This window comes from Sphingobium lactosutens DS20 (assembly GCF_000445105.1).
Classification (GTDB): Bacteria; Pseudomonadota; Alphaproteobacteria; order Sphingomonadales; family Sphingomonadaceae; genus Sphingobium; species Sphingobium lactosutens.
In genome coordinates this window covers 112,485-155,655 of the sequence record NZ_ATDP01000098.1, presented here as the reverse complement: position 1 = coordinate 155,655, position 43,171 = coordinate 112,485, and the positions used below count along the sequence as shown (strand labels likewise).

Below are 43,171 nucleotides of genomic sequence, written 5' to 3'. Positions count from 1 at the left end.
TGATCTGCCCCCCGCTGAGTGGCCCAGAGACTATGATAGTCTGGACCGCGAAAGGGACATTGAATGCCGAGCAAGAAGCACAAGCCGGAAGAGATCATCGGCAAGCTGCGTGAAATTGAGATCGTGCTGGCGCAGGGGGCTTCGACCGCCGAAGCCTGCCGTCGGATCGGGGTCAGTGAGCAGACCTATTATCGCTGGCGCAAGGAATATGGCGGGCTGAAGACCGACCAGGCACGGCGGATGAAGGATCTGGAGAAGGAAAACCAACGGCTGCGCCGGGCGATCTCGGACCTGACGCTGGACAAGCTGATATTGCAGGAAGCTGCACGGGGAAACTTCTGAGCCCCGCGCGGCGACGGCGCTGCATCGATCATATACGACGGGATCTGCCAGTCCGGCTATCCGAGCGACGGATATGCCGGGTTCTAGGGCAGCATCGATCGACACAGCGTAAAGTGCCGCGTGGGGCGGATGACGAACAGGCGCTGACGGAGGACATCATCGCCTTGGCAAAGCAATATGGTCGTTACGGCTACCGCCGGGTCACGGCGTTGCTGTGCCATGCGGGGTGGACGGTGAACCATAAACGGGTCGAGCGGATATGGCGGCGCGAAGGGCTCAAGGTGCCGCAGCGCCAGCCCAAACGCGGGCGTCTATGGCTCAACGACGGATCATGCATCCGCCTGCGGCCTGAGTATCCTGGGCATGTGTGGGCCTATGACTTCGTCGAGGGGCGCACGCATGACGGCCGCAAGTTCCGCATCCTGACGATCATCGACGAGGCCAGCAGGGAATGTCTGGCGCTTATCGTTGCGCGACAGCTCAAACATGAGGATGTGCTGGCGGCCTTGGCGGACCTGTTCATCTCGCGCGGCCCGCCTGCACATATACGGTCAGATAATGGCGCCGAATTTATCGCCAATGCCGTCCAGCAATGGCTGCGGCAGATCGGCGTGAAGACGCTCTACATCGCGCCGGGATCGCCATGGGAGAATGGCTATAATGAAAGCTTCAATGGGTCGCTGCGCGACGAACTGCTCAATGGTGAAATCTTCTACAGCCTCGCCGAGGCCAGGGTGCTGATCGAAGCCTGGCGGCGGCATTACAACACCGTCCGCCCGCACAGCAGTCTTGGCTATCGGCCACCGGCACCAGAAACGGCGACACCGCCATATCGGCCTCCGGTTCCGCTTCGCTCCACCTCCGTCCGGATATGGCGGCGATGAGCTTAATGCACTAACAAACCAATCGGTCCACTCGGTGGGGGCAGATCAGTCACCGCTGCGGCAGTCAGTGACGATGCTCTCAATCTGCTGCATCGTGAGGTTGGTGTAGACCGTGCTGCACCAGCGAGCGGCGATAGCAACCTTAATGCCGTTGAGGCTGTTTGCTTCCTTGCCAAGGCGGGCGAGCAGGCGCTCAAGGTTACTCAGTTCAGACAGCTTGGGCTTGCTTGCCAGTTTAACGGTGCTGAACCCAATGCGGCGTTCCCCACGGCCCCAACGGGGTTTGTAGTTGGTCACTCCCTCAGTGGTTGCGGCCTGCTGGTTTTCGATAACTTCCATTTTCGTATCTCCTTTTTGACGCGGCACCGTGCGGCGTCGTGAGGCATTGATACGTCAGGGTTGGCCTGATATGGGAGTTGGCACGTATAATCTTGGATACCAAGCCAACCATGAAGTTTACCCGTAACAGCGTCATTGAACGCGGCGGCAGGAAACTGAAACTCGCTGGAATTGGGCGAGCAGCCTATTGGTATGGTGCGCTACAGGTCAGCCCCAGCTATGAACTGGCGAGGCTTGAACGGGCTGGCGAGTTGCCTGCTGACGCCATTCTGCCTGCTGACTTTGACGCTGTGCTGGCCGTTTATGACGACCTTGGCGACGTGAAGTTGGACATAGAGGAATGGACCAACGAATACGCCTTCAAGGCATTTGGACATGGCGGAGAGAAACCAAGCGTCACAAATCTAGGCGTCATACGTTATGGCGATCAGCAGGTGGCAAATCGCCTCGATGATTTCGCTTCATCGACATGGATTGCTCAGGGGGAACGAAGCAGTCTGATCGCTGCCATCCCCCTTGGAATGGCAAAGGCTCAAATTCTCAGTCAGATTGCGGAGTTGCTGGATACAATCCAACCAACGGATCGCGACACGTCGCCAGTTATCCCACGATACAAGGTGACAGCTTCGTCACGCCTCTTGGTGAGTGTCCGTAAATATCTTCGTTGCTTGGAACTGCGCAAAGCCAATCCAGCAATGCCCCTGTGGCAGATAGGGATAAAGGCAAGGCTGAGCCGCCAATATAGCAGCCTGTTGGCGAAGTCTGCTGACGGAAGGGGGACGCTCCTAGAGCGGCAGAACCTCAAAGAAATGACAAGCCGTGCTGTCAGCCGTGGACATATGATCGCAGAGAACGCCGCAAGAGGCGCCTTCCCTAGCTACGCCAAATGCGAACATGCATTGCCGATGGACTATGAGCGCCTCAAGCCTGAACGCGCTTGAACGCCTCGTCAATGACCGCTTCCCTATCGTCTGTCTGTAGGGCTTCGTTCATCTCATCAACGATCCTGTCACCGCTGAGCGTGAAGCCAATCGCTTCACCGTCCGCATCATAGGTCGCTGAGAAACCATCATCGACTTTGACCGTGAACGTCCTGTCATCGTTGATGTTGACCGTGTTGAGCAGGCGGTTGAGCAAGCTGTTGATCCGCGCCCGCGCCTCAAAGCGCTCATCTTCGTCCTCATGTTCGAGGTCTGCGCGCATTTCCTTGATCGTATCCACGTCCTGATTTTTGGCAGGCTTGGCGGCCTCAATGTCTTTTTCCAGCTTCGTGGCGGCAATCTGCTGGGTCAGCGCCTCTATCTCAGCTTCAATGACGTTGGCCTTTTGAGCGAGAGCCTTGGCCGCAATACCGTCGGCAATGGCTTCGATAATGTTATCTAGCTGCTTCTGCCTAACGTCGATTTCCCGTTGGCTCTCTGCGATCTTCGTATCGAAAACCTGAAGAACTTTGTCCTCATGCTTGTGGCTGGCGATCAACGGCAGAGCCTTGTCCAAAACCGTCTTCTCGATCACGTCATATTTGATGTGCGAGGAGTTGTTGCACTCGCTCTCTTTATATCTGGCGGCATTGCAGTGCAGGTAGGCCCGCGTGTTCTTATAGCGAACCACCGTGCCGTCCTGTTTGACGTATTTGTCGTTGAAGGTGCGCTTCATATATACGGCTGCCTTCCCGCAAACCCCGCATTTTGAGATACCGAGAAACAGGTTTGCGCTCCGTTTGCGCTCATCACCGCCGATGCTGGCGCGAGCCTTCCTTATGGCTTGAGCCTTGTAGAAGGTGTCAACATCTACGACCGCTGGGTAATAGTCCGTGGCCAGCGTCTCACCTTTCAGCGTGACATATTCGCCTATGGCAGCGCGTGATGTAAGCAGCTTGTGGATATAGCGGTTCGTCCACTCCTTCTTATCCTTATACCGCTTCTCAGATGACCAGCTTTTCTCACCCAACTTGTTCAGTTTGCGAACGATGGTGAGGCACCCAAGGCCGTCGCAATACCAAGCATACATTTGACGCAGCATGTTGGCGCGATGCTCATTGAGGACATATTCGCCGTCAGCGATATCCAGCCATGCGGGACACTGCTTGGAATATGCGCGCTTGTCACCCTTCGCGATTTCCTGATGCACCTTGGTCCAATTGGCTTTGGACCGCTCTGACTTTTTGAAACTCTCTTCCTTGCCCAGCGCACCTTTGATGATGATGGAAAGCAAGTCCATCAGGTCGCCATCGTCGCCAGCCTTATAGATATGGCCGTCATGGTAGGTGGCAACGTCAACGCCAGCTTCATTGAGGGACCAAATAAGCTGGGCAGCAGCTTTCGCACCTTGGCGCGATAAGCGGTCCACGTTCTCGCAAACCAGCACAGCGCCATCGCGGAACGCCCCATTGCGAGCTTTTAGCTCGAAGTCGTAGAGCGCCGCCCCCTCTGCGCGATTGGCCCCCTTAAACGCACTCTTGCCTTCGTCGCGCAGTTCCTCAACTAACGTCCAGCCGTGCTTGTCGATGAACGAGCGGCCATAGGTAAGCTGCCGCTCAATGCTGCTGCCTTCTTTTTGGTTGAGCGAGCTAAAGCGGGCGTAAAGGTATGCTGGCTTAGTCTCAGTTGCGGCTGAAAAATCGCGATTTTGTCGCACCATATGCGGCTCCTACGAAACGGGCGTTGCCATTTCGTTTACAACCGTCACGACATGGGAGGATGTCGTGCATGCCGATGAAATCCGCCTCTTCGACTTCATGATCGACCGGTTCGATCTGGTCCAGTTGCCGGTATTGCCACTGCGCGGGCGGGGTGGCTGGTGGCGGCGCGCGATCGCCGATCATTATGGCGACGAATTTGCCGAGAGCCACGGCAAATTGCTGAGCGTGCGCGAGGCCTTGGGCGCATCGGTGCCATCGGCCGGGGTCGCCTGCGCCTTTGAACGGGACATGCTGGCCGCGCTGGCGTTGGACGAAGCGGCCGGGCCATTTGATCCCGGTTCGCTGACGGAAGATTATGAGGCCGGGCTTCGCATTCGCGACATGGGCGGCCGCAGCGCCTTCGTGCGGATGCGCGACGCGCGGGGCGATGTGATCGCGACGCGGGAATTTTTCCCCGACAGCGTCGACGCGGCGGTCCGGCAAAAGGCGCGCTGGACGATAGGCATCGCGCTGGCCGGGTGGGACAGGCTGGGCTGGCGCGGCGGGCCGGCCGAATTCTGGATGCGCCTGCGCGATCGGCGCGCGGTGCTGGCGGCGCTGGTGCTGTTCGCCGCCTATCTGACGCTGCTCCTTTTGGCGGCCCTTGCGCTGCTGGCGCTGGTCATGCCCGTGCCCGGCCGGCCTTTGACGCCGCTAATGACCGCGCTACTCTGGTTCAACCTCTTCCTGATGCTCTGGCGCATGGCCATGCGCTTCCTGTTCGTCACCCGCGCCTATGGATTGCGGGCGGGGCTGGGCGCGGTGCCGCGCACGCTGATCGCCAATTATATCGGTATCCTGGCCGCGCGCCGCGCCATATTCCTGTATCTGCGATCGCTCGGGGGGCAGCCGCTGCGCTGGGACAAGACCCAGCATCGCTTCCCCGACCTCAAGACCGATCCATGATCCGCGCCCGCTCCGGCCGTCCGCTGCGTTTCCTCGCCGTCCTGATGCTGGGCTGGATCGGCCTGCGCGTCATGGCCCAGATGGATTTTGCGAAGGAGCCGACCGGACTGGTCGCCGTCACCGGCCAAAGCCCTCCCCGCCGCGCCGTGGCGACAGCATTGCCGCCATGGCCTGTCGATCGCTTGCCGTTACGCGTCTCATGGCCCGCCAATCTGTCGGACGGCAGTTCCGTTGCGATAGCGCGACCTGTGACCTTTGCGCCGATGCAGCAGGGAAATTTCGGCGCCCCTACCGACATGCTGGATTTCATTCGGCACATGGTGGCCTTTTCCAATCGGCATTATGCCAGCCAGGATATGGGCGCGCGCCCGTCGCCCATTCCCTTTGCGACCCCACTTGCCCCTCCGGCCAGAACAGCATCCGCGCCTGGTCGCTGGCAGGTGAGCGGCTGGCTGCTGGTGCGACCGGGCAGGGCGTCGGCGGTCCAGACCGCACCAGTCGGTCGCCTCGGTGGATCGCAGGCCGGTTTGCGCATCGATTATGCCCTCGCGCCGGCTTCGCCTCATCGCCCCGCACTCTACGCCAGGGCGACAGCTGCGCTGCAGGATCCCGCTGCGCCGGAAGCCGCGATCGGCCTCGCCATCCGCCCGCTGCCCGCCCTGCCGATGAGCATCGGCATCGAACGGCGGGTGGCGTTAGGATCGGGCGGGCGTAACGCCATGGCGATCGTGGGGGCGGGCGACTTTGGCCCCGTGGCTATCGCGCCGGGGCTTGAGGCTGAAGGCTATGGCCAGGCGGGCATCGTGGGCTTCCGCAAAAATTATGCTTTTGTCGACGGGCGCATCGCCCTGCTCGCGCCCGTGAAGGGCGGGGCGCTGCGGATCGGTGGCGCCGTGTCTGGCGGCGCGCAGCCGGGCGTCAGTCGGCTCGACATCGGTCCGGAAGTGCAACTGCGCCTGCCGCTGCCCCGCACGAATGCGCGCCTGTCGATCGAATGGCGCGAACGCATTGCCGGCGATGCGGCGCCGCCGTCGGGCCTTGCCATCACGCTGGCCACGGATTTTTGATCGGGGCGGCGCGACTCTCCTTTCTATCGGATGGCTTTGCGATTAGGCCCTGATCCGTCATGGATCTTTACCTGCCCATCGCCAATCTGTCCGTGAACGCGCTGGTCATCATCGGCCTTGGTGGGCTGGTCGGCCTGCTGTCCGGCATGTTCGGCGTGGGTGGCGGGTTCCTGACCACGCCTCTCCTGATTTTCTACGGCATTCCGCCCACGGTCGCGGCGGCGTCAGCGGCTTCGCAGGTCACGGGGGCCAGCGTTTCGGGCGTCGTTACCCATATGTCGCGCGGCACGGTCGACTTTCGCATGGGCGGGGTGCTGATCGCGGGCGGTATCGTCGGCGCGGGAATGGGCGTGTTCATCTTCCGCCTGCTCCAAAGCCTGGGCCAGATCGATACCGTCATCGGCATTCTCTATGTGCTGATGCTGGGCGGGATCGGCGGCCTGATGGCCAAGGAATCGATCCAGGCGTTGATAGCGCTCAAGACCGGCCGCAAGCCGCAGGCGAGCAAGCGGCGGCATCATCCGCTGGTCGCGGCCCTGCCCATGCGCTGGCGCTTCTATCGCTCGGGCCTCTATATCTCGCCGCTCGCGCCCTTCCTGCTGGGCATGGCAACTGGCATATTGACCATGCTGCTCGGGGTGGGCGGCGGCTTCATCCTGGTGCCCGCGATGCTCTATCTTCTGGGCATGACGACGCAGTCGGTCGTCGGCACATCGTTGTTCCAGATCCTGTTCGTCACCATGGCGACGACGATGATGCACGCCATGACCACCAAGGCGGTGGACCTGGTGCTGGCCATGCTGCTGCTGATCGGCAGCGTGACCGGCGCGCAGATCGGCACGCGCCTGTCGATGAAGCTGCGGCCCGAATATCTGCGCGTCCTTCTGGCCGCCATCGTGTTGCTGGTGGCCGCGCGCATGGCACTGGGGCTGGGCTGGCGGCCGGACGAAATCTTCACGATCGAGGTGCGCTGATGCTGCGTCGCGCCAGCGCCCTGATCGCGGCCCTGCTGCTGCTGACCGGCGCGGACGAACCGCAACTGGTGCCCGACGTGTCGCAGCGCGAAGTCAAGATTCTCTACAGCTTCACCGGCGCTGACCTGTTGTTGTTCGGCGCGATCGTCTATCCCGGCGGCGTGCGCCCCGACAAGCCGGCGGACATCGTCGTGGTGCTCAAAGGCCCCGAACAGTCGATCCAGATGCGCGAGAAGCAGAAGGTCGCGGGCATCTGGGTGAATGCCGACAGCGCGCGCTTTGAATCCGCGCCCAGCTTCTACGCCATGGCCTCCTCACGCCCGATCAGCCAAATCGTCGATGAACGCACCGCCGCCATTTACGAACTGGGCGTGGACAAGCTGCAATTGTCGCCGTCCTCGCTCAACGACAGCGCGGAACTGAACCGTTTTCAGGCCGGCCTGGTCGATCTGCGCGACCGGGCGGGGCTGTTCGTCGAGCGGCAGGGCACGGTGGAAATCACGGATGGCGTTCTCTATCGCGCGCGCCTGCCGCTCTCCGCCCGCGTCATCGTCGGCGACTATACGGCCGAGACATTTCTCGTGCAGGATGGCCGCGTCGTCGCCGCCGCGGTGCGCGACATCACCGTGCGCAAATCCGGGTTCGAACAGTTTATGGCGGTCGCCGCCGAAGACTGGCCGTTCCTCTATGGCCTGACCGCGATCGCGATCGCCGTGGCGATGGGCTGGGCGGCCGGCGCTATCGCCCGGCGCATCTGATTTCGCGGGATGAGGGACCCGTCCGGCCCGCATCCTGCGCGCGCCATCGGGTTTGGCGCGGGCGACTATGCCTTCAATCTCTTCTGGCAGACGATCACGCTCTATCTGCTGTTCTTCTACACAGATGCCCTTGGCCTGACGCCCGAAGCGGCGGGGTTGGTGATGATGGTCGGCGCCATTGCCGACGGATTGACGGACTTGGCCATCGGCATCACCGCGGATCGTTGGCGTCTGCGATATCGCCGGATCATTGCCTGGTGGGCCGCCCCACTTGCCTTGTCCTTCGCGCTGCTGTTCCAGCGACCGGCAGGTGGCGCGTTATGGCTGTTGCCGTCGGTGATGGCGACCCATGTCGCCTTCCGCATCCTCTATGCGCTGGTGAACCTGCCCTATGCGGCCTGGTCGACGCGCGTCAGCGTCCATGCGCGCGACCGCACCTTGATGTCGGGATCGCGTATGACCTTCGGCGCGCTGGGCGCGGTTACAATAGCCTGGGCGATGCCAGCTGGCGGGAGTGATTATACGGCTGTGGCGATGCTGCTTGCCGGTGTCGCTACCATGATCCTGTGGCTTGTCGTCTGGCGTATTCCCGAAACCATCCCGCCAACCCCCTCAATATCGGCAGGGCATTCGCTGCTGCGGGATCTGGCCGCCATCGCGCATAACCGTGCCTTCCTGATGCTGTGCGCTGCCACCTTCTGCGCCACGATGGCGGCCGCGATCATCGGTCATTCGGTGCTGTATTATTTTGCCCATGTCCTGCTCGACGCTGTCGCGGGCAAGCGGGCGCTGGCGGTGATGGCAGTCATTGGCACGCTCGCCGTGCCGCTCTGGACGCTGATCGCCCTGCGGTGGAGCGCGCAGGCCAGCTGGCTGGCCGCAGCCTGCCTCGCGCTGGTCGCGCTGGCTGCGCTGCCGCTCTGGCCGGGAGCGCCCGACGTGCCCGTCTCCATCACCATGCTGGCGCTGGTGCAGGTCGCGCTCAGCGGCTTTCACTTGGCGGCCTGGGCCATGCTGCCCATGGCGGTCGATCATGGCGTCGCGCACACGGGCGTCAGGGTGGAGGCGACCGCCTTCAGCCTGTTCATGCTGGTGCAGAAAATCGGCCTTGGCCTTGCCGCCCTGTTGCTGGGTCTGGCCTATGCGATGGGCGGCTATGCCGGCGGCGTGCCCGATGCGGCGGGCAGGGATGTCATCGCCTGGGTCATGATCGCGGGACCAGCGGTCATGATCGCGGCGGGGGGCGCGATCATGATGCTGGCGCCGCTGCGCGGCCCGGTCGATCAGGCGAGCGTGAATATGTCCGACACACCCTCTGCCTGAGCGGACGGCGCGATCCACAGGCGAAATTTGCCCGGCTCCACCGTCGGTTGCATGTCCTGCCCCAGGAACAGCAGCTCCTCGCGCCTGATCGTAAAACGCACCTCCCGCGATTCGCCGGGTTTGATCGTCACGCGCTGAAATGCCTTCAATTCGCGCACTGGCCGGGTGATGCTGGCAGTGATGTCCTGCACATAGAGCTGCGCCACCTCGGTCGCTTCACGCCGTCCGCTGTTGCGCAGCGTGGCGGTGACGGTCAATTCGCCGCCCGCGCTCAACCGGCCCGTCCCCATGTCGATCGCGCTGTAGACGATCTCGCCATAGGTCAGGCCGTGGCCGAAGGGATAGAGCGCGGCATTGGGCGCCTCGCGATAATGGGCCTTGTAGGCGACACGCGGGCCGGGCGGGTTGGGGCGGCCGGTATTCTTGTGCGCATAATAAAGCGGCTCCTGCCCGCTTTCATAGGGAAAGCTGCATGGCAGGCGTGCTGACGGACTAGCCAGACCGAACAGGATGTCGGCGGTCGCCATGCCCGACATGGACCCCAGAAACCAGGTCGCCAGGATCGCTTGCGCATCCTTGACCGCGCCGTGCAGCGCCAGCGCGCGGCCATGACGCAACAGCACGACCATCGGCTTGCCGGTGGCGGCGACGGCCTCCGCCAGGGCCATTTGCGGAGCGGGGATCACGATATCGGTGCGCGACTGCGCCTCCCCCGACATGGTCTGGCTTTCGCCTACCGCCAGCACGACGATGTCGGCGGCCTGCGCCGCGGCAACCGCCGCCTCGATGCCGCCCTTGATCGGCTTGTCCACGCCCGATCCGTCGACCGCGACGATTGCAGACGGGTCGGTGGCGACCGCGCGCATGCCGGTCAGCAGGTCGATTGCGTCCGCGTCGGTGCCATAGACATTCCACGGCCCGACCAGATCGCGCTGCCCCTGCACGAACGGCCCGATCAGCGCGATTGTCTTGCCCGCGCGGGGCAGGGGCAGCAGATCATCCTCATTCTTGAGCAGCACGATCGACCGGCGCGCGGCATCGCGCGCAACGTCCAGATGGGCGGGCGTGCGCACCAGCGTCTTTTCCCGGCTGGGGTCGATGCGCCGGAACGGATCGTCGAACAGGCCCAGCTTTGCCTTGAGCGCCAGCACGCGCCGCACAGCCTGGTCCAGCCGCGCCATCGGCACTTCGCCCGACTTGACCAGATCGGGCAGATGCTCCCTGTAGAAACCCGACTGCATCGACATGTCGACCCCGGCGAGGAACGCTAGCCTGGTCGCCTCCCGCGCATCGGCGGCAAAGCCATGGGCGATGAGTTCCATGTCGCCGGTATAATCGGACACGACCAGCCCGTCGAAATGCCATTCGTCGCGCAGCACGTCGCTTAGCAGCCAGTGATTGGCGGTGGCCGGCACGCCAGACAATTCGTTGAATGACGCCATGATCGTCGCTGCCTGCGCATCCAGCGCCGCCTGGAAAGGCGGGAAATAGACCTCGCGCAGCGTCCGTTCCGACACGTCGACGCTGTTATAGTCCAGGCCCCCCTCGGCTGCGCCATAGGCGGCGAAATGCTTGGCGCAGGCGGCCATGGCGTCGGGCGCGGCCAGGCCAGCGCGTCCTTGGAACCCGCGAACGCGCGCATCGGCCATGATGCGGCTCAGCAGCACATCCTCCCCCGCGCCCTCGATCCCGCGGCCCCAGCGCTGGTCGCGCGCGACATCGACCATCGGCGCGAAATTCCAATCGATGCCTGCCGCCGTCGCTTCGATGGCCGCGATCCGCGCGGTGCGCTCAGCCAGTTCGGGGTCAAAGCTGCCCGCTTCGGCGAGCGGCATGGGAAATACGGTGCGAAAGCCATGGATCACGTCGGCAGCGAAGATCAGCGGAATTTTAAGGCGGCTTTTTTCCACCGCCATCGCCTGCATCTGCCGCGCCATTTGCGCGCCATTGCCGTTGAACACGCCGCCGACATGGCCGCGCCGCACATCGTCCATCTGCTGGCGAAAGCTGGCGCGCGATGGCGATGTGGGATTGAGCGCGTTGGCCGCGCCGCCTGCCCAGGCGGCGGCCATCAGCGTGACCTGGCCGGCCTTTTCCTCCACCGTCATCCGCGCGATCAGCGCGTCAAGATCGGTCGATGGCGCCGCACCCTGATCCATCTGCGCCATCAGCGCGCGTGCGGGCGAGGCTGCCCATGCCGCCACCGCGCCGGCCCCCATCAGCCATGCGCGTCGGGATATGGAAGAGGGTGGCCGCATGTCATTCTCCTAAAGATCGGGCGCTCGTGCGATGCCTTTGTGCACCTTTCGCGCGCCCACTTGCAGTGGCTTATGGTTTCTTGTAACCGGTTACAAGACGGCCCGGCAAGTCATGGGGCCGATAAAATCTTCGTTGGGTGGATTGAGGATGACGGGAAAGGAGATCGGGCAGGCGACTATTCGCGACGTCGCGCGCGAAGCCGATGTGTCGGTTGCCTCCGTGTCGCGCGTGTTCAATCGTCTGCCCAACGTCCGTCCCGAACTCAAGGAACGGGTGGAGCAGGCCGCGCGCAAGCTCAACTATGTGCCTCATGCCGGCGCGCGCAATCTCAGCATGGCGCGTACCGGGGCAATCGGCATCGTCCTGCCGGACCTTCATGGCGAATATTTCTCCGAAATGCTGCGCGGCATGGAGCGGGAAGCCGCTTTGCACCAGCGCCATCTCCTATTGTCCAATATGCATCTCGATATCGGCCACGGGATAGATGCGCTGCGCAACATGCGCGGGCGGGTCGATGGCCTGATCGTCATGGCCCCGCACATGAACCTGGATGCTCTGTTCGCGCAGCTGCCGCCCAGCATCCCCGCCGTGCTGCTCAATTGTCAGGACAATGGCCAGGGACGACCCGAATTGCGGGTCGACAATGTGGCGGGCGCGGGCGCGATGGTGCGGCACCTCATTGATTGCGGCCGTCGCGCCATCGTCCATGTCGAAGGGCCGGCGGGCAATGTCGAAGCGGCCGATCGCGCGCGGGGCTATGCTCGGGCGATGGAAGCGGCGGGCCTGAAACCCGTCATCCTCCCCGGCAATTTCGACGAGGAATCAGGCCGCCGCGCCGTCGATCGCCTCCAGGCCGAGCAGATTGACGTCGACGCCATCTTTGCCGCCAACGACATGACGGCGATCGGCGTCATGGTCGCGCTGCGCGACATGGGGGTCGATGTTCCGACGCAGGTGGCGGTCGCGGGCTTCGACAATATCCCGCTCGCCCGGCTCGTCAGTCCGGGTCTTACCACCATGGCCGTCGATATCGCCGACATGGGAGCGCGCGGCATCAACCGCCTCGTCGCACTAATCGACGGTGAAGCCGTTCCGCAGATGGAACTAAGGCAACCCGGCCTCATTATCCGCAACAGTAGTCAGCTTTCAGCTGCGTAACAAAAATCCCGTCGAGGGAAACAGGGTTAAAACAAGGGGAAGATGCACATGAGCAAGTTGTCCGCAATCCGCCTGCTGCTTGTCGGCGCTACGTCGCTCAGCAGCCTGGCCGTCGCCATACCGGCCGTGGCGCAGACCACGGTCGCCTCGATCCGTGGCCGCGTGACCGACAGCGCTGGCGCGCCCGTTCCGGGTGCAACGGTCACGCTGACCAGTGCCGGCACCAGCCGCGCGCAGACCACCACCACCAATGAAGGCGGCACCTATATCCTGAACGGTGTGCGCGCGGGCACATACCGGATCTCAGTATCCGACCCCGCCAAGGGGTCGTTCCAGCGTGATATCGCCGTGGGCGTCGGCACAGCCGCCACGGTGGACGCGCAATTGTCCAGCGCGACCGACACGGCGCAAGGCACCTCCACGGCCTCGGTTGATGGCGACGGCGCGCAGATCGTCGTCACGGGCAGCCGCCTGCGAGAAGTGCAGACCAGCGAGATCGCGACCAATATCAGCCAGGAACAGCTGCGCGTCCTGCCGCAGACGGACCGCAATTTCCTGAGCTTCGCCGCGCTCGCGCCCGGCGTGCGCTATAATGACTCCGAAACCGACAAGAGCTTCTCGTCGGGCGCATCGCCCGCCAGCCAGGTCAATGTGTTCATCGACGGCGTCAGCCTCAAGAACAAGCTGCGCGAAGGCGGCGTAGCGGGCCAGCAGAACAGCCGCGGCAACCCCTTTGGCCAACTCGCCGTGCAGGAGTTCCGCGTCATCACGCAGAATTACAAGGCGGAATATGAACAGGCGGGCGCGGCCGTCATCACCGCCGTCACCAAGTCCGGCACCAATGATTTCCATGGCGAAATCTTTGGCCAATATACCGATAAGTCGCTGACCGAAAAAAGCTTCATCGACAAGCGCGACGGCAATCCCAAGCCCGCCTTTGAACGCAAGCAATATGGCGCGTCGCTCGGCGGCCCGATCATCAAGGACAAGCTGTTCTTCTTCGCCGCCTATGAAGGCAACGACCAGGATCGCGCTTTCAACGTCCGCTCCACTGGCGCGGCCGATGCGATCGCGGAATTTGAACGCTTTTCCGGCCGCGATATCACCGATTTCGAAGGCTCCTTCGTCAGCCCGTTCCGCAGCGATTTCTATTTCGGCAAGCTGACGCTGACCCCCGACGACTATCAGACGTTCGACGTGTCGTTCAGCCGGCGCGAGGAAACCGATATCCAGGGCTTTGGCGGCAACACCGCCTATTCCTATGCCGAAAACAAGATCAACGTCGTCGACACCTACCAGTTCAAATGGACCTATGACGACGACACGGTCCTCAACGAATTCAACGCCAGCTATCTGAACTACACATTCAATCCGACGGCGCTCAACCCTGACCTGCCGGCCTATGACTATCAGGGCGTGATCCTGTTCGGGGGCAAGGATTCGACCCGGCGCGAAGTGCAGCAAAGCTATAATTTCCGCAACGACATCACCTATACCGGCTTTACCGGTCACGCGATCAAGTTCGGCGCGCGTATCGAATTCACCGATATCAGCTTCGACAATCAGGCGTTCATCCAGCCGCGCTATTATTTCCGCCGCGAGCCCAACAACAATCTCAACTTCGCTTTCCCCGCCGAAGCGCGCCTGGGCCTTGGCTCGGGTCTCATCCAGTCGTCCAACACCCAGCTTGGCCTCTACATTCAGGACGACTGGGACATTACCGACCGGTTGCAGCTCAATCTTGGCCTTCGCTGGGATTATGAAAGCAACGGGTTCAACAACCGCTATACGACGCCAGCCGCCGCTGCGACAGCGCTGCGCGCATTGCCCACCACATCCTATTTCAACCCCGAAGACTATATCACCGACGGCAATGACCGCAGCCCGTTCAAGGGCGCCTTCGCGCCGCGCTTCGGCTTTTCCTGGGACGTGAAGGGCGATCGCAGCACCGTCATCTTCGGCGGTGCGGGCCGTTATTATGACCGCAATAATTTCAACAACACGGTCGATGAACTTTCGCGCACCATCAACCCCATCGGCCTGTTCCGCTTCTCCGCCGACGGCCTGCCGCGCGATGGCCAGCCGACGGTCGCCTGGGACCCGTCCTACCTGACCCGCGACGGGCTGCTGGCGCTGATCAACAGCAACCCCGAAGTCGGCCTGCCTGAACTCTTCGCGGTCAAGAATAATGCCAAGCCGCCGGTCAATGACCAGTTTTCGCTGGGCGTGCGGCAGAAGGTCGGCATTTTCGAAGCCTCGCTGACCGCCTCCTACCAGCGGGGTAAAAATGGCTATACCAACCTGTTTGCGACCCGCAATGACGGCGGCTTTGGCACCTGCTGCGACGGCGATCTGCTGGCGGCGGTGCGCGCGGCGGGCTATTCCAACGTGCTGATCGGCTATGACGGGCTCGATACCCGCTACAAGGCGCTCTATTTCACGCTCGACAAAAATTACACCAAGGCATCGGGCTGGGGCCTCAATATCGCCTATACGCTGGGCAAGGCGGAAAAGAATGGCGGCGATCTCTTCAGCCTGGATGCGCCGACGCCCGACGCCTATGGCTGGCGCAATTCGCCGGGTGATGAGCGCCATCGTATCGTCTTCTCCGGCATCGTCGATCTGCCGCTGGGCTTCCAGTTCTCGACGCTGACCACGCTGGGATCGGGCCAGGCCTATCAGGTGACGGACGGCACCAACGGCGCGTCGTCGGGCTTCAACGACTTCACCGCCCGCTATCCGGAAAAGAACTGCATCAAGGGCCTGTTCGCCTTCTGCGAAGTCAATGTGACTTTGGCCAAGAATTTCCCGCTGTTTGGCCGGGACGATCAGGTCAGCTTCGCCGTCGATGTCCTCAACCTTTTCAACAACAAGAATTTCCGCGATTTCGATGGCTTCTTCAACAACACGATCAATCCTGACACCGGCGAAGTGACCGATCCGCTGCTGCCCGCCAATGGCGCGAATGCGGCGAACCTGCTCACGCTGCCCCGGCGCATCCAGTTCCGGGTGGGTTATCGCTTCTGACGGCGTCACGTTTCGGGACGGCCGCTCGTCGCATGGCGCGGGCCGTCCCCCCTTTTACATTTCTGGAGGTGATGATTGCTGGATAGACGGACATTCATGGGCTCGGCCGGGGTAGGGCTGGCCGGGCTTGTGTCGGGATGCGCCACGCGCACGCCCCAGGCGCCCGTCTCGACCGCGCCGGTCGCGGTCGATGGCTGGACCCGGCTCGACCAGCGCCCGGCGCTGGACGTGGAAGTCAGTCCGTTGATCGACGACATCCAGAAACTCGCTTTCCGCTATTTCTGGGAAGTCACCGACGAAAAGACGGGCATGGCCCCCGACCGCTGGCCCACGCCCTCCTTCGTATCCATCGCCGCGATGGGTTTTGCGCTGACCGCCTATCCGATCGGCGTCACCCATGGCTGGATCAGCCGCGCCGAAGCGCGCGAGCGCACGCTCACCACGCTGCAATTCCTCGCCGCCGCGCCAATGGGGAACCAGCGATCGGGCGTCAGCGGCTATCGCGGCTTCTTCTATCATTTCCTGGGGTCGACCAAGGGCTATCGCTTCTCGCTGTCGGAACTCTCGACCATCGACACCGCCCTGTTGATGGCGGGCGTCCTGTTCGCGCAAAGCTGGTTCGATGACCCCGTCGATGCGGATGAAGCGCGCATCCGCGATCTTGCCGAACAACTCTATCGCGCCGTCGAGTGGAACTGGATCACCCCGCGCGCGCCCTTCGTGTCGATGGGCTGGCATCCCGAAAGCGGTTTCATTCGTTCCGACTGGGAAATCTATAATGAAGGGATGATCCTCTACATATTGGGCATGGGGTCGCCGACGCATCCGCTGCGTGATGACACATGGAATGTGTGGAGCACCCAGTTCGAAAGCAGTTGGTCGTCGCGCTGGGGCGAACCGCATCTGCATTTCGCGCCAATGTTCGGCCATCAATATAGCCATGTCTGGGTCGACTTCCGCGGCATCCAGGACCGGTTCATGACGCAGAAGGGCATCGACTATTTCGAAAACAGCCGCCGCGCCACTTACTGCCAGCGCAATTATGCGATCGAAAATCCGGGCAACTGGGCAGGATATGGACCGGACTGCTGGGGCCTGACCGCCTGCGACGGGCCGGGCGATTTCAAGATGATGCTGGGCGGCAAGGAACGTGAATTTTACAGCTATTCCGCCCGCGGACCGGGCGAGCGCGATGATGGCACATTGGCGCCGACCGCATTGCTGGGGTCGCTGCCCTTCGCGCCCGAAATCGTCGAGCCGACCGTGCAGGCCATGTATTTCCGCTATGGCGAGCAGATCTACGACAAATATGGATTCCTCGACAGTTTCAATCCCACCATCGTCCGTCGTCCGCCACAGCCTTTCCGCCATGGGGAATTCCGCCTGGGGGTCGGCTGGGTCGACAAGGATTATCTGGGCATCGACCAGGGGCCGATCGTCGCGATGATCGAAAATCACCGCACCGGCCTCATCTGGAACACGATGAAGAAGAATCCGCATATCCGGCGGGGCCTGCAACGGTCGGGCTTCACCGGCGGCTGGCTGGGATGACGCTGGCGACGCTTGCCTTCCTGCTCGCCGCCGCGCAGCCGGTCGCGGCCGAGGGGTTCGAACAGCCCGACCGCTGGACCGCCGCCGCGTCCGATGGCGTCGCGTCAAACGTGTCGGCCGTGCCGGGCGACGATGGCCAGGCGCTGCGGCTCGATTATGATTTCGGCGCGGTATCGGGCTATGCCTTTGCCGCGCGGACGCTGCCGATCGACTGGCCGGACAATTATGTCCTGCGGCTCAAGCTGCGGGGGAGGGGCGACGTCAATGACCTTCAGCTCAAATTCACCGATGCGTCGGGCGACAATGTCTGGTGGGTGCAGAAACTCAATTTCCGCCCCTCGGCCCAATGGCAGGAACTGTGTATTCGCCCGCGCGACCTGGAATTTGCCTGGGGCCCGGCCAAGGACAAGAGCCTGCGCCGCACCGATCGCATGGAAATCGTGCTGGTGCGCGGCCGCGACGGGGGCAAGGGGCATGTCGAGATCGATGATCTGACGCTGGAACCGCTGCCGCCAGCGCCGCCTCCTTCACCACCCAAAGCCAGCGACCCGGCCGTGCTGGATGGCGACCAATCGACCGCCTGGCATGGACGTGCCGGACAATCGCTGACGCTCGATCTGGGCGCGCCGCAGCGGCTGTCGGCGCTGTTGCTCGACTGGCAGGGCGCGGCGGCCTACCGGGTCGAAGGATCGCAGGACAAGCGCGCCTGGCAGACGCTGCGCACTGTGGATGCCGGCGATGGCGGCCATGATCCGATTGCGCTGCATGGCGCGGAGCCGCGCTATCTGCGCATCCGCATGATCGGCGAAGGCGACCTGGCCGAAGTCGCGGTCAAGGATATAGACTGGGCACCCACGCCCAATGATTTCATCAGCCGCCTCGCGAGCCAGGCGCCGCGCGGCCGCTATCCGCGCGGCTTTACCGAACAACCCTATTGGACGCTCGTCGGCACGGATGGCGGCGCGATCGCAGGCCTGATCGGCGAAGATGGCGCGATCGAGCCTGCCAAGGGCAGCTATTCGGTCGAACCCTTCCTCACCGTCAACAGCGCCCCGGTCGACTGGGCGGGTGTCATCACCAGCCAGAGCCTGGTCGACGGCTATCTTCCCATCGCCACCACCCGCTGGCAGGGGCAGGGCTGGACGCTCGAAAGCACCGCTTTTGCGCAGGCGGAACCGGACGAGCCGCGCCTGCTGGGTCGCTGGCGCGTCCGTAACACAAGCGATCAGCCGCGCACCGTCACCCTCACGCTGGCGGTCCGTCCGTTTCAGGTGAACCCGCCCGCGCAATTTCTGGCGCAGCGCGGCGGCGTCAGCCCGATTTCCGCGATCCGCTGGGACGGAACGCGCCTGCATATTCGCCAGCCCGGTCCGGTCGCGGGCGACCCGCCGGTCGATCGGTTGCTCACCCCCATGGTGACGCCGCAATCGGTCGGCATGGGCGGCTTTGACCAGGGCGCGCTCGCCACGCCCGAAACCTTGCCATCGGCCACCCATGTGGAGGATGAGGCCCATATGGCTCATGCGCGTCTCAGTTGGACGATGCGCCTGCCGCCGGGCGAAACGCTGGACGTGCCGGTGGCCTTTGCCGGTTCGGCGCCTGCCGATGTCGAGATGGCGCTGGCGCAGACCGCCGACCAGTGGCGGCAACGGCTCGGCAGTGTCACCATTCAGGTGCCGTCCGCCAGGCAGGAACTGGTCGACACGCTGCGCACAGCGCTCGCCGATATTCTGATCAGCCGCGACGGCCCGGCGCTCAAACCCGGCACCCGATCCTATAATCGCAGCTGGATTCGCGACGGCGCGATGATGTCGGACGCGCTGCTGCGCCTTGGCGTCAATGATCCGGCGATCGCCTTTGCCGACTGGTATGGCGGCCACCTCTTCGCCAATGGCAAAGTGCCATGCTGCGTCGATTTTCGGGGCGCGGACCCAGTGCCGGAAAATGACTCGCATGGCGAATATATCCACCTGCTGGCGCAACTGCACCGCTACACCGGCGACACCGCGCTGCTGGCGCGTCACTGGGACCGGCTGGACGCCGCGCGCCGCTATATGGACGGACTGCGCCTGTCCGAACGCACCGCCGCCAACCAGACGCCCGACCGGCAGATGCTTTACGGCCTGTTGCCGCCCTCGATCAGCCACGAAGCCTATTCGGCCAAGGCGCAATATAGCCTGTGGGACGATTTCTGGGGGCTGGCCGGCTATGACGGCGCGCTTTACGCCGCGCAGGTGCTGGGCAAACCGCAGGCATCCGCCATCGCCGCGCAGCGCGACCAGTTTGCCGGCGACATCGTGGACGCCATCGACGCGGCGGCACGGCATTGGTCGATCGACTTCATCCCGGGCGCGACCAGCCTGGGGGATTTCGACGCCACCTCCACCACCATGGCGCTGGAGATCACGGCGCTGCAACCCCGGCTCGACCAGCGGCTGCTCCACAATACGTTCGACCGCCAGTGGCGGCGCGTGACCAGCCGGGCCACATCGACCGACTGGGACGATTACACCCCTTATGAACTGCGCAACGTGTCGGCCATGCTGCGCCTGGGCCAGCCGCAACGCGCGAATGATCTGCTCGCCATCTATATGCGCGATCGCCGCCCGGCCGGCTGGAACGCCTGGGCGGAAGTCGTGGGTCGAGAGCCGCGCGCCATTCGCTTCTTGGGCGATCTGCCCCATGCCTGGGTCGCGTCCGACTATATCCGCGCCGCGCTCGACCTCTTTGCCTATGAAGACAAGGCGAGTGAGACGCTGGTGCTGGGCGCGGGCATGACCGGCGACTGGCTGACGGGGCAGGGGGTCCGCATCGACGGGCTGCGCACGCCCTATGGCGCGCTGGATCTGGCGATGGCGGGCAATGCCGAGCGGATGACGGTGACGATCGGCGGCGGCGCGCGCCCGACCGGCGGTTTCGTCCTGCGCTGGCCCTTCGCCGGTGCGCCGCCAGCCACGCGGGTCAACGGTCGGTCGGCGCAGTGGCAGGGCGATGCGCTGCGCCTGCCCGCCACCGGTCAGCCACAGCGCATCGTCATCGGCCGTTGACCTGTTCGACGAGAGCCTCGCCGCTGGTGGCAAAGTCCATCTGCTTGCCACCATCGGCGCGGTAGCGCGGCCACTGCGGCAGGCCCGCGCCATTGGGATCGCCGCTCTTCACGAAATTGGCCAGATAGCCGCTCATGATGTCGCCCATGCGATTGTCGCGTGGCGTGGTGGCCGCGCCATATTTGATGGCCTGCGTGTCGAAGAAAAACGGGATGTCGGTCGCGTGATAGGCGTTGGTGCCGCCCACCGACGTCGCCACGTAGGAAAAGCGGTAGGCGTAGGTTGGCATGCCGCGCCGGGCGAACAGCGCCGCCAGGTCGCGCGCGCCGGCGACCATCGGCCCATCCGGCCCGCCAATGTCTGCGCTGGTCGCGCCGATCATGACCGGGATTGCCGGCGCTTGGCCGCTTTCATGCGCGGCGATGACATCGACCGCGCTGCGGCCGTCGGTCACGGGGCTGAAGAAATTGTCCATCTTCGCCAGGTTGAGGTCGCCCACCACCGTGCGGGCGGGAAGGGCGCGCAGCCTGGCCGCGGCGTCCGGCGCATCGGGCGCAATCCCCTGGCTTTCCCCGAACGCCACCGCCAGCCGTTCCGCATCGGCAGGTGTCGATAGCGCGCCCGGCTTGCCATTCCCACCGGACATGATGACGGCCCGGTCGAACAGCCCCTTGGCCAGCGGCGTCGTCATCAGCGCATGGACCGACCGGCCGCCCGCGCTTTCGCCGACGATCGTTACCTGATCCGGGTCGCCGCCAAAGCCCGCGATGTTCCGCTGCACCCATTTGAGCGCCGCGATCTGGTCCAGCAGCCCGTAATTGACGCCCTGATCCCTGCCTAGCGCCGGGTGACGGAACGTACCAAAGCGTCCCAGCCTGTAGTTGAAGCTCACCACCATCACGCCCTGCGTCGCGATGGGCGCGCCGCTATAGGTGGGCGGCGACGATCCGCCATTCACGAAACCACCGCCATAGATCCACACCATGACCGGCAGTTTTCCCTTGGCGTCGGCCGGCTTCCAGATATTGAGGTACAGGCAATCTTCCGATGGCGTGGTGCCGAGCGGCGCAGCATCGCTGGGGAAGGGTTCCTGCATGCAGTCATTACGATAGGCTGTCGTTTCGCGCACCCCGCTCCAGCGCGCGGCGGGCTTGGGCGGCTGCCAGCGCAGCGCATCGACCGGCGGCGCGGCAAAGGGGATGCCCTTCCAGCTTTCGACACCGTCCGCGACACTGCCCTGCACCTTGCCATATTCGGTCGTCGCCACCGAAGCGGCCGGAGCAGCGGCGTCCGCATGGGCTGGCATCACCATCGCCACGCCCAGCATGGCGGCAAAAAATCCTTTGGTCCGCGTCATATATCGTCCTGTCCTGCTCCCTTGCGGCGCACTATGCCCGCCCCGGACAGCGTTGCCAATGGTAGAGGGGTCGTAGGTCGGGCTGCCTCTCTTGCCCTGATCCCGGCGCTCGCCTAAAGGGGCGCTCATGCCTCCCATGCCCGCCGCGTCCGTCTCGTCCGACCTTACCGGTCGCGCGCTGTTCCCGCATCGGCATCTTCTGTCGATCGCGGACCTCAAACCCTGGGAAATCCGATTCCTGCTGGACGAAGCGGAATATTGGGCGCAGGCGAACAAGGGCCAGGCGCGCAAACATGACGACCGGCTGGCCGGCATGACGCAGATCAACGCCTTTTTCGAAAACAGCACCCGCACCCTGCTGTCGTTCGAAATCGCGGGCAAGCGGCTGGGCGCGGATGTCGTCAACATGCACGCGGCGACCTCCAGCGTGAAGAAGGGCGAAACGCTGATCGACACGGCAATGACGCTCAACGCCATGGCCGCCGACGTCATCGTCATCCGCCATGCGAGTTCCGGTGCAGTCGCGCTGATCGCGGACAAGGTCGATTGTCCCGTTCTCAATGCCGGCGACGGCTGGCACCAGCATCCCACCCAGGCCCTTCTCGACGCCCTCACCATCCGCCGGCGCAAGGGCGGGTTTGAAGGCCTTGTGGTCGCGATTTGCGGCGATGTGCTGCACAGCCGCGTCGCCCGCTCCAACATGCTCTGCCTCGCTGCATTGGGGGCGCAGGTCCGCGCCATCGCGCCGCCCACTTTGCTGCCGCCAGAGGTGGAGATGCTGGGCGCCACCCCCTGTAGCCGCATGGACGAAGGGCTGGATGGCGCCGACGTGGTGATGATGCTGCGGCTTCAGAATGAACGGATGGACGGTGCCTTCATTCCTTCGGCCCGCGAATATCATGCGCTCTATGGCCTGACGCCCGAACGGCTGGCGATCGCCAAGGCCGACGCGCTGGTCATGCATCCAGGTCCCATGAACCGGGGCGTGGAAATCACCAGCAGCGTCGCCGATCACCCGCAACGGTCGGCCATCACCGAACAGGTCGCCATGGGTGTCGCTGTCCGCATGGCCTGCCTCGACGTGCTGACCCGCAGCGCGCGTGGTGTGGAGGGATGGGCTTGAACATCCCGACCACCAAAGAAGGGATGGGCATGACCCTGCGCGCCATCGTCAATGGCAAGCTCGCCGATCCTGCCGCCGACGCGCTGCATGACGGCGTCGTCCTGATCGATGGCGACCGGATCGTCGCGGCCGGCCAGGTCGACGTGCCGGCCGATGCGGAGCGGATCGACGCGCGCGGCCTGGTCATCGCGCCGGGCTTGATCGACCTCGGCGTCTTTGCGACCGACAAGCCGGCTTTCCATTTCGGCGGCATCACCCGCGCTGCGTTGATGCCCGATCAGCGCGCGCCGCTCGATGATGTGGGCCTCATCCGACAGGCGACGCGGGCGGGCAAGCCTGATTTCTGGGTCCATCCCATCGCCGCCGCGACGCGCGGCCTGATGGGCACCGAAATGGCGGAAATGGGCCTGATGCAGGCGGCAGGCGCGAAGGCGGTCGGGACGGGCCGCCAGTGGATCGCCGATTCCGGCGTGATGCTGCGCGTGCTGACCTACGCCCATGGGCTTGGTCTGACGCTTATCGCCCATGCCGAAGATCGCGGCCTTACCGCCCGCGCCGTCGCCACCAGCGGCGAAACCGCGACACGCCTCGGCCTGCCGCACGCGCCGGCCTGCGCCGAGGCCATGGCGATCGCGCGCGACCTGATGCTGGTGCGCGAAACCGGCGCCACCATCCACTTCCGCCTCGTCACCACCCGCGCCGGCTTCGACCTCATCCGCGCGGCGAAGGCGGAGGGGCTGCGCGTCACCTGCGGCATCACGCCCGCCTATCTGTTCCTCAACGATCAGGCGGCGACCGATTTCCGAACTTTCGCGCGCCTGTCGCCGCCGCTGCGCCATGAAGCCGATCGCCTCGCCAGCATCGCCGCCGTCGCCGACGGCACGGTCGATGTCATTACATCGGGCCATGACCCGCGCGGGCCGGAGGACAAGCGCCTGCCCTTCGCCGACGCAGCGCCGGGCATGGCGGGCGCGGAAACCTTGCTGGCGCTCTCGCTCAATTTGGTGCGCGAAGGCCATGTGTCGATCAACCGGTTGATGACCCTGCTCTGCGCCAACCCTGCGAAAATCCTGGGCGTCGACGCGGGGAGCTTCACGCCGGGCAGCGCCGCCGACCTCATCCTCATTGAGCCCGACGCGCCATGGATCGTCGATTCATCGCGCATGGCGGCGTCGGCGGGCAACACGCCGTTCGACAAGCTGCCGGTGCAGGGCCGCGCTCGCCGCGTCATGAAGGGCGGGGCGTTCCTCTGACCAACTGCTGAGACTTTTGAGCCGGGTCGAAGGCTGTTATCAAGGCCGCGTTTCCGACCGAAGATCAGGCAGGATCGGTGGGCGGTATCGCGCTGCCTTCGGGTTCATCCTTCATCGCCGCGGCCGTCTTTTCCGCGGCCGCCATGACGCGCAATATATTTTCGCCCGCCAGCTTGGCGATGTCCGCGTCGCTCCAGCCGCGCCGCATCAGTTCGGCCAGCAGCGCTGGATAGGTCTGGACCCCGCCCAACCCTTCGGGCAGGTCGCCGACGCCGTCGAAATCGCTGCCGATCCCGACATGGTCGATCCCCGCCACCTTGACGATATGCTCGACATGGTCGGCGACCTGGCTGATGGTCGCCTGGGGCTTGGGATGCGCGGTTTCCCATGCCGCCAGCGCCCTGGCCGCGCCTTCGGGATCGCCGATATACAGCCCGCCAAAGGGTGGCGCATTGTTGCGCGCGATCTCGGCGCTGCGATCCGCGCCCCAGACCCGGCGCGCTTCCGACACATATTGCGCGGCGAAATTGACCATGACGACGCCGCCATTGGCCGCCACTTGCTTCAGCACCGCGTCCGACACATTGCGCGGCGTGTCGCACAATGCCCGCGCATTGCTGTGGGAAAAGATCACCGGCGCTTTCGTCACACGCAGCGCGTCCAGCATCGTCGCCTCGCTGACATGGCTCAGGTCCACGAGCATGCCTAGCCGGTTGAGTTCATGCACCACCGCCTCGCCAAAGGGGGTCAGGCCGTCATGCTGCGGATTGTCGGTCGCGCTGTCGGCCCAGCCGATCGTGCGGCTGTGGGTCAGCGTCAGATAGGCCGCGCCCAGCTGGTGATAGGCGCGCAGCACCGCCAGGCTGCCGTCGATCTGACCGCCGCCCTCCACGCCCATCAGCGACCCGATCCGCCCGGCCTTGTGCGCCGCGCGCATCTCGGCGGCCGTGCGCACCAGCCGGAAATCCTGGGGATAGCGGGCGGCCAGACTGTGCACCATGCCGATGGCGTCCAGCGTATCCTTGACCTGCTGCACCTGCGGCAGGTCGGCCGATACCCAGACGGACCAGAATTGCCCGCCCACGCCGCCAGCGCGCAGCCTCTCGACATCGGTGTGATAGGTTGCCGGGTCCAGCCGCCTCAAATCCATGGTCCAGCGCGCATCCTTCGCCTTTTCCGCGAGCGCCTCGGGCCAGTCATTATGCCCGTCGATCAGCGGCGTCGCCTTCAATACCTTCGCGATGCGCGCGGCATAGGGACCCGTGGCGGGATCGTCGGCGGCATGGAGGGCAGGGGAGGCGAACAGCAGGGGCACCAGCGCCAGGGAAAGCATCTTCATGGGACGCGCAGGCTAGGCGGGGCAGAACGCAAGTCAATCACTTCCCGCCGCCGGTTGCCGTTGGTGGCAATGCTATAACATGCGCTCATGAACATGCTGGCCCTGCCTGCGCTTCCTCTGCTATCCTGGGCTTCACATGCTGATCGACCCGCTGATCCTGTTGCAGGCCTATTCCATCGGCGTCTTCCCCATGTCGGATGATCGCGACGCGCGCGATGTCTATTGGGTCGAACCCAAATATCGCGCGATCCTGCCGCTGGGTCAGTTCCACCTGTCGCATTCGCTGGCCCGGGTGCTGCGCCGCGACCGGTTTCGCGTCACCGCCAACCGCGCTTTCGGCGATATATTGGCGCTGTGTGCGCAGGCCGCGCCCGATCGTCCGTCGACCTGGATCAACCATGCGATCGAACGGGCCTATGTCGACCTGCACGCCCGACGCTTCGCCCATTCGATCGAGGTGTGGGACGGAGAGGAACTGGTCGGCGGCCTGTATGGCGTTGCGCTGGGCACGGCCTTCTTCGGCGAATCCATGGTGTCGCGCCGCACCGATGCGTCAAAGGTCGCGCTGGCCTGGCTGGTGGCGCGGATGCGCTTTGCCGGCTTCACCCTGCTCGACTGCCAGTTCATGACCGATCATCTGCGCACCATGGGCGCGGTCGAAATCCGCCAGCGCGACTATCTTCAGTTGCTGGGCGCGGCCGTGGGTTCGGTGGCGCTGGGCGCGGAATCCGACGTGCTGGCCGCCGGGTCGGGCGCGGCGGCGGAGCTGGCGTTCGCCCCGCTGGCCGGGCGCGCCGACACCGGCTCGCCCTTGGCGCCCAGCTTGACCGTGTCGGGGCCGCTTTCGGGCCATTCCATCGCGCAGCTTCTCACCCAGACGTCATAGATCGGGTGCTGCACCACATTGCGGTCGGGCCGGTCGCGAAACAGCCAGCCGGAAAAAGCGCGCCGCCACTTATTGTCGGCGCTGCTGCGCACGTCCAACTGCACGAACGCGCCCGTTTCCTGGATATTTTCCCATGGCGCGGTCGTCTCGCACGCCTGCAACCGCACGATCGCATCACCCACGCGCACCGCCTCGCCCGGCTTCAACGTCAAATCGCGGGTCAGGCCGTTGCGCTTGTTCAGCAGGCCCAGCACGGCGGATCGTTCGGCCATCGGCGTGCCGGGCATGACGCCATTGTCGGCGGGGCGGATCGGCGTGCCTTCCACCTTGACCGGCCCGGACCGATTGGCCGGCGGCAGGGCGTCATTGTCGCCGCACGCTGCCAGCGTCAGGGCGCAGGGCAGCATGATCATGTATGGAAGGATCGGCGGGAACGACCCCGCCGGGCGTCCGCTCATGCCGCGTCGGGGCTCCACGCCTCATAATCGCCGGTCGCCTTCTGGCGCAGGCCGCCCTTTTCCAGTGCGCCCGACGGGCGATAGGCCTGGGGCGTGCCGGTCGCGTTGGGGGTGGATTCCTTTTCCCAGATGCGCGGCGGCGGCAGGAAGCTTTCGGGCGCCCCTTCGATCGAATGATGCAGCCAGCCATGCCATTCGGCCGGCACGCGGCTCGCGTCATTGGCGCCACTGTAGATCACCCAGCGGCGGGTCAGCCCATTGGGGTCCTTGCCGCCTTCGAAATAGACATTGCCCTGATGATCCTCGCCGACCTTGGTGCCCTTGCGCTTGGTAAAGAGCCAGGTGCCAAAGGTGGCGCCATTCCACCAGGTGAAGATGTTTGCCAGGATACCCATGGGGCAAGCGCTTAGCCGTTGCGAGGGACGCGGGCAAGACGGATATGGCGTCAGCGCGCCGGGGCCGGGCAGAAATTGAGGTCGGTCGCCACCTTGTCCGTCGGCACCGCGCAGCCGCCCCAACTCACCTTGTCGCCCTCGCCGATGCCCAGCTCCGCCGCGCGCCCGCCGCGCAACTCCAGCACCGCCGCCACCGGCACCCCGGCCGAAATCGGCTCGCGCGCATAGGGCTGCGCCTGCGCCTTCACGAACGCGATCGTCCCGTCGGTATGGATGAACAGCATGTCGAGCGGCACCAGCGTATCCTTCATCCAGAAGCTCGCGGTGCGCGGCGGGTCCATCGGGAACAGCATGCCCCCGTCCGCCGCGATCGCCTTGCGGAACATCAGCCCCTTATCCTGCTCCTGCGGCGTGCGGGCGACCTCGACGTCGAACCGATGCGCGCCGCCGCCGTCCGTCCGGATCACCACGGGCAGCAGGGCAGGCGTCCGGGCGGCAGAGACGTTGCTTGCATCCCGTTCCCTGTCCGCCTTGCCCCCTTGGCACGCGGTGAGAAGGGCAAGGGCGAACAGGCTGGCGACGCGGATCATGCCGCCTGCCTAGAGCGAATCGCGTGCCGGGGGGAAGGGGCTATTGCGTCTTTTGCAGCGCCGCCAGATCCTGCGGCCGGTTGATATTGGGCAGCGCGATGCCCTCCAGCGGCACCACGCGCCCGCCCGCCGCCTCCAGCCAGCCGCGAATCGACCGGCTATTCTCGCCGGCCAGATGGGCGTCCAGCATCGGCGCGAGCGTAGCGGGCCACCATCCCAGCAGCGGCTGGCCCTCCACCACCGCCGCCCGCGGGCCTATCAGCAATGCGGGCAATTGCGCAGGATAGACCGGCATGTCGCATCCCGTGGTCAGCACCCCGGCAAAACCATGGTCGACCGCATGATGCAGCGCCGCGTTAAGGCCCCCCAAAGGCCCCAGATCGCGCCGCGGCCGGTCCGCCAGCCCGCCCGCGCGCCCGCATACCACCACTTCGCTTACATGGGGGCTGAGCGCCGCGATGGCATGATCCAGCAAGGTGCGCCCGTTCAGCATCGCCAGCGCCTTGTCACTGCCAAAGCGGCTGGACCGCCCGCCAGCCAGAACCGCCCCCAGCACTATTTGCGTCACCATGGCGTCTCCTCAAGGACCGCTTTCGTCATAGGCAGGACAGGCGCGCGCCGCCAGTCGCGACATTGCCAGCCTGCCGGGCGGGGCCTAGGGTCGCGAGCAATGACAGTACCGCCCGATCCCGCTCCGGACCCTCAGCCTTTCCTGCGCCTGACCCCCGATGGTGCGACCACGCCGGTCGACCGGCCGTTGGCGCGGGAAGTGCCCGTCGCGATCGAATATAATGGCGCGGGCTATGCGGTGCTGATGGCGACGCCCGACGATATCGGCGATCTGGTCCAGGGGTTCAGCCTTGCCGAAAGGCTGGTGTCGCGCGGCGATGCGTTGCTTGACATCGACGTTCATGCGACCGGCGCGGGCGTCATCGCGCGCACGACCTTGCCGTCGCACCGCACCGACGATTTGCTCCGGCGCGTGCGCCACCGCACATCCGATTCGGCTTGCGGCCTGTGCGGCGTCGAAACGCTGGAGCAGGCCTTGCGACCGCTGCCGACCATCACGGCCAAGTCCAGCGCGGATCGCGCCGCTATCTTTCGCGCGCTCGACGCCCTGCGCGATCATCAGCCGTTGAACGCCGCGACCGGCGCGGCGCATTGCGCAGCCCTGGTCGATCCGCAGGGACGCATCCGCCTGGCGCGGGAGGATGTCGGCCGCCACAATGGCTTTGACAAGCTGATCGGCGCTATGGCTCGCGCAGGCCATGGCTGGGACGGAGGCTTTGCGCTGCTCTCCTCGCGCTGCTCCTATGAACTGGTGGAAAAGGCGGTGCTGGCCGACTGTCCGCTGCTCGTCACCATCTCCGCCCCGACCAGCCTTGCGGTAGAGCGCGCTACGGCGGCCGGTCTGCCACTGGTGGTCCTCGCCCGGCCCGACGCGCTGCTGGCCTATGGCAACGCGCTTTAGCGGAACACCCATTGCCGGTTGAGCACGAACATGATGGCCGGCGTCACGAACAGCATCGCGGGAATGGGCGACCATTCGGGCCAGCCCATATGCGTGACGCACAGCCACACCCAAAGTGCGTTCAAGCCATAGCTGATCAGCGACGCCGCCACGAACCGCACGCCGCGCGCGCCATGCCCGTCGCTGCGCGCCTGATCGCGGAAGGTGAATAGGCTGTGCGCGACATAGCCCACGCACACCGCCCCGGCATAGCCGATCAAATTGGCGACCTGGACATGCAACCCGCCCAGCGTCGCCAGGCACCAGTAGATCGCGGCCTGGCAAGCGGTGACGAACAGGCCCGTGACCCCATAGCGGACGATCTGCCAGAACAGCGCGCGTTGCTGCGGGCTCAACCGTTCGGCGAAAATCATCATGGCCCCCGTTGCGCTTTGAAGCGGGTCGTCTAATCGACCGGCATGAACTTGCAAAGCCGGCACGACATGCGCGCGAAATCGATGATCCTGGCGGGTCATCTGGCGCGCTGGTCCAGCCGTCACTGGAAATGGCTGACCTTCCTCATCTGGATCGTTGCCGTCGTCGCGATGGTGGCGACGCGCTGGCCGGCGATCTATTGGCTCGTGCTCGGCGATACCGACGATAATATCCGCTATGTCCAGGTGAAGGACTGGCTGGCGGGGCAGGGCTGGTACGACCTGCGCCAATATCGGCTCGATCCGCCAGGCGGTGCGAATATCCACTGGTCGCGCCTCGTCGATCTACCCATTGCCGGGCTGATGCTGTTCTTCCGCGCCTTTGTCGACCAGGGCATGGCCGATCGCCTGGCCTGCGGCATCGCGCCCTTGTTGCCGCTGCTGCTTCTGATGCTGTCGCTGGGCTTCATCGGCCGGCGGCTCGCCGGGCCGCATGGCTGGCTGCTCGCGGTGGTCGCGCCCTTCGCCGCGCAGATGGGGCTGGGCATGTATGCGCCGATGCGGATCGACCATCATGGCTGGCAACTGGCGCTCGCGCTCACCATGCTGGCCGGGGTGATCGACACCAACCGGCTGCGCGGCGGCATCATGGCCGGCGTCAGCAGCGCGCTCTCCATCGCCATCGGCATGGAAATGATCGTCTATCTGGCCGCGGGCGGGGCGCTCATCGCGCTGCGCTGGGTATTCCGCCCCGGCGCGGAAAGCCGCATGCTCGCCTATGCGCTCAGCCTGTCGGGCGCGACCTCGCTCCTCTACCTGCTCTTTGCCAGCTATGCCAATCGCGCCATGGTCTGCGACGCCCTCTCGCCCATCTGGGTGGCGGTGTTCGGCGCGGCGGGAGCGGGGATGGTGCTGCTGGCGCTCGCGCCGCTGCGGGGCTGGCCCATGCGTCTTGCCGCAGGCGCATTGGTCGGCGGCGCGCTTGGCCTTTTCGTCTGGCTCAACTGGCCGCAATGCCTCAGCCCCTATCAGATATCGCCCGAACTCCAGCGCCTGTGGCTCGCCAATATTCGCGAGGCCAAGCCGATCACCGCGCAGGCGCAAAGCCTGGTCGTGCCGTTGCTCGCCATCCCCGCCGCCGGCCTCATCGGCCTGCTCTGGGCGCTGTGGGACGCGCGGCGCGACGGCGAACGGCTCTGGGCCTGGGCGACCGTGGGGGCGATGATGGTTTTTTCGACCGCCTTGCTGTTCTGGCAGCTGCGCGCCGGTCCGGCGGCGCAATTGCTCGCCATCCCGCCCGCCGCCTGGGCCGCGCACCGGCTGGTCGCGGCGGTGCTGACCGGATCGCGCCGTGCCCGCATCGCTGGCGCGGCCGGCGTCGCTCTGCTCGCCGCCATCGCCTTTGCCTATCCACTCTACCCGCAGGTGGTCAAAGTCTATCAGGACATGACCGGGCAAAAGCCAAAGGCTTGGCGCCCCTCCGCGCTTGCTCGCACCGATGCGATCAAGAAAGCGAATGGCCGGTGCCGCACATTGCCGGCGCTGGCCGTGCTGGACCAGCTGCCGCCCGCGACCATCTTCACCATGGTCGACCTTGGCCCGCGCATCCTGGCGACGACGCATCACAGCGCCCTGGCCGGCCCCTATCACCGCAACGGCGCGACGATCCTCGACATCCATCACGCCTTTGATGGCAAGCCCGCCGCTTTTCGCGCCATCGCCGCCCGGCATCACGCGACCTATTTGCTGATCTGTCCCAATTTCCCCGAAGGCACCATCTATCAGTCACGCAGCCCCGGCGGCTTTTACGCAGACCTGATGCGCGGCCAGCGGCCCGACTGGCTCGTGCCGGTGCGGCTCAATACCGACATCACCTTGCCCTATCAGCTGTACCGCATCCTCTATTCACCGGCGGGCAGCAAAAAAATCGCGCAACAAAGCTGACGCGTCCGCTTGGGCAAGCCCGCCATAGACTTCGGGTCGGTGCAGGCATTGGGGCTGCATGAAAAGGCGCGGCCCCTGCTCGATCGCGCCGCCCTTGGGGTCCGCCGCCCCGTAATAAAGCCGCGCGATGCGCGCATGGGAAATGGCGCCCGCACACATCGGGCAGGGCTCCAGCGTCACCCACAGGTCGCACCCCGTCAGTCGAAAATCGTCAAGATAAGCCGCAGCGGCTCGCATCGCGACGATCTCCGCATGGGCGGTCGGGTCGCGATCGCGCCGGTTGCGATTCTCGCCCTCGCCAATGATGACGCCGTTCCGCGTCACCACAGCGCCGATCGGCACTTCCTCCGCCTCCTGCGCCCGTAGCGCCAGTTCCAGCGCACGGCGCATCGGGGCGGGCAGGGGGAAGGGCGCAGCCATGATCCGCCCCTAGCGCATCTGAACGGCGATCGGAATATCAGGGCTTGCGCACATCCACGGTCGGCACTTCGACCGTTTCGTTGCGGGTGCCGACCTCGACCTTGGCGACATTGGCCTCATATTTGGGCAGCGATCCGCCACGCACCGACACTTCGGGCAGGCTGCCCGATTGCGTGCGCTGCAGGTCGATGAATCCGGTCGCGATGCCACCCGCCAGCACCAGCAGGATAATGACCAACAATCCACCAATGAGTCGCATTCCGCCCTCCTTTGCTGTAACCCAGGTCAAACGCTGCGCTGAGCGAAAGGGTTGCGTGCCACCCCATCCGGGTTGACGGCCGCAGGGAATCCCGTTATTGGCGCGGCTTTCCGAACGAACCCGAATTCAAAGGTTGAACAGACTATGTCGCGCATCTGCGAGCTGACCGGCAAGGGCCGCCAGGTGGGTCACAATGTGTCCCACGCCAATAACAAGACCAAGCGTGTGTTCCTGCCCAACCTGCAGAACGTCTCGCTGATCTCCGAAGCGCTGGAAACGACCGTGAAGCTGCGCGTGTCGACCCATGGCCTGCGTTCGGTCGAACATAATGGCGGCCTCGACAACTGGCTGGTCAAGACCAGCGACGACAAGCTCTCGCTCAAGGCCCGTCGCCTCAAGCGCGACATCGTCAAGAAGAAGGCCGCCGCCGCGGCCTGATCCTGTCCGATTCGTTTCGGTGAATGAGCGGCCTGGGAACGGGCCGCTTTTTTGCGTCCTTTCGCGGAGCCAGCGGTCACATCATCCGCAAGGCGAATTTCAGCAGCAGGGTGCGCTGGAAAAATTCGTGATTGTCGTCGGATATGATCCACAGGACCGGCCGCCCCCCTTCGCGCGTCACCGTCATTCCTTCGAAATTGTCGGCCAGCAGCGGCGGCGCCAGCCGAGCGAGCGTGCGGCCTTTCAGGATCGTGCCCGGCGACAGGATCGGGGGCAGGTCGACGATGGCGATCGTCGCGGTGAACAGGTCCTGCAACGTCAGGCGGCGGTGGAGCACCAGCAAGTGGCGCGCGTCCAGCGCCACCGCATCGGTCGGCCTGTATCCCCGGGGCGGGGTATAGCGCAGCGGGACGGGATTGCCGGTTGCGGCATCGGCCGGATCGCCAGGGAAGAGCAGCGCCTCGTGCCGCCCTTCCGCCGTCATGCCCATTTCGCCGATCGCGATGAAGCGTCCGTCGGGCAACCGGGCAAGCGATTCGATCGATCCGGTCTTGGGCCAGGCGGCGATCTGCGGCCAGGTTCGGCACGCTTCCACCCGCGCGAAACCGGGGCCATAGCGACAGATGGACTGTTGCAGCTCAAAGCCCACCCAGTAACGATCCGTGGCAGGATCGTGGGTCAGCGATTCTGAATCCCACGCCCACCATGGCCGGTGCCGATCCCGCGGGCGAACGGGCAGGGGGGCGATGAACGGTCGGCGCAGATGCGGTCCGTCGCCGACGTGAAATCCCATCAATATGCCTGAATCGCTCAATGCCAGCATTTCGCCAGGCGCTGCGGCCAGCAATGCGGATATGCCGCCAAAGCCGGGATGGGCGCTCTGCAACTCCCACCCGCCCAGATATGTGAGCGTGCCGATCCTGCGCCGCGCCGGATCGGTGCTGTCCAGCGGCAACGCGCGCGCGCTGACCAGCAACGTCCCGGCGCGCACCGCTGCGGGCTTTCCGGGGTGGGGCGCGGGCCATAGCAGCATCGCCAGCGCCAGGATGATCAGGATTCGGCTCATCGCCGCCCCGCTTAGGGCAATATGCGGCAGGACGCAGCAAAGCAGTGACGGGTCGCCATCAGGTGAACGCTGGCTGACAGCGCCATTCAGCGATGGCTCAAACCCGATCGGGCATAAAGACGTCAATCAATGGCGAATCCCGTTCTTGACGCTTCGCCGATGAGATAATTTTTTCTGGAGGAGCAACCGCCATGAAGATGAAGTTTCTTGTAAATATGGGAGCCGCTCTTGCGATGGGCGCTGCTTCCCTTGCCGTCACCGCCACGCCCGCCATGGCCCGCGACCATTATCGCGGCTATGACCGGGGCGATCATTATCGCGGATATAATCGGGGGTATCGCGGCTATCGCGGTGACCATTATCGCGGCTATCGCGGCGAGCGCTATTACCGCAACAATTATTATCGCGGCTATCGTGGCGGCTATCGCTGCCGGGATAATGGCACGGGCGGCACCATCATCGGCGCGATCGCCGGTGGCCTGCTCGGTAATGAGGTCGGTCGCAATTCGGGTCGCTACGGTCGTGGCGACGGTACGGCTGGCGCGATCATCGGCGCTGGCGTCGGCGCCCTTGCCGGTCGCGCGATCGACCGCAACTGCTAAGCCAGCCTGGCTGGCAGTAAAGGAAGGGCCGTCCCCCGCCGGGGCGGCCCTTCATTGTGCCGGCTTGCTCTCCGGCGCCTGGCCGCGCTGACGGTCCGCCGCCATGCGCGCTGCGGGATTGAGATCCCCCGCCTTGTCGTCCGTCACGCCGACGCGCGCGTCCAGCATCGCAGCAGCTTCATTGAGGGCGCGCGCGTCGCTCGCGCTGACGCCGCCCACGCCGTCGCTCTCCGATGATCCGCACCCATTGAGCAGCGTCAGAAACATCAGCCCCGACAGATAGCGCATCGGCACTCTCCCATGGAAAAGGGGCCGCCCCGTTGCCGGAGCGACCCCTTTTACAAATTCTTCCCTGGTCAGGGACAATTACATCGCGTTCGCGACGTTGTTCGTCGCGTTCGACGCGGCGTTGGCGGCATCGTCAGCGGCGTTCATCGCGGCGTTCATGGCGTTGTCGGCCGCGTTCGACGCATTCTCGGCAGCGTTGGCAGCCATGTTGGCGGCGTTTTCTTCATGGTTGCCACTGCAGGCAGCCAGGCCGAGCGAAGCGGCGAGAACGAGCGAAAGAGCAATCGACTTGGTCATGGGCAACAACCCCTCTCTGAGAAAAAAAAGATGCAGACAACTCTCGGAGAAAAGCTCACCCCCCATTGCGCCTGCGCCGCGATTCGTAATGCGTTGATCGGGGCAAGGCAATCCCATTCATCGCAAAGCAAGGGTTGGCGGGGGTCGTTACGCTTGGTTCGTCGCGGAAATGACGGGCATTGACGTATATAAAGATTTCTTTATATGATCTCTCCATGCACTCCGCTCTCGATATTTTCCGGGCGCTCGGCGACCCGACGCGATTGCGGATCGTGCATTTGTTGCGCGCGATGGAACTGGCGGTGGGGGAAATCGCGCAGGTCGTCGGGCAAAGCCAGCCCCGCGTATCCCGCCATGTCCGCATCCTTGCCGAAGCCGGCCTTGTCGAGCGGCGCAAGGAGGGCAATTGGGTGTTCCTGCGCCTGGCGCGCGAGCAGGGCCTCGCGCCTTTTCTCACGCTGTTCGATCGGATCGAACCTTCGCAACCCGAAGCGCTGTGGCAGGCGGCCGATCTCGCGCGTCTGTCGGCGGTGCGGGCGGAGCGGGCGCGCGCGGCCGAGGCCTATTTCGCCGAACATGCCGACGAATGGGACGCGATCCGCTCGCTCCACGTGCCCGAAGCGCAGGTGGAAGCGGCGATGACCGCGCTGCTGGCGCGCGAACCGATCGGCCATTTGCTCGACATCGGCACCGGCACCGGGCGGATGATCGAATTGTTCGGCGACGAAGCGCGCCAAGTGACGGCTCTGGATCGCAGCCCCGATATGCTGCGCCTCGCCCGCGCCAAATTGCCGCAGGATGCAGGTGACAAATATGCGCTGTTGCTGGGCGATTTCCTGTCCCTGCCGATGGAATCCGGCAGCATCGACACGGTGCTGTGCCATCAGGTGCTTCATTATGCCCAAGCGCCCGAAAGCGTCATTGCCGAAGCGGCGCGCGTGACCGCCCGCGATGGCCGCGTCCTGATCGCCGATTTCGCCCCGCATCAGCGGGAAGAATTGCGCACCCGCGACCAGCATGCGCGGCTCGGTTTTGCCGATGCCCAGATGGAAGGCTGGTTCGCGGATGCGGGCCTGGTCCTGGAACAGGTGGAACGCCTGCCAGGACAGGAATTGACGGTGCAACTGTGGCTGGGGCGGCGCAAGAGCGCCGATGTCCTGCCGCTCGAACGACGGATATCCGCATGACCATTGACGATCGCGTGCCCCTTTATGCGGATCTGGCCGGCGATGCGCGCGTCAGCTTCGAATTTTTCCCGCCCAAGACGGAAAAGATGGAGGCGCAGCTCTGGTCGGCGATCGAAACGCTCGCGCCGCTTGCGCCCCGCTTCGTGTCCGTCACCTATGGCGCGGGCGGATCGACGCGGGAGCGCACGCATAATACGGTCGCCCGGATCGCGCGGGAAACGCCGCTTGCTGCCGCCGCGCACCTGACTTGCGTCGCCGCCAGCAAGAGCGAGATTGACGAGATTGCCGACGCCTATTGGCAGGCCGGGGTGCGCCACATCGTCGCGCTGCGCGGCGATCCGCCCGAACAGGGCGGACGGTTCGAAGCGCATCCCGATGGCTATGCCGGCGCGGCCGATCTGGTCGAAGGGCTGATGAAGCGTCACCCTTTCGAAATTTCCGTGTCCGCCTATCCCGAGGTTCATCCTGACGCCCGCGATGCGCAAAGCGATCTCGACAATCTCAAGCGCAAGCTGGACGCGGGGGCGACCCGCGCCATCACCCAATTCTTCTTCGAACCCGACACCTATTTCCGCTTCATGGATCAGGTGCGCGCCGCCGGCATCGACGCGGAAATCGTGCCCGGCATCATGCCGGTCGGCAATTTCGCCGCGGTCCAGCGCATGGCGGCCATGTGCAACACCGATGTGCCCGCCTGGATGGGGCGCCTGTTCGAAGGCCTGGACGATCGCCCCGCCGCCCGTCAGTTGATATCCGCGACGCTCGCGGCGGAACTCTGCCGCAAACTCTATGAAGGCGGCGTGCGCGACTTTCATTTCTACACGCTCAACCGGGCGGAACATAGCTATGCGATCTGCCATCTGCTGGGTTTAAGGCCCAAGGTGGCGGCTGAGATAGTGGCGTGATGAATTTTATCAGCCGTTCGTCCTGAGTAGCCATTGAGCGAAGTCGAAATGGCGTATCGAAGGATAGGCGCTTCGATACGAGGCTTCGACAAGCTCAGCCTCTACTCAGCACGAACGGATTTTTCCAAAAGCGGGGACGAGACGATGACCGCCGAACAGACATTCCGCCAACTGGCCGCCGAAAAGATCCTGATCTTTGACGGCGGCTATGGCACCTCGATCCAGAAACATGGCCTGACCGAAGCCGATTATCGCGGCGACCTCGATCTGGCGAAGGACCAGAAGGGCAATAACGACCTGCTCTGCCTGACGCGCCCCAATATCGTGGAGGGCATTCACACCGCCTATCTCGATGCCGGCGCCGACATGATCGAAACCAACACCTTTTCCTCGACCAAGATCGCCATGGCCGATTATGGCTGCGAACATCTGGTTTGGGACATCAATGTCGCCGCTGCGAAGCTGGCCCGTTCGGCGTGCGAAAAGGCAAGCGCGAAGGATGGCAGGCCCCGCTTCGTCTGCGGATCGATCGGCCCGACCAACAAGACGCTTTCCATCTCGCCCGACGTCAACGACCCCGCCTATCGCGAAGTCGACTATGATACGCTCAAGGCCGATTATCGCGAACAGTGCGACGCGCTGATCGCGGGCGGTGTCGATTTCCTGCTGGTCGAAACCTGTTTCGATACGCTGAACGCCAAGGCGGCGGGCATGGCCGCGCGCGAGGCCGAGGCGGCGGCCGGACGCTCCGTGCCGCTGATGCTCAGCTTCACCATCACCGACATGTCCGGCCGCAACCTGTCGGGCCATACGATCAACGCCTTCTGGTATTCGCTGCGCCATTTGAAGCCGCTGACCATCGGCGTGAACTGCGCGTTCGGGGCGGACCTGCTGCGGCCCTATCTGGCCGAATTGTCGAGAAATGCCGACACGCTGATCCTGGCCTATCCCAACGCCGGCCTGCCCAATGAGCTGGGCCAATATGACGAGCTGCCCGAAACCACCGCGAAGCTGATCCGCGACTGGGTGGACGAGGGGCTGGTCAACATGGTCGGCGGCTGCTGCGGCACGACGCCTGCCCATATCGGCGCGGTGGCGAAGGCGCTGGCCGGTCACAAGCCGCGCGCGGTGCCCGAACTGCCGGTCGTGACGCGCTTGGCGGGCCTCGAACCCATGCACATCGCGGCGTGAGAAATGGGGAGGGGATATCTCTCCTCCGTTCGCCCTGAGCTTGTCGAAGGGCTGCACTTTCTTGAAAAAAAGGACTGGGCTTCGACAGGCTCAGCCCGAACGGAATTGAAGATCGGGATATGACCACCCAGACCACCGCCACTTTCGTCAACATCGGCGAGCGCACCAACGTCACCGGCTCCGCCAAATTTAAGAAGCTGATCATGGCGGGCGATTATGCCGCCGCCATCGACATCGCGCGCGAGCAGGTGGAGAATGGCGCGCAGATCGTCGACGTGAACATGGATGAAGGCCTGCTCGACGCGGTCGAGGCGATGACGACTTTCCTCAAGCTCATGACGTCGGAACCGGACATCAGCCGCGTTCCCGTCATGATCGACTCTTCCAAATGGGAAGTGATCGAGGCCGGCCTCAAATGCGTGTCGGGCAAGCCGGTCGTCAACTCGATCAGCATGAAGGAAGGCGAGGATGCGTTTCTCCACCACGCCCGCCTCTGCATGGCCTATGGCGCAGCCGTCGTCGTCATGGCCTTCGATGAAACCGGGCAGGCCGACACCAAAGAGCGCAAGGTCGAAATTTGCGAGCGCGCCTACAAGCTGCTCATGAGCATCGGCTTCCCGCCCGAGGACATCATCTTCGACCCCAATATCTTCGCCGTCGCGACCGGGATCGAGGAGCATAATAATTACGGCGTCGACTTCATCGAAGCCTGCCGCGAGATCAAGGCGCGCTGCCCGCATGTCCATATTTCGGGCGGCCTCTCCAACTTCTCCTTCTCCTTCCGTGGCAATGAGCCGGTGCGACGGGCGATGCACAGCGTCTTCCTCTATCACGCCATTCCCGCCGGGCTCGACATGGCGATCGTCAACGCCGGCCAGCTCGACGTCTACGATGCGATCGATCCCGCGCTGCGCAAGGCGTGCGAGGACGTCCTCCTGAACTCCGACCCGGAAGCGGGCGACCGCCTCGTCGCGCTGGCGGAAAGCTTCAAGGGCAAGGATGCCGCTTCGGAGAAAGCCGCCCAGGAATGGCGCGGCTGGCCGGTCGCCAAACGCCTCGAACATGCGCTGGTCAAGGGCATCGACATGTATGTGGTCGAGGATACGGAGGAAGCCCGGCTCGCCGCCGCCAAGCCCATCGAGGTGATCGAAGGGCCGCTGATGGACGGTATGAACGTCGTCGGCGACCTGTTCGGCGCAGGCAAGATGTTCCTGCCCCAGGTCGTCAAATCCGCCCGCGTCATGAAGAAGGCGGTCGCGCATCTGCTGCCCTATATCGAGGCGGCAAAGGAGCCGGGTGCCAAGGGCAAGGGCAAGATCGTCATGGCCACGGTCAAGGGCGACGTCCATGACATCGGCAAGAATATTGTTGGCGTCGTGCTCCAGTGCAACGGCTTTGAGGTCATCGACATGGGCGTGATGGTCCCCTGGCAGGACATCATCAAGGCCGCGAACGAGAATGACGCCGACATGATCGGCCTGTCCGGCCTCATCACCCCCAGCCTGGACGAAATGGTGACGGTCGCGGCGGAAATGCAGCGCGCCAACATGACCATGCCGCTGCTGATCGGCGGCGCGACCACGTCGAAGGTCCATACCGCGCTGCGCATCGACCCGGCCTTCACCGGTCCGGTCGTCCATGTGCTCGACGCCAGCCGCGCGGTGGGCGTGGCGACGGCGCTGGTTTCGGAAACGCAGAAGACGGATTTCGTGCAGAAGACGAAGGCCGATTATGATCATGTCCGCAAGGCGCGAGAGGGGAAGGGGCAAAGCCAGCTTCTTTCGATCGAGGATGCCCGCGCCAATGGCTTCGAGATGGACGAGGCGCTCAAGGCGCCGCGCCCGCGCCTGCCCGGCGTGCACCGCTTCCCCGACTGGGATTTGAAGGACCTGGTCCAATATATCGACTGGACCCCCTTCTTCCGTGCCTGGGAACTGGCCGGCAACTATCCTGCCATCCTGGACGATGACATCGTCGGCGAAAGCGCGCGCAGCCTGTTTGCCGACGCGCAGAAGATGCTCGACAAAATCGTCAACGACAAATGGCTGACCGCGCGCGGCGTTTGCGGCCTGTGGCCCTGCCGCCGGGTGGGCGACGACATCATCGTCCATGTCGAGGATGAACGCCACGTCCGCCTGCCCATGCTGCGGCAACAGATCGCCAAGCGGGAAGGGCGGGCGAACATGTGCCTGGCCGACTTCATCAGTCCTCATGGCGACTGGATGGGTGGCTTTGCCGTGTCGATCCACGGCATCGAACCGCATCTCGCTCGCTTCAAGGCGTCGATCGACGACTATTCGGACATTCTTTTGAAAGCGCTGGCCGACCGCCTCGCCGAAGCCTTTGCCGAGCGGCTGCACCATTATGTCCGCACCGCACTGTGGGGCTATGCCGAGGGCGAGCAGTTGACGAACGAAGCGCTCATCAAGGAGCAATATCGCGGCATTCGTCCCGCGCCGGGCTATCCCGCCTGCCCGGAACATAGCCTGAAACCCCTGCTGTTCGACATGCTCGACGCGCATCACGCCACCGGGGTTTCGCTGACCGAAAGCTTCGCCATGCTGCCGACGGCGGCGGTGAGCGGCTTTTATTTCGGTCATGCGCAAGCCGAATATTTCGGCGTCGCCCGCGTCGGGCGCGATCAGATGGAGGATTATGCCGCGCGCCGGGGCATCGATTTGGAGACTGCTGAACGCTATCTGCGACCCAATCTCGACTGAGCGACTTGGGGCGGTGCGCGATCGCGCATCGCCCGCATGCCGGTCAGAAATCCAGTTCGGCGCGCCAGCCAATGACATCGACGCTGTAATCCCGGTCATTCCCGGCCAGGATTGCCGCGTCGCCGTAGCGCAGATGCGCATAATTGACGTTGAAGCGCAAAAATTCGACCGGCGTCCAAACCAGCGCGGCGATCACCGCCTTCTGCGTGCCGCCCACGATCCCCTTGTCGTTCAAATCCAGATAGTCATAGCGCAACGTCGTCTGCAACGCGCCCCATCCGCCGCTGCCGACCGGGCTGTCAGGCGTCACCGTGCCGAAAATGCCGTTCTTGTACCCGCGCTTTTCACCCGTCAGCACATAGCCCACTTCGCCATAGCCGCCGAAGAAGACGGGATCGGCGACGCCGGGGCGCGACACCCGCAACCAATGCGCTTCGCTTGCCCACCAGAAGGGGCCGCGTTCGCCCGCAAATTCCAGCCCATAATGGCTTTCGCTGTCGCCGACGATCTGCGGCGTCGCCAGGAATCGGCTGTTGGCGGAATGAAGATAGGCGCGCTGGCGATAACGCTGGCCGACCGACGAAAGCCGCTGAAAATCGCGCCAATGCCCGGACGCCGCGACATGCAATTGCGTGTCGCCCCATTTGGGCGCCAGCACGATGCGCCCGTCCAGCGCATAGCTGTTATTCTCGTCCCCGCCGTCGGCGCCGTCCGCATCATTGGTCAGCGAATCGGCGCTGTCGGAAAAGACGCCGGCCTGCGCCAGCACTATGCCCTTGCGATATTGCACGGAAAGGCCCAGCCGCCGCTCGAAATTGAAGGCGTCGGTAAAGGCCGCGCGCTCCATCACCGCGCCGCCGGTATCGCTGATCAGCTCGTCCAGCGACTGGAATGCGTTGTGATTGCCCAACGTCACCAGCCACGGGCCCTTTTCATAGGTGATGAAGGTATCGACCAGGTCGACGCTGTTGTCGGACAGTTCCAGTTCCAGCTTATAGCCAAAACCGCCGCCGATTTTGCCTTCACCGCCCAGCCGCAACCGACGCAGTTCGTTGGAATAGCCACGCGCCCGGTCGGCGACGCTGTCCGGCGTCATCAGCAGGCCGGCATCATATTGAATGCGGCCTTTGGGGTGAAAGGTCAGTTCCCCCTGCGAAAAGACCGGGCCGCCCTTCCAGCGAACGGACGTGGGCGATTCGGCAGGCGGAGCAGAGGGGGCGGCGGCCGCGAGCTTTGCGGGGGCGGGTGCGTCAGCTTGTACCGGTGCTGCCGCCGCAACGGTTTCGCTCCCCCCGATGCGGGCTTCCAGCCGGTCGATCTGGGCTTTCAGGGCCGCAATCTCGGCTCGCATGGCCGCGGCCTCCTGCTGGCTGATCGCCTGCGCGGCGGCTGGGGCCTGCGCCATCGTCAGGATCAGCGCGATGGCGGTCATGGATTTCATAGCTGGCATGGAAACGCCCTTTCTCTGGGCGGTGCCAATATGAACTATTTATTGCATCTGCGGGTCTTTCATGTTGCTAAATTATGACAATGGTTCAGGCGGAACCAGGGTTGGTGATTGCGCGTCCATTCGCTACTCCTGCCGTCCGATGCGCATCGCCCTTTCCCTCCCCCGCGCCCTGCGCCACGCCCTGCCGTCGCTCGGCGCGATGCTGCTCGCGCTGTCGGGCTGTTCGAAGGAAGATGGCGGGCTGATCGTGGTCAGCGTCGTCGGCGACCGGGACGATTTCAAAAAACCGCTGCAGCAATTGCCCGATCCGGCGGCCAAGCTGCTGCTGGAAAGCACGGCGCAGGGGCTTGTCGCATTCGATGCGCGCGGCGATATCGTGCCGGGGCTGGCCCAGCGCTGGATCGTCGAGGACGACGGACGCAGCTATATTTTTCGCCTGCGCCGCGCTTTCTGGGCCGACGGCTCGCGCGTCACCGCCACCGCCGTCGCCCGCCTTTTGATGGCGCGCATCACCAGCCTGCGCCAGCTTGACCCCGATGGCCCGCTCGATGCGGTGCAGGCGGTCGTGCCGATGACGGGAGAGGTCATTGAAATCCGCATGGCCGCCGCGCGCCCCTATATGCTCCAGATGCTGGCGCAGCCGCAGATGGGAGTCCTGTCGCGCGATGGCGGCACCGGGCCTTATCGCGCGCGGCGGCAGGGCGGCGCGCTGATGCTGACGCCGGTGGATCGCTCGACGGGCGACGACGATGCGGAGGAGGAGCCGGTTCCGCCTTCCCGCCTGCGCATATTGCGCGCGGAGCG

General features: G+C 64.5%; 36 protein-coding genes and 3 pseudogenes (1 of these 39 running past the window's edge). 23 read left to right on the top strand and 16 right to left on the bottom strand.

What is annotated here, in order from left to right; genetic code table 11:
* Positions 1 to 63: 63 nt before the first annotated feature.
* A pseudogene (locus RLDS_RS45710) lies at positions 64 to 1,240 on the top strand (IS3 family transposase).
* 31 nt (positions 1,241 to 1,271) lie between these two features.
* Here RLDS_RS45710 and RLDS_RS45705 read toward each other — a convergent pair.
* Positions 1,272 to 1,565 (bottom strand): hypothetical protein, encoded by a 294-nt coding sequence (locus tag RLDS_RS45705; RefSeq protein ID WP_021227151.1) that lies wholly within the window; start codon positions 1,563 to 1,565, stop codon positions 1,272 to 1,274.
* A gap of 110 nt (positions 1,566 to 1,675) precedes the next feature.
* Here RLDS_RS45705 and RLDS_RS45700 point away from each other — a divergent pair, with 110 nt between their 5' ends.
* Positions 1,676 to 2,506 (top strand): hypothetical protein, encoded by an 831-nt coding sequence (locus RLDS_RS45700; protein ID WP_021227150.1) that lies wholly within the window; start codon positions 1,676 to 1,678, stop codon positions 2,504 to 2,506.
* Here RLDS_RS45700 and RLDS_RS45695 read toward each other — a convergent pair.
* Positions 2,487 to 4,205, bottom strand: a complete 1,719-nt coding sequence (locus RLDS_RS45695; RefSeq protein ID WP_021227149.1) for a recombinase family protein — start codon at positions 4,203 to 4,205, stop codon at positions 2,487 to 2,489. The two genes, RLDS_RS45700 and RLDS_RS45695, sit on opposite strands and share 20 nt — an antisense overlap.
* A gap of 16 nt (positions 4,206 to 4,221) precedes the next feature.
* Here RLDS_RS45695 and RLDS_RS45690 point away from each other — a divergent pair.
* The 5 genes and pseudogenes from RLDS_RS45690 to RLDS_RS45670 form a co-directional block, all read left to right on the top strand.
* Positions 4,222 to 5,151: pseudogene (locus RLDS_RS45690) on the top strand (glycosyltransferase family 2 protein); the annotation flags it as partial.
* A complete protein-coding gene (locus tag RLDS_RS56540; RefSeq protein WP_021227147.1) occupies positions 5,148 to 6,218 on the top strand; it encodes a hypothetical protein in 1,071 nt (356 codons plus the stop codon). The pseudogene RLDS_RS45690 and the gene RLDS_RS56540, both read left to right, overlap by 4 nt.
* A gap of 59 nt (positions 6,219 to 6,277) precedes the next feature.
* Positions 6,278 to 7,192, top strand: a complete 915-nt coding sequence (locus RLDS_RS45680; RefSeq protein WP_009822618.1) for a sulfite exporter TauE/SafE family protein — start codon at positions 6,278 to 6,280, stop codon at positions 7,190 to 7,192.
* Positions 7,192 to 7,950: a TIGR02186 family protein gene (locus tag RLDS_RS45675; protein ID WP_021227146.1), complete on the top strand. Its 759-nt coding sequence runs from the start codon at positions 7,192 to 7,194 to the stop codon at positions 7,948 to 7,950. The genes RLDS_RS45680 and RLDS_RS45675 overlap by 1 nt, the downstream gene beginning before the upstream one ends.
* A gap of 9 nt (positions 7,951 to 7,959) precedes the next feature.
* Positions 7,960 to 9,273 carry an MFS transporter gene (locus RLDS_RS45670; protein ID WP_021227145.1) on the top strand — a complete coding sequence of 438 codons (1,314 nt, stop codon included), beginning with the start codon at positions 7,960 to 7,962 and terminating at the stop codon, positions 9,271 to 9,273.
* Here RLDS_RS45670 and bglX read toward each other — a convergent pair.
* A complete protein-coding gene (gene bglX, locus RLDS_RS45665) occupies positions 9,234 to 11,531 on the bottom strand; it encodes a beta-glucosidase BglX (RefSeq protein ID WP_031298581.1) in 2,298 nt (765 codons plus the stop codon). The two genes, RLDS_RS45670 and bglX, sit on opposite strands and share 40 nt — an antisense overlap.
* Before the next feature lie 148 nt (positions 11,532 to 11,679).
* Between bglX and RLDS_RS45660 the strand changes: the two genes are divergently transcribed.
* From RLDS_RS45660 to RLDS_RS45645, 4 genes are all read left to right on the top strand, one after another.
* Positions 11,680 to 12,690 (top strand): LacI family DNA-binding transcriptional regulator, encoded by a 1,011-nt coding sequence (locus tag RLDS_RS45660; RefSeq protein ID WP_021227143.1) that lies wholly within the window; start codon positions 11,680 to 11,682, stop codon positions 12,688 to 12,690.
* A gap of 48 nt (positions 12,691 to 12,738) precedes the next feature.
* Positions 12,739 to 15,717: a TonB-dependent receptor gene (locus RLDS_RS45655; RefSeq protein ID WP_021227142.1), complete on the top strand. Its 2,979-nt coding sequence runs from the start codon at positions 12,739 to 12,741 to the stop codon at positions 15,715 to 15,717.
* A gap of 75 nt (positions 15,718 to 15,792) precedes the next feature.
* Positions 15,793 to 17,268 carry a glucoamylase family protein gene (locus RLDS_RS45650; protein WP_031298580.1) on the top strand — a complete coding sequence of 492 codons (1,476 nt, stop codon included), beginning with the start codon at positions 15,793 to 15,795 and terminating at the stop codon, positions 17,266 to 17,268.
* Positions 17,265 to 20,315 (top strand): galactose-binding domain-containing protein, encoded by a 3,051-nt coding sequence (locus RLDS_RS45645; RefSeq protein WP_021227140.1) that lies wholly within the window; start codon positions 17,265 to 17,267, stop codon positions 20,313 to 20,315. Before RLDS_RS45650 ends, RLDS_RS45645 begins: the two co-directional genes overlap by 4 nt.
* On the opposite strand, the gene RLDS_RS45640 is transcribed toward RLDS_RS45645, so the two are convergent.
* A complete protein-coding gene (locus tag RLDS_RS45640; RefSeq protein WP_021227139.1) occupies positions 20,302 to 21,672 on the bottom strand; it encodes a carboxylesterase/lipase family protein in 1,371 nt (456 codons plus the stop codon). The two genes, RLDS_RS45645 and RLDS_RS45640, sit on opposite strands and share 14 nt — an antisense overlap.
* 127 nt (positions 21,673 to 21,799) lie before the next feature.
* Here RLDS_RS45640 and RLDS_RS45635 point away from each other — a divergent pair, with 127 nt between their 5' ends.
* Entirely contained in the window at positions 21,800 to 22,795 is a 996-nt protein-coding gene (locus RLDS_RS45635) for an aspartate carbamoyltransferase catalytic subunit (RefSeq protein WP_031298577.1), read from the top strand.
* 29 nt (positions 22,796 to 22,824) lie between these two features.
* Entirely contained in the window at positions 22,825 to 24,048 is a 1,224-nt protein-coding gene (locus RLDS_RS45630; RefSeq protein ID WP_031298576.1) for a dihydroorotase, read from the top strand.
* Between the two features lie 64 nt (positions 24,049 to 24,112).
* Here RLDS_RS45630 and RLDS_RS45625 read toward each other — a convergent pair whose 3' ends face one another.
* Positions 24,113 to 25,387 (bottom strand): dipeptidase, encoded by a 1,275-nt coding sequence (locus RLDS_RS45625; RefSeq protein WP_021227136.1) that lies wholly within the window; start codon positions 25,385 to 25,387, stop codon positions 24,113 to 24,115.
* 136 nt (positions 25,388 to 25,523) lie between these two features.
* Here RLDS_RS45625 and aat point away from each other — a divergent pair, with 136 nt between their 5' ends.
* Positions 25,524 to 26,273, top strand: coding sequence for a leucyl/phenylalanyl-tRNA--protein transferase (gene aat, locus RLDS_RS45620; protein WP_021227135.1), 750 nt, complete (start codon positions 25,524 to 25,526; stop codon positions 26,271 to 26,273).
* A 35-nt stretch (positions 26,274 to 26,308) separates the two neighbouring features.
* On the opposite strand, the pseudogene RLDS_RS57010 reads toward aat, so the two are convergent.
* From RLDS_RS57010 to mobA, 4 genes and pseudogenes are all read right to left on the bottom strand, one after another.
* A pseudogene (locus RLDS_RS57010) lies at positions 26,309 to 26,545 on the bottom strand (DUF2155 domain-containing protein); the annotation flags it as partial.
* A 182-nt stretch (positions 26,546 to 26,727) separates the two neighbouring features.
* Positions 26,728 to 27,126, bottom strand: a complete 399-nt coding sequence (locus RLDS_RS45610) for an NADH:ubiquinone oxidoreductase subunit NDUFA12 (RefSeq protein ID WP_021227133.1) — start codon at positions 27,124 to 27,126, stop codon at positions 26,728 to 26,730.
* Between the two features lie 50 nt (positions 27,127 to 27,176).
* Entirely contained in the window at positions 27,177 to 27,716 is a 540-nt protein-coding gene (locus RLDS_RS45605) for a DUF192 domain-containing protein (protein WP_021227132.1), read from the bottom strand.
* A 40-nt stretch (positions 27,717 to 27,756) separates the two neighbouring features.
* Positions 27,757 to 28,287, bottom strand: a complete 531-nt coding sequence (mobA, locus tag RLDS_RS45600; RefSeq protein WP_021227131.1) for a molybdenum cofactor guanylyltransferase — start codon at positions 28,285 to 28,287, stop codon at positions 27,757 to 27,759.
* Between the two features lie 99 nt (positions 28,288 to 28,386).
* On the opposite strand from mobA, the gene fdhD reads away from it, so the two are divergent.
* Positions 28,387 to 29,187 carry a formate dehydrogenase accessory sulfurtransferase FdhD gene (fdhD, locus tag RLDS_RS45595; RefSeq protein ID WP_021227130.1) on the top strand — a complete coding sequence of 267 codons (801 nt, stop codon included), beginning with the start codon at positions 28,387 to 28,389 and terminating at the stop codon, positions 29,185 to 29,187.
* On the opposite strand, the gene RLDS_RS45590 is transcribed toward fdhD, so the two are convergent.
* On the bottom strand, positions 29,184 to 29,600 hold the full coding sequence (locus RLDS_RS45590) for a GtrA family protein (protein ID WP_031298575.1): 417 nt from the start codon (positions 29,598 to 29,600) through the stop codon (positions 29,184 to 29,186). The genes fdhD and RLDS_RS45590 overlap by 4 nt on opposite strands.
* Positions 29,601 to 29,645: 45 nt before the next feature.
* Here RLDS_RS45590 and RLDS_RS45585 point away from each other — a divergent pair, with 45 nt between their 5' ends.
* Positions 29,646 to 31,544 carry a Na+/H+ antiporter NhaC family protein gene (locus RLDS_RS45585; protein ID WP_031298574.1) on the top strand — a complete coding sequence of 633 codons (1,899 nt, stop codon included), beginning with the start codon at positions 29,646 to 29,648 and terminating at the stop codon, positions 31,542 to 31,544.
* Here the strand turns inward: RLDS_RS45585 and RLDS_RS45580 are convergent.
* Both RLDS_RS45580 and RLDS_RS45575 read right to left on the bottom strand, forming a co-directional pair.
* On the bottom strand, positions 31,506 to 31,964 hold the full coding sequence (locus RLDS_RS45580) for a nucleoside deaminase (RefSeq protein ID WP_021227127.1): 459 nt from the start codon (positions 31,962 to 31,964) through the stop codon (positions 31,506 to 31,508). The two genes, RLDS_RS45585 and RLDS_RS45580, sit on opposite strands and share 39 nt — an antisense overlap.
* A 37-nt stretch (positions 31,965 to 32,001) precedes the next feature.
* On the bottom strand, positions 32,002 to 32,223 hold the full coding sequence (locus tag RLDS_RS45575) for a hypothetical protein (RefSeq protein WP_009822596.1): 222 nt from the start codon (positions 32,221 to 32,223) through the stop codon (positions 32,002 to 32,004).
* A gap of 144 nt (positions 32,224 to 32,367) precedes the next feature.
* Here RLDS_RS45575 and rpmB point away from each other — a divergent pair, with 144 nt between their 5' ends.
* The gene (rpmB, locus tag RLDS_RS45570) at positions 32,368 to 32,661 is read left to right on the top strand and encodes a 50S ribosomal protein L28 (RefSeq protein WP_009822595.1); all 294 of its coding nucleotides are present in this window, start codon (positions 32,368 to 32,370) and stop codon (positions 32,659 to 32,661) included.
* A 76-nt stretch (positions 32,662 to 32,737) separates the two neighbouring features.
* Here rpmB and RLDS_RS45565 read toward each other — a convergent pair whose 3' ends face one another.
* A complete protein-coding gene (locus RLDS_RS45565) occupies positions 32,738 to 33,727 on the bottom strand; it encodes an esterase-like activity of phytase family protein (protein WP_021227126.1) in 990 nt (329 codons plus the stop codon).
* Positions 33,728 to 33,918: 191 nt separating this feature from the next.
* Between RLDS_RS45565 and RLDS_RS45560 the strand changes: the two genes are divergently transcribed.
* Entirely contained in the window at positions 33,919 to 34,329 is a 411-nt protein-coding gene (locus RLDS_RS45560; protein ID WP_021227125.1) for a glycine zipper 2TM domain-containing protein, read from the top strand.
* Between the two features lie 51 nt (positions 34,330 to 34,380).
* Here the strand turns inward: RLDS_RS45560 and RLDS_RS45555 are convergent, their stop codons facing one another.
* Both RLDS_RS45555 and RLDS_RS45550 read right to left on the bottom strand, forming a co-directional pair.
* A complete protein-coding gene (locus tag RLDS_RS45555) occupies positions 34,381 to 34,617 on the bottom strand; it encodes a hypothetical protein (RefSeq protein ID WP_021227124.1) in 237 nt (78 codons plus the stop codon).
* Between the two features lie 78 nt (positions 34,618 to 34,695).
* On the bottom strand, positions 34,696 to 34,914 hold the full coding sequence (locus RLDS_RS45550) for a hypothetical protein (RefSeq protein WP_021227123.1): 219 nt from the start codon (positions 34,912 to 34,914) through the stop codon (positions 34,696 to 34,698).
* 215 nt (positions 34,915 to 35,129) lie between these two features.
* On the opposite strand from RLDS_RS45550, the gene RLDS_RS45545 reads away from it, so the two are divergent.
* From RLDS_RS45545 to metH, 4 genes are all read left to right on the top strand, one after another.
* Positions 35,130 to 36,101, top strand: coding sequence for an ArsR/SmtB family transcription factor (locus tag RLDS_RS45545; protein WP_021227122.1), 972 nt, complete (start codon positions 35,130 to 35,132; stop codon positions 36,099 to 36,101).
* The gene (metF, locus tag RLDS_RS45540; RefSeq protein WP_021227121.1) at positions 36,098 to 37,006 is read left to right on the top strand and encodes a methylenetetrahydrofolate reductase; all 909 of its coding nucleotides are present in this window, start codon (positions 36,098 to 36,100) and stop codon (positions 37,004 to 37,006) included. Before RLDS_RS45545 ends, metF begins: the two co-directional genes overlap by 4 nt.
* Positions 37,007 to 37,150: 144 nt before the next feature.
* On the top strand, positions 37,151 to 38,197 hold the full coding sequence (locus RLDS_RS45535; protein WP_021227120.1) for a homocysteine S-methyltransferase family protein: 1,047 nt from the start codon (positions 37,151 to 37,153) through the stop codon (positions 38,195 to 38,197).
* 119 nt (positions 38,198 to 38,316) lie between these two features.
* A complete protein-coding gene (metH, locus tag RLDS_RS45530; protein ID WP_021227119.1) occupies positions 38,317 to 40,917 on the top strand; it encodes a methionine synthase in 2,601 nt (866 codons plus the stop codon).
* Between the two features lie 43 nt (positions 40,918 to 40,960).
* Here metH and RLDS_RS45525 read toward each other — a convergent pair whose 3' ends face one another.
* Positions 40,961 to 42,367, bottom strand: coding sequence for an OprO/OprP family phosphate-selective porin (locus RLDS_RS45525; RefSeq protein WP_052034153.1), 1,407 nt, complete (start codon positions 42,365 to 42,367; stop codon positions 40,961 to 40,963).
* Between the two features lie 139 nt (positions 42,368 to 42,506).
* Between RLDS_RS45525 and RLDS_RS45520 the strand changes: the two genes are divergently transcribed.
* Positions 42,507 to 43,171, top strand: the 5' portion of a protein-coding gene (locus RLDS_RS45520; RefSeq protein WP_021227117.1) for an ABC transporter substrate-binding protein. The gene runs 829 nt beyond the window's last position; the window shows 665 of its 1,494 coding nt (coding positions 1-665); it begins with the start codon at positions 42,507 to 42,509; its stop codon lies off the right edge, out of view.

What these genes read in the sequence shown, in the direction of transcription:
- RLDS_RS45580 (WP_021227127.1), bottom strand. Translation starts at nt 31,964, where the DNA reads ATGGCTGCGCCCTTCCCCCTGCCCGCCCCGATGCGCCGTGCGCTGGAA.
- RLDS_RS45640 (WP_021227139.1), bottom strand. Translation starts at nt 21,672, where the DNA reads ATGACGCGGACCAAAGGATTTTTTGCCGCCATGCTGGGCGTGGCGATG.
- RLDS_RS45625 (WP_021227136.1), bottom strand. Translation starts at nt 25,387, where the DNA reads ATGAAGATGCTTTCCCTGGCGCTGGTGCCCCTGCTGTTCGCCTCCCCT.
- RLDS_RS45555 (WP_021227124.1), bottom strand. Translation starts at nt 34,617, where the DNA reads ATGCGCTATCTGTCGGGGCTGATGTTTCTGACGCTGCTCAATGGGTGC.
- RLDS_RS45705 (WP_021227151.1), bottom strand. Translation starts at nt 1,565, where the DNA reads ATGGAAGTTATCGAAAACCAGCAGGCCGCAACCACTGAGGGAGTGACC.
- RLDS_RS45585 (WP_031298574.1), top strand. Translation starts at nt 29,646, where the DNA reads ATGAACTTGCAAAGCCGGCACGACATGCGCGCGAAATCGATGATCCTG.
- RLDS_RS45660 (WP_021227143.1), top strand. Translation starts at nt 11,680, where the DNA reads ATGACGGGAAAGGAGATCGGGCAGGCGACTATTCGCGACGTCGCGCGC.
- RLDS_RS45655 (WP_021227142.1), top strand. Translation starts at nt 12,739, where the DNA reads ATGAGCAAGTTGTCCGCAATCCGCCTGCTGCTTGTCGGCGCTACGTCG.
- RLDS_RS45575 (WP_009822596.1), bottom strand. Translation starts at nt 32,223, where the DNA reads ATGCGACTCATTGGTGGATTGTTGGTCATTATCCTGCTGGTGCTGGCG.
- RLDS_RS45560 (WP_021227125.1), top strand. Translation starts at nt 33,919, where the DNA reads ATGAAGATGAAGTTTCTTGTAAATATGGGAGCCGCTCTTGCGATGGGC.
- metF (WP_021227121.1), top strand. Translation starts at nt 36,098, where the DNA reads ATGACCATTGACGATCGCGTGCCCCTTTATGCGGATCTGGCCGGCGAT.
- mobA (WP_021227131.1), bottom strand. Translation starts at nt 28,287, where the DNA reads ATGGTGACGCAAATAGTGCTGGGGGCGGTTCTGGCTGGCGGGCGGTCC.
- RLDS_RS45590 (WP_031298575.1), bottom strand. Translation starts at nt 29,600, where the DNA reads ATGATTTTCGCCGAACGGTTGAGCCCGCAGCAACGCGCGCTGTTCTGG.
- RLDS_RS45635 (WP_031298577.1), top strand. Translation starts at nt 21,800, where the DNA reads ATGCCTCCCATGCCCGCCGCGTCCGTCTCGTCCGACCTTACCGGTCGC.
- RLDS_RS45695 (WP_021227149.1), bottom strand. Translation starts at nt 4,205, where the DNA reads ATGGTGCGACAAAATCGCGATTTTTCAGCCGCAACTGAGACTAAGCCA.
- RLDS_RS45565 (WP_021227126.1), bottom strand. Translation starts at nt 33,727, where the DNA reads ATGAGCCGAATCCTGATCATCCTGGCGCTGGCGATGCTGCTATGGCCC.
- fdhD (WP_021227130.1), top strand. Translation starts at nt 28,387, where the DNA reads ATGACAGTACCGCCCGATCCCGCTCCGGACCCTCAGCCTTTCCTGCGC.
- RLDS_RS45700 (WP_021227150.1), top strand. Translation starts at nt 1,676, where the DNA reads ATGAAGTTTACCCGTAACAGCGTCATTGAACGCGGCGGCAGGAAACTG.
- RLDS_RS45680 (WP_009822618.1), top strand. Translation starts at nt 6,278, where the DNA reads ATGGATCTTTACCTGCCCATCGCCAATCTGTCCGTGAACGCGCTGGTC.
- RLDS_RS45545 (WP_021227122.1), top strand. Translation starts at nt 35,130, where the DNA reads ATGCACTCCGCTCTCGATATTTTCCGGGCGCTCGGCGACCCGACGCGA.
- RLDS_RS45610 (WP_021227133.1), bottom strand. Translation starts at nt 27,126, where the DNA reads ATGGGTATCCTGGCAAACATCTTCACCTGGTGGAATGGCGCCACCTTT.
- RLDS_RS45645 (WP_021227140.1), top strand. Translation starts at nt 17,265, where the DNA reads ATGACGCTGGCGACGCTTGCCTTCCTGCTCGCCGCCGCGCAGCCGGTC.
- RLDS_RS45525 (WP_052034153.1), bottom strand. Translation starts at nt 42,367, where the DNA reads ATGCCAGCTATGAAATCCATGACCGCCATCGCGCTGATCCTGACGATG.
- RLDS_RS56540 (WP_021227147.1), top strand. Translation starts at nt 5,148, where the DNA reads ATGATCCGCGCCCGCTCCGGCCGTCCGCTGCGTTTCCTCGCCGTCCTG.
- RLDS_RS45630 (WP_031298576.1), top strand. Translation starts at nt 22,825, where the DNA reads ATGACCCTGCGCGCCATCGTCAATGGCAAGCTCGCCGATCCTGCCGCC.
- RLDS_RS45550 (WP_021227123.1), bottom strand. Translation starts at nt 34,914, where the DNA reads ATGACCAAGTCGATTGCTCTTTCGCTCGTTCTCGCCGCTTCGCTCGGC.
- rpmB (WP_009822595.1), top strand. Translation starts at nt 32,368, where the DNA reads ATGTCGCGCATCTGCGAGCTGACCGGCAAGGGCCGCCAGGTGGGTCAC.
- RLDS_RS45605 (WP_021227132.1), bottom strand. Translation starts at nt 27,716, where the DNA reads ATGATCCGCGTCGCCAGCCTGTTCGCCCTTGCCCTTCTCACCGCGTGC.
- bglX (WP_031298581.1), bottom strand. Translation starts at nt 11,531, where the DNA reads ATGCGGCCACCCTCTTCCATATCCCGACGCGCATGGCTGATGGGGGCC.
- RLDS_RS45535 (WP_021227120.1), top strand. Translation starts at nt 37,151, where the DNA reads ATGACCGCCGAACAGACATTCCGCCAACTGGCCGCCGAAAAGATCCTG.
- RLDS_RS45675 (WP_021227146.1), top strand. Translation starts at nt 7,192, where the DNA reads ATGCTGCGTCGCGCCAGCGCCCTGATCGCGGCCCTGCTGCTGCTGACC.
- aat (WP_021227135.1), top strand. Translation starts at nt 25,524, where the DNA reads ATGCTGATCGACCCGCTGATCCTGTTGCAGGCCTATTCCATCGGCGTC.
- RLDS_RS45670 (WP_021227145.1), top strand. Translation starts at nt 7,960, where the DNA reads ATGAGGGACCCGTCCGGCCCGCATCCTGCGCGCGCCATCGGGTTTGGC.
- metH (WP_021227119.1), top strand. Translation starts at nt 38,317, where the DNA reads ATGACCACCCAGACCACCGCCACTTTCGTCAACATCGGCGAGCGCACC.